The 57,671-nt window shown below is 42.8% G+C and carries 59 protein-coding genes and 1 riboswitch (1 of these 60 running past the window's edge); of the genes, 55 read left to right on the top strand and 4 right to left on the bottom strand.

Going from position 1 to position 57,671, the window contains the following annotated elements; translation table 11 throughout:
- The 9 genes from fliD to trmL form a co-directional block, all read left to right on the top strand.
- Nucleotides 1-313 carry the end of a flagellar filament capping protein FliD gene (gene fliD, locus BUC45_RS10550; RefSeq protein ID WP_296972210.1) on the top strand. It extends 1,553 nt beyond the left edge of the window, so the window shows 313 of its 1,866 coding nt (coding positions 1,554-1,866); the start codon falls outside the window, past its left edge; it ends in the stop codon at nt 311-313.
- A 31-nt stretch (nt 314-344) separates the two neighbouring features.
- On the top strand, nt 345-725 hold the full coding sequence (gene fliS, locus BUC45_RS10545) for a flagellar export chaperone FliS (RefSeq protein ID WP_296972208.1): 381 nt from the start codon (nt 345-347) through the stop codon (nt 723-725).
- Nucleotides 722-1,195, top strand: coding sequence for a flagellar export chaperone FlgN (gene flgN / locus BUC45_RS10540; RefSeq protein WP_296972206.1), 474 nt, complete (start codon nt 722-724; stop codon nt 1,193-1,195). The genes fliS and flgN overlap by 4 nt, the downstream gene beginning before the upstream one ends.
- Nucleotides 1,196-1,427: 232 nt before the next feature.
- Nucleotides 1,428-1,736 carry a zinc-ribbon domain containing protein gene (locus BUC45_RS10535; protein ID WP_366750183.1) on the top strand — a complete coding sequence of 103 codons (309 nt, stop codon included), beginning with the start codon at nt 1,428-1,430 and terminating at the stop codon, nt 1,734-1,736.
- 147 nt (nt 1,737-1,883) lie between these two features.
- The gene (locus BUC45_RS10530; RefSeq protein ID WP_366750181.1) at nt 1,884-3,401 is read left to right on the top strand and encodes a sigma 54-interacting transcriptional regulator; all 1,518 of its coding nucleotides are present in this window, start codon (nt 1,884-1,886) and stop codon (nt 3,399-3,401) included.
- A gap of 162 nt (nt 3,402-3,563) precedes the next feature.
- Nucleotides 3,564-4,763, top strand: a complete 1,200-nt coding sequence (gene megL / locus BUC45_RS10525) for a methionine gamma-lyase (RefSeq protein ID WP_296972201.1) — start codon at nt 3,564-3,566, stop codon at nt 4,761-4,763.
- A gap of 134 nt (nt 4,764-4,897) precedes the next feature.
- Nucleotides 4,898-6,193, top strand: a complete 1,296-nt coding sequence (locus BUC45_RS10520) for a Na+/H+ antiporter NhaC family protein (RefSeq protein ID WP_296972199.1) — start codon at nt 4,898-4,900, stop codon at nt 6,191-6,193.
- A gap of 177 nt (nt 6,194-6,370) precedes the next feature.
- Nucleotides 6,371-7,198, top strand: coding sequence for a histidinol-phosphatase (locus BUC45_RS10515; protein ID WP_296972196.1), 828 nt, complete (start codon nt 6,371-6,373; stop codon nt 7,196-7,198).
- A gap of 6 nt (nt 7,199-7,204) precedes the next feature.
- Nucleotides 7,205-7,708 carry a tRNA (uridine(34)/cytosine(34)/5-carboxymethylaminomethyluridine(34)-2'-O)-methyltransferase TrmL gene (gene trmL / locus BUC45_RS10510; protein WP_296972194.1) on the top strand — a complete coding sequence of 168 codons (504 nt, stop codon included), beginning with the start codon at nt 7,205-7,207 and terminating at the stop codon, nt 7,706-7,708.
- A gap of 68 nt (nt 7,709-7,776) precedes the next feature.
- Here trmL and BUC45_RS10505 read toward each other — a convergent pair whose 3' ends face one another.
- A complete protein-coding gene (locus BUC45_RS10505) occupies nt 7,777-9,825 on the bottom strand; it encodes a methyl-accepting chemotaxis protein (RefSeq protein ID WP_296972192.1) in 2,049 nt (682 codons plus the stop codon).
- 136 nt (nt 9,826-9,961) lie between these two features.
- Nucleotides 9,962-10,062: riboswitch (cyclic di-GMP riboswitch) on the bottom strand.
- A 123-nt stretch (nt 10,063-10,185) separates the two neighbouring features.
- Between BUC45_RS10505 and rlmD the strand changes: the two genes are divergently transcribed.
- From rlmD to BUC45_RS10335, 34 genes are all read left to right on the top strand, one after another.
- Nucleotides 10,186-11,559: a 23S rRNA (uracil(1939)-C(5))-methyltransferase RlmD gene (rlmD, locus tag BUC45_RS10500; RefSeq protein ID WP_296972190.1), complete on the top strand. Its 1,374-nt coding sequence runs from the start codon at nt 10,186-10,188 to the stop codon at nt 11,557-11,559.
- Nucleotides 11,560-11,976: 417 nt separating this feature from the next.
- On the top strand, nt 11,977-12,204 hold the full coding sequence (locus BUC45_RS10495) for a helix-turn-helix transcriptional regulator (RefSeq protein ID WP_028308208.1): 228 nt from the start codon (nt 11,977-11,979) through the stop codon (nt 12,202-12,204).
- 76 nt (nt 12,205-12,280) lie between these two features.
- Nucleotides 12,281-12,685, top strand: coding sequence for a BREX-3 system P-loop-containing protein BrxF (gene brxF / locus BUC45_RS10490; protein ID WP_296972189.1), 405 nt, complete (start codon nt 12,281-12,283; stop codon nt 12,683-12,685).
- 14 nt (nt 12,686-12,699) lie between these two features.
- On the top strand, nt 12,700-16,389 hold the full coding sequence (locus tag BUC45_RS10485) for a DUF6079 family protein (RefSeq protein WP_296972187.1): 3,690 nt from the start codon (nt 12,700-12,702) through the stop codon (nt 16,387-16,389).
- Nucleotides 16,390-16,401: 12 nt separating this feature from the next.
- Entirely contained in the window at nt 16,402-18,942 is a 2,541-nt protein-coding gene (locus tag BUC45_RS10480) for a DNA methyltransferase (protein WP_296972184.1), read from the top strand.
- Between the two features lie 8 nt (nt 18,943-18,950).
- Nucleotides 18,951-19,523: a hypothetical protein gene (locus BUC45_RS10475; protein WP_296972182.1), complete on the top strand. Its 573-nt coding sequence runs from the start codon at nt 18,951-18,953 to the stop codon at nt 19,521-19,523.
- Between the two features lie 9 nt (nt 19,524-19,532).
- The gene (locus BUC45_RS10470) at nt 19,533-19,685 is read left to right on the top strand and encodes a hypothetical protein (RefSeq protein WP_296972180.1); all 153 of its coding nucleotides are present in this window, start codon (nt 19,533-19,535) and stop codon (nt 19,683-19,685) included.
- Nucleotides 19,675-19,848, top strand: coding sequence for a hypothetical protein (locus tag BUC45_RS10465; RefSeq protein WP_296972178.1), 174 nt, complete (start codon nt 19,675-19,677; stop codon nt 19,846-19,848). The genes BUC45_RS10470 and BUC45_RS10465 overlap by 11 nt, the downstream gene beginning before the upstream one ends.
- A 3-nt stretch (nt 19,849-19,851) precedes the next feature.
- Entirely contained in the window at nt 19,852-22,521 is a 2,670-nt protein-coding gene (locus tag BUC45_RS10460; protein ID WP_296972175.1) for a helicase-related protein, read from the top strand.
- Between the two features lie 4 nt (nt 22,522-22,525).
- Entirely contained in the window at nt 22,526-23,971 is a 1,446-nt protein-coding gene (locus BUC45_RS10455) for a PglZ domain-containing protein (RefSeq protein WP_296972174.1), read from the top strand.
- Nucleotides 23,972-24,676, top strand: coding sequence for a hypothetical protein (locus tag BUC45_RS10450; RefSeq protein WP_296972172.1), 705 nt, complete (start codon nt 23,972-23,974; stop codon nt 24,674-24,676).
- Between the two features lie 453 nt (nt 24,677-25,129).
- Nucleotides 25,130-26,602 (top strand): IS21 family transposase, encoded by a 1,473-nt coding sequence (gene istA, locus BUC45_RS10445; protein WP_296972170.1) that lies wholly within the window; start codon nt 25,130-25,132, stop codon nt 26,600-26,602.
- Nucleotides 26,595-27,281, top strand: coding sequence for an ATP-binding protein (locus BUC45_RS10440; protein WP_296972169.1), 687 nt, complete (start codon nt 26,595-26,597; stop codon nt 27,279-27,281). The genes istA and BUC45_RS10440 overlap by 8 nt, the downstream gene beginning before the upstream one ends.
- 264 nt (nt 27,282-27,545) lie before the next feature.
- Nucleotides 27,546-28,097 (top strand): P27 family phage terminase small subunit, encoded by a 552-nt coding sequence (locus tag BUC45_RS10435; protein ID WP_003515999.1) that lies wholly within the window; start codon nt 27,546-27,548, stop codon nt 28,095-28,097.
- On the top strand, nt 28,097-28,279 hold the full coding sequence (locus tag BUC45_RS10430; RefSeq protein WP_281742712.1) for a hypothetical protein: 183 nt from the start codon (nt 28,097-28,099) through the stop codon (nt 28,277-28,279). The genes BUC45_RS10435 and BUC45_RS10430 overlap by 1 nt, the downstream gene beginning before the upstream one ends.
- The gene (locus BUC45_RS10425; protein WP_296972167.1) at nt 28,254-29,552 is read left to right on the top strand and encodes a site-specific DNA-methyltransferase; all 1,299 of its coding nucleotides are present in this window, start codon (nt 28,254-28,256) and stop codon (nt 29,550-29,552) included. The genes BUC45_RS10430 and BUC45_RS10425 overlap by 26 nt, the downstream gene beginning before the upstream one ends.
- A 5-nt stretch (nt 29,553-29,557) precedes the next feature.
- Nucleotides 29,558-30,811 carry a site-specific DNA-methyltransferase gene (locus tag BUC45_RS10420; protein WP_296972166.1) on the top strand — a complete coding sequence of 418 codons (1,254 nt, stop codon included), beginning with the start codon at nt 29,558-29,560 and terminating at the stop codon, nt 30,809-30,811.
- Between the two features lie 116 nt (nt 30,812-30,927).
- On the top strand, nt 30,928-31,620 hold the full coding sequence (locus tag BUC45_RS10415; protein ID WP_296972164.1) for a virulence factor: 693 nt from the start codon (nt 30,928-30,930) through the stop codon (nt 31,618-31,620).
- Complete coding sequence (locus BUC45_RS10410) at nt 31,613-31,948, top strand: hypothetical protein (protein WP_023062550.1); 336 nt, start codon at nt 31,613-31,615, stop codon at nt 31,946-31,948. The genes BUC45_RS10415 and BUC45_RS10410 overlap by 8 nt, the downstream gene beginning before the upstream one ends.
- Nucleotides 31,945-32,175, top strand: coding sequence for a DUF4314 domain-containing protein (locus tag BUC45_RS10405; protein WP_038289639.1), 231 nt, complete (start codon nt 31,945-31,947; stop codon nt 32,173-32,175). Before BUC45_RS10410 ends, BUC45_RS10405 begins: the two co-directional genes overlap by 4 nt.
- Nucleotides 32,176-32,316: 141 nt before the next feature.
- Nucleotides 32,317-33,216 carry an amidoligase family protein gene (locus BUC45_RS10400; RefSeq protein ID WP_296972162.1) on the top strand — a complete coding sequence of 300 codons (900 nt, stop codon included), beginning with the start codon at nt 32,317-32,319 and terminating at the stop codon, nt 33,214-33,216.
- Between the two features lie 62 nt (nt 33,217-33,278).
- A complete protein-coding gene (locus BUC45_RS10395) occupies nt 33,279-33,746 on the top strand; it encodes a gamma-glutamylcyclotransferase family protein (protein ID WP_296972159.1) in 468 nt (155 codons plus the stop codon).
- 3 nt (nt 33,747-33,749) lie between these two features.
- Nucleotides 33,750-33,944: a DUF5049 domain-containing protein gene (locus tag BUC45_RS10390; protein WP_296972158.1), complete on the top strand. Its 195-nt coding sequence runs from the start codon at nt 33,750-33,752 to the stop codon at nt 33,942-33,944.
- A 54-nt stretch (nt 33,945-33,998) separates the two neighbouring features.
- Complete coding sequence (locus tag BUC45_RS10385; RefSeq protein WP_366750179.1) at nt 33,999-35,651, top strand: terminase TerL endonuclease subunit; 1,653 nt, start codon at nt 33,999-34,001, stop codon at nt 35,649-35,651.
- Nucleotides 35,648-36,970, top strand: a complete 1,323-nt coding sequence (locus BUC45_RS10380; RefSeq protein ID WP_296972154.1) for a phage portal protein — start codon at nt 35,648-35,650, stop codon at nt 36,968-36,970. The genes BUC45_RS10385 and BUC45_RS10380 overlap by 4 nt, the downstream gene beginning before the upstream one ends.
- Nucleotides 36,909-37,637 carry a head maturation protease, ClpP-related gene (locus BUC45_RS10375; protein WP_008409538.1) on the top strand — a complete coding sequence of 243 codons (729 nt, stop codon included), beginning with the start codon at nt 36,909-36,911 and terminating at the stop codon, nt 37,635-37,637. The genes BUC45_RS10380 and BUC45_RS10375 overlap by 62 nt, the downstream gene beginning before the upstream one ends.
- Nucleotides 37,638-37,687: 50 nt before the next feature.
- Nucleotides 37,688-38,890, top strand: coding sequence for a phage major capsid protein (locus BUC45_RS10370; RefSeq protein WP_296972153.1), 1,203 nt, complete (start codon nt 37,688-37,690; stop codon nt 38,888-38,890).
- Between the two features lie 21 nt (nt 38,891-38,911).
- Nucleotides 38,912-39,220, top strand: a complete 309-nt coding sequence (locus BUC45_RS10365; RefSeq protein WP_027622121.1) for a head-tail connector protein — start codon at nt 38,912-38,914, stop codon at nt 39,218-39,220.
- A 3-nt stretch (nt 39,221-39,223) separates the two neighbouring features.
- Nucleotides 39,224-39,565: a head-tail adaptor protein gene (locus BUC45_RS10360; protein ID WP_027622120.1), complete on the top strand. Its 342-nt coding sequence runs from the start codon at nt 39,224-39,226 to the stop codon at nt 39,563-39,565.
- Entirely contained in the window at nt 39,552-39,983 is a 432-nt protein-coding gene (locus BUC45_RS10355) for an HK97 gp10 family phage protein (protein WP_296972151.1), read from the top strand. The genes BUC45_RS10360 and BUC45_RS10355 overlap by 14 nt, the downstream gene beginning before the upstream one ends.
- The gene (locus tag BUC45_RS10350) at nt 39,980-40,324 is read left to right on the top strand and encodes a hypothetical protein (RefSeq protein ID WP_296972148.1); all 345 of its coding nucleotides are present in this window, start codon (nt 39,980-39,982) and stop codon (nt 40,322-40,324) included. The genes BUC45_RS10355 and BUC45_RS10350 overlap by 4 nt, the downstream gene beginning before the upstream one ends.
- Nucleotides 40,325-40,329: 5 nt before the next feature.
- Nucleotides 40,330-40,929 (top strand): major tail protein, encoded by a 600-nt coding sequence (locus tag BUC45_RS10345; RefSeq protein WP_127837351.1) that lies wholly within the window; start codon nt 40,330-40,332, stop codon nt 40,927-40,929.
- A complete protein-coding gene (locus BUC45_RS10340; protein WP_296972146.1) occupies nt 40,929-41,312 on the top strand; it encodes a hypothetical protein in 384 nt (127 codons plus the stop codon). The genes BUC45_RS10345 and BUC45_RS10340 overlap by 1 nt, the downstream gene beginning before the upstream one ends.
- Nucleotides 41,309-41,500 carry a hypothetical protein gene (locus BUC45_RS10335; RefSeq protein WP_094550143.1) on the top strand — a complete coding sequence of 64 codons (192 nt, stop codon included), beginning with the start codon at nt 41,309-41,311 and terminating at the stop codon, nt 41,498-41,500. Before BUC45_RS10340 ends, BUC45_RS10335 begins: the two co-directional genes overlap by 4 nt.
- A gap of 48 nt (nt 41,501-41,548) precedes the next feature.
- On the opposite strand, the gene BUC45_RS10330 is transcribed toward BUC45_RS10335, so the two are convergent.
- Nucleotides 41,549-41,953: a putative toxin-antitoxin system toxin component, PIN family gene (locus BUC45_RS10330; RefSeq protein ID WP_004463999.1), complete on the bottom strand. Its 405-nt coding sequence runs from the start codon at nt 41,951-41,953 to the stop codon at nt 41,549-41,551.
- Complete coding sequence (locus tag BUC45_RS10325) at nt 41,950-42,222, bottom strand: AbrB/MazE/SpoVT family DNA-binding domain-containing protein (protein WP_004463997.1); 273 nt, start codon at nt 42,220-42,222, stop codon at nt 41,950-41,952. The genes BUC45_RS10330 and BUC45_RS10325 overlap by 4 nt, the downstream gene beginning before the upstream one ends.
- 133 nt (nt 42,223-42,355) lie before the next feature.
- Here BUC45_RS10325 and BUC45_RS10320 point away from each other — a divergent pair, with 133 nt between their 5' ends.
- The 4 genes from BUC45_RS10320 to BUC45_RS12070 are packed head-to-tail and all read left to right on the top strand — an operon-like array spanning nt 42,356 to nt 48,061.
- A complete protein-coding gene (locus tag BUC45_RS10320) occupies nt 42,356-44,542 on the top strand; it encodes a phage tail protein (RefSeq protein WP_296972144.1) in 2,187 nt (728 codons plus the stop codon).
- Between the two features lie 13 nt (nt 44,543-44,555).
- Nucleotides 44,556-45,329: a distal tail protein Dit gene (locus tag BUC45_RS10315; RefSeq protein WP_027622113.1), complete on the top strand. Its 774-nt coding sequence runs from the start codon at nt 44,556-44,558 to the stop codon at nt 45,327-45,329.
- 4 nt (nt 45,330-45,333) lie between these two features.
- The gene (locus tag BUC45_RS10310; protein WP_296972142.1) at nt 45,334-47,856 is read left to right on the top strand and encodes a phage tail protein; all 2,523 of its coding nucleotides are present in this window, start codon (nt 45,334-45,336) and stop codon (nt 47,854-47,856) included.
- A 10-nt stretch (nt 47,857-47,866) separates the two neighbouring features.
- Nucleotides 47,867-48,061, top strand: a complete 195-nt coding sequence (locus tag BUC45_RS12070) for a hypothetical protein (RefSeq protein ID WP_333552868.1) — start codon at nt 47,867-47,869, stop codon at nt 48,059-48,061.
- Between the two features lie 13 nt (nt 48,062-48,074).
- Here BUC45_RS12070 and erm read toward each other — a convergent pair whose 3' ends face one another.
- A complete protein-coding gene (erm, locus tag BUC45_RS10305) occupies nt 48,075-48,860 on the bottom strand; it encodes a 23S ribosomal RNA methyltransferase Erm (protein WP_296972141.1) in 786 nt (261 codons plus the stop codon).
- 211 nt (nt 48,861-49,071) lie between these two features.
- Here erm and BUC45_RS10300 point away from each other — a divergent pair, with 211 nt between their 5' ends.
- The 8 genes from BUC45_RS10300 (at nt 49,072) to BUC45_RS10265 (ending at nt 57,508) form a co-directional block, all read left to right on the top strand.
- Nucleotides 49,072-49,647, top strand: a complete 576-nt coding sequence (locus BUC45_RS10300; RefSeq protein WP_296972139.1) for a hypothetical protein — start codon at nt 49,072-49,074, stop codon at nt 49,645-49,647.
- Nucleotides 49,644-52,112 carry a glycosyl hydrolase family 18 protein gene (locus BUC45_RS10295; protein WP_366750158.1) on the top strand — a complete coding sequence of 823 codons (2,469 nt, stop codon included), beginning with the start codon at nt 49,644-49,646 and terminating at the stop codon, nt 52,110-52,112. The genes BUC45_RS10300 and BUC45_RS10295 overlap by 4 nt, the downstream gene beginning before the upstream one ends.
- A gap of 87 nt (nt 52,113-52,199) precedes the next feature.
- On the top strand, nt 52,200-52,619 hold the full coding sequence (locus BUC45_RS10290; protein WP_296972137.1) for a phage holin family protein: 420 nt from the start codon (nt 52,200-52,202) through the stop codon (nt 52,617-52,619).
- Complete coding sequence (locus BUC45_RS10285; protein WP_296972134.1) at nt 52,616-53,620, top strand: N-acetylmuramoyl-L-alanine amidase; 1,005 nt, start codon at nt 52,616-52,618, stop codon at nt 53,618-53,620. The genes BUC45_RS10290 and BUC45_RS10285 overlap by 4 nt, the downstream gene beginning before the upstream one ends.
- Before the next feature lie 53 nt (nt 53,621-53,673).
- Nucleotides 53,674-53,892 (top strand): SHOCT domain-containing protein, encoded by a 219-nt coding sequence (locus tag BUC45_RS10280; protein ID WP_296972132.1) that lies wholly within the window; start codon nt 53,674-53,676, stop codon nt 53,890-53,892.
- Nucleotides 53,893-53,953: 61 nt separating this feature from the next.
- Complete coding sequence (locus BUC45_RS10275; RefSeq protein ID WP_296972131.1) at nt 53,954-55,522, top strand: recombinase family protein; 1,569 nt, start codon at nt 53,954-53,956, stop codon at nt 55,520-55,522.
- Nucleotides 55,486-55,977, top strand: a complete 492-nt coding sequence (locus BUC45_RS10270; protein ID WP_366750155.1) for a recombinase family protein — start codon at nt 55,486-55,488, stop codon at nt 55,975-55,977. The genes BUC45_RS10275 and BUC45_RS10270 overlap by 37 nt, the downstream gene beginning before the upstream one ends.
- Nucleotides 55,940-57,508, top strand: a complete 1,569-nt coding sequence (locus tag BUC45_RS10265; RefSeq protein WP_296972129.1) for a recombinase family protein — start codon at nt 55,940-55,942, stop codon at nt 57,506-57,508. The genes BUC45_RS10270 and BUC45_RS10265 overlap by 38 nt, the downstream gene beginning before the upstream one ends.
- Nucleotides 57,509-57,671 lie beyond the last annotated feature (163 nt).

The following is a 57,671-nucleotide window of genomic DNA, read 5'->3' as shown; positions in this document are numbered from 1 at the left end:
GAAACTGTTCAATGCCTCCGGAGATGATTTTAGCTCTCAGGGTGTGGCAACCAGGTTTTACGACATACTCAAGGGTGGAATCCAAGATATTACCGAAAAAGCCGGCGGCGGAGAATATCAGATATATGATGACAGTATTCTCGGTAAGCAGATTCGGGACATGGAAGATCGCATTTTGAATTTGGAAGAAAAGCTGGTCCAAACCGAAGAACGCTACTGGCAAAAGTTTACAGCAATGGAACAGGCGATACAGTATGCCAATCAGCAGAGTATGTGGCTGAGCATGCAGTTTAATATGTATACAGGCAGTTAGCAGTCTTTGCAGAGAAAAGGGGGCTTCTTTCTTGATAAATTCCAATGCTTATAAACAATATCAGTACAATTCAATAATGTCAGCATCTCCTGAGCGTTTGATGATAATGCTCTTTGAAGGTGCGATAAAATTCGTAAAACTTGCCCGAAAAAATATTGCCGAAGATGATATAGCAAGTGCCAACTACAATATTTCAAGGGCACAGGATATCATAGCCGAACTTGAATGCAGCTTGGATATGAGTTATGATTTGTCGGAGAACCTGTTGGAGATTTATGGTTTTTTATACGGGCAGTTGGTTGATGCAAACGTAAAAAAAGATGTTAACACATTGGATATTGTCGAGTCAATGCTATCCGAGCTAAAGGATACTTGGGGCGAGGCCTGTTTAAAATTAAAGAAAAATGCGTGAAAAATAATCCGGGGAGCAGCGAAATCATGGATAAAGACATAGCTGGTTTGCTGAAAAGCAAACTGGAGAAGCTTGAAACTTTATATAAATATACTCAAAACATTTCCGATGCTCTTAAAAAAGATGACACCGAGGAGTTATTAAAAATTTTAAATTCACGGCAGCGGCTGATGGAAGAGGTTGACTCTCTGGACTGCCAACTGCTCTCGTTTTTTGAAGGAAATATTGATGCATTTAAGGAATATGTTGCTGATGATAATAAAATATTAAAAGCAGTTTATGATAATATTGGAGTTTTTTTAAAAAAAATACAGCAGCTTGATGCTGAAAACACCGCAGTTATGCAGAAACTGTTTTCCAAACTCAAGGATGATATCAGTAATTTAAAGCAGGCCGAAAATGCTTTGAAGGGATATGGGATTATCGGTAAAAGTGCTCGCGACGGGGCTTTTATCGATACGAAAAAGTAACCGCTAGTAATTTTTTTGTGAAGTGATTTATTTTTCTTGCATTTTATAACAAATGCGGTTATAATTAGTGTTAAGGCATAACTTAGGTCTGTGGTTGAAAGTCGATGCCAGGGCCGGAGGCGAAGCGACTCCCAGAGTGACTGTTTCACTCGGCGGTATACGGCGTTTTTGGGAAAAACCAGGTCAGCTAAGAAAATGCCAATACAACTTTTTCAAAGTGAGGGGTTTTTTAATGGCATTTCAGGACAAAACAATAGTGTGTAAAGAGTGTGGCAATGAGTTTGTCTTCACTACAGGTGAGCAGGAGTTCTATGCTGAGAAGGGTTTTGAGAACGAACCCATCAGATGCAAGGATTGCCGTGATGCGCGTAAAAAAAGAATGAACGGCAACGGCCAGAGAAGGCAGAACAGACAAATGTATGACGCAGTTTGCGCCGACTGTGGAGCAACCACACAAGTTCCCTTTAAACCCAGAAATGATAGACCCGTATACTGCAGCGATTGTTATCAGAACCATCGTTCGGCCCAAAACGGATATTAATAAAAGGGAAAAGTAAAGTCCGGTTTTTATACCGGACTTTTTCTATAAGTTTCTATATGATTGAAGATTGTATAATGAATTGGCGAGGTGAAAGTCTTGAATGGCGGTAGTATTCGGCTGAAAATATCAACGAAAGACAGAGTAGGTATGGTTTTGGATATTTTAAGAGTGCTCTACCAATACAGGGTAAACCTCAAGGCTTTAGAAGTCAGCCCGGGCTTGATATGTATCAAAATTGACGGCAATTTTCAGATACCTTTGCCTGATTTATTGAATCAGTTAAGAGCGCAAAAGGATGTCATTGAAGTAAGCCGCGTAGAACTTTTGCCACAGGAAAAACGTGAAAAACACATAAAGGCCGTGCTGGATGCTACGGGTGAAGGTATAATCGCTATTGACGCCAAGGGTATAATCACTACTTTTAATCCGGCGGCGGAGAAGATATTAAAAGTCAGGGCAGAAGATGCTTTAGGTAAAAACATTGCAGACCTTATTTCCGCAGATATTCCCATGTTAAAGACAGTAGTTACGGGGGAAAGCTATGATAATGAAGAGATGATTATAAATACGGAGAAATTAAAGAGCCATTATATAACATCAGGCCGGCCCATACTTGACGAAGACGGCAACCCTATCGGCGCGGTGGCTTCGCTAAAGGATATTGAAAGTGTTATAGAACTTGTCCATACTTTTACACAGCCTCCTATGATAACATTTGATGAAATTTTAGGAGAAAGCAAAGAAATTACTAAGGTAAAAGAACTTGCAAGGATTGTGGCCAAAGGGGATTCTACGGTACTTATCAGAGGTGAGAGCGGAACGGGGAAAGAGCTTTTTGCAAGGTCTATCCACATGGCAAGCCCGCGAAGAAATAAACCTTTTGTTGCGGTAAATTGTGCGGCACTGCCTGATACCCTTTTGGAAAGTGAACTTTTCGGATATGAGGAAGGAGCATTCACAGGTGCAAAAAAGGGCGGCAAACAGGGAATGTTTAAATATGCCGACAAAGGCACGCTGTTTCTTGATGAGATAGGTGAGCTTTCGACACATCTGCAAGTGAAATTGCTTAGGGTTTTGCAGGAAAATAAAATCAGGCGGGTGGGTGCCAATGAGGAAATACCTATTGATGTAAGGATTATCGCGGCTACCAACAGAAATCTGGAAGAATTGATGAAGAGCGGCCAGTTCCGCGATGATTTGTATTACCGCCTCAATGTAATTCCTCTTGTAATACCGCCTTTGAGAGAAAGAAAAGAGGATATTCCCATTCTGACACATGCATTTATCAAAAAACTGTCATATAAAATGAATAAAAAGGTACCGGATATCAGCGATGAGGCTATGCAGTGCCTGATGGATTATGACTGGCCGGGCAATATACGAGAACTGTCCAATGTTATAGAAAGGGCAATGAATCTCTGCAACGGCAAAATAGAGCCTTATAATTTATTATTTCAGCATGATGATTTTAAAACAACAGCCATTATTGGCACAGCAGGTCAAAGAACTTTGAAGGATATAGTGGCAGAGACCGAAAAACAAGCCATAATAAGCACACTGAGGCAGCATACAAGTATAAGAAAAGCTGCCAAGGCTTTAGGTGTATCTCATGCTACTGTAATCAACAAGATGAAACAATATCAAATAAATCAAGAAGACATTTAGTGGTAAATTTATTTTCCAATGGTAAAATAATTAACCACTAAATTTTCATTTCATGGTTAAAAATCTTACCAGGTGGATATACACATGGCATTTCTACCGTTGGCACATATCTTGCATTATAATATAGTTGAAAGTATAAATCTATAATGGGAGGTTATATCTATGGACGGTAAAGTGAAAGGTTTTAATACAAAAGCTATTCATGCGGGACAAAAGCCCTGTCCTGTTACAGGAGCACATGTAACTCCGATTTATCAAACTTCTACTTTTGTGTTTAAAGATGTGGACCAAGGTGCACGCAGGTTTGCGGGCGAGGAGGAGGGCTATATCTACACAAGGCTCGGCAACCCTACCTTAACCGAGCTTGAGGCAAAAATCGCCGCATTGGAAGGCGGAGAAGCAGCTATCGGCGCAGCTTCCGGCATGGCTGCAATCTCCACCGCACTTGTAACGCTTTTAAAGAAAGGCGATCATATTGTAGCAGGTGACGCCCTCTATGGATGCACCCACAGTTTTATAAGCGAGATTTTACCGCAATACGGTATTGAGGTAACCATGGTGGATACATCTAATTTGGAAAACATCGAAAACGCGATGAAGCCTAACACTAAAGTAATTTATGTAGAAACTCCGGCAAATCCCACAATGAAGCTTGTAGATTTGGAAGGTGCCTCCGACATAGCTCATAAACACGGTGCACTCATAATAGTTGATAACACATTTATGTCACCTTATCTGCAGCGCCCCATCGAACACGGTGTTGACATAGTTGTCCACAGTGCTACAAAATATATAGGCGGGCATGGCGATGTGCTTGCAGGCCTGATAATCGGCCCCAAAGAATTGATAGATACTATGCGCATACCTTATTTAAAGGATTTTGGCGGAATTTTATCGCCTTTTGATGCATGGCTTTTACTGAGAGGACTTAAAACTCTGGGTGTCAGGATGGATCGCCACTGTGCCAATGCACAAAAGGTAGCGGAATACTTGGAAAAGCATCCGTTGATTGATAAAGTTTACTACCCGGGCCTTCCATCACATCCGCAGTATGAACTGGCTAAGAAACAAATGGACGGTTTCGGCGGCATGATGAGCTTCGAGCTGAAAGGCGGTCTTGAAGCAGGTAAAGTATTGATGAATAGCGTAAAAATGATAACACTTGCCGTAAGTCTGGGTTGTGTTGATTCACTTATCCAGCATCCGGCTTCTATGACACATTCACCGGTGCCGCGTGAGGAAAGGCTGAAGGCAGGCATTACCGATGGTCAGGTAAGACTTTCAGTCGGTATCGAAGATGTGGAAGATATTATTGCAGACTTGGATCAGGCTTTAAAAGAAGTTGAAAAACAAACAATGTAAAATAATCTAAAGTTTTTGTGACGGGAATATCAGGATTATGGTATAATTATCTTCAATACAGATTTTAGTTTGCCGGTCTGGTTAATTGGCCGGCAAACTAAATAAAAAAATTAAATAAAAAAAGGAGGATATGAATGAAAAAAGGTAATCCAGTTGCACTACTGCCGTTAGTAGTATTTTTAGCATTGTTTTTAGGCTCCGGAATCTATTTCAACGCAAAGGGTGTCGACTTTGCATTTTATCAGCTGCCGGCTCCTGTTGCGGCTGTAGTCGGTATTATTGTGGCTTTTATGATAGGTAAAGGCAGTATGGATGAAAAGATGGACACTTTTGTAAGCGGTGTTGGCGAAAGCAATATTATCATAATGTGCATGATTTACCTTTTGGCCGGAGGTTTCTCGGCAGTGGCAAGTGCCATGGGCGGCGTTGACTCAACTGTAAACTTCGGACTCTCAATTATACCGCCAAGTTTGATTTTGCCGGGACTTTTTGTAATTGCGGCATTTGTAGCTACAGCCATGGGGACTTCCATGGGAACTATCAGTGCCGTAGCGCCAATTGCAGTGGACATGGCCATAAAAGCACAGCTTCCTTTGGCAGTAGCCGTTGGAGCAGTAGTAGGCGGAGCTATGTTTGGCGACAACCTTTCAATGATTTCCGATACGACGATTGCAGCCACCCGTACCCAGGGATGCGAAATGAGAGATAAATTTATAATGAACTTCATGATAGCACTGCCTGCTGCAATAATAACAATAATAGTAATGATAATCTTCGGCACCAGCGGACAGATTCCGGCAGAACTGGAATACAGCCTTATGAAGATTATTCCGTATATTGCTGTCTTAGTTCTTGCATTAATGGGAATGAACGTTTTTTTAGTCCTCATAATAGGTATTGCTTTAGGTGGAGTTATTGGTCTTATTGATGGCAGTTTTACCCTTATAGCATTTACTCAGACAATTTATGAAGGTTTTACTTCAATGCAGGAAGTATTCATACTTTCACTTTTGATAGGCGGTCTTGCTGCTTTGATTTCTAAGGAAGGCGGGATTGATTATCTGTTAAATGCTATCAGCAGTAAAATCAAAAGCACTAAGGGTGCTGAGCTTGGCATCGCAGCACTGGTATCAGTTGCTGATATATGTACGGCTAACAATACAGTAGCCATTGTTATAACTGGTCCCATGGCAAAACAAATAGCAGATGAAAACGAAGTCGATCCCAGGCGCAGTGCCAGTATGCTGGATATTTTCTCCTGCGTATGGCAGGGTATTATACCCTATGGAGCACAACTTTTGCTTGCAGGACAGCTGTCGGGGATGTCGCCGCTGCAGATAATGCCGACACTGTATTATCCTTACCTCTTGGCTGTGATGGGACTTTTGGCAATAGCATTCGGTTTCCCGAAAATTAAAACTAGGGCATAAAAATCAGGTAAAAACGCGATAATAATTACCCGGGATTAAATCTCCCGGGTTTTTCGTTTTTATACATCGTATAAAGTGTTACGATAAAAGTATCTTGTGTTATAATAAAATAGAAAATCTGAGCAAGGTGTGTGAGCCGGTGTTAGATTTTGAAATTTGATGTAGGGAGAGAAGTTCATGGAGTTTAGAGATTTTCATGTCCATCTAGAAGAAGGACCGTTTAGTATAGACTGGATTAAAAGATTTATAGATGTGGGAACATCAAGAGGTGTTATTGAGATAGGATTTTCAGAACATGGACACAGATTCAAGGAGTCAGTTGGATTGCTGTCAAGTGACGGCTTTAGAGGTGAGTGGACTGCCGGGGAAGCTACGGAAAGCATCCAAGGCTACATAGAAGTAGTGGAAAAAGCCAAGAGTTTGGGTTTGTCGGTAAAATTAGGTATAGAGCTGGATTATACGCCGGAATATGAAGATGATATACGAAGATTTGCAAATTCCTATCCCTTCGATTATGTAATGGGTTCTGTACATTGGCTGGGAGATTTTGGCTTCGATCATCCGGCATTAATTCATGAATGGGAAACCTCTGATGTGGATAAAGTGTATGATGAGTACTTTGATGTATTGCTGATGGCTGTAAAGTCGGGAATTTTTGACATTATCGCACATCCTGATGTCATTAAGGTATTTGGATATAAAGCACAAAAGGACATGAGCCAAAGATATGATGAATTGGCAAGAGCCATCGACAGTATGGACTTATGTGCGGAAGTCAGCACCGCCGGGCTGCGAAAACCTGTTGGAGAACTATACCCCTCACCGCTGCTTATGAAATATTTTAAAAAATATGATGTGCCGATAATACTGAATTCCGATGCTCATATCCCGGAAGATGTGGGTCGTGATTTTGACAAGGCTTTGGAGTTTATAAAGGAATTTGGATATGACAGATTATGTTATTTTGATAAGAGAGTAAGGAAATCAGTAAGTATAACGGACTAACAAAATATGAAGGAAGATGATTTTTCAATGCTGCATGTGGTGCTATTGGAACCTGAAATACCTCAAAACACTGGCAATATTGCCAGAACTTGTGCTGCGACTGATTCAGTGCTTCATCTTATAGGGCCTTTGGGTTTCAGTTTGGACGATAAATATTTAAAAAGGGCTGGGCTTGATTACTGGTCATTGCTGGATGTGAGATATTATGACAGTTATTTGGAATTTGAGGAGAAAAACCCCGGCGGATGCAAATATTTTTTAACAACAAAGGCAAAGCAGTGCTATGCGGATGTAAGTTATGAACCTAACTGCTATCTGGTCTTTGGAAAGGAAACGGCGGGGCTTCCGGTCCCGCTTCTTAAGGCTAACCGTGAAAGATGTATCAGAATTCCAATGACGGATGAAGCCCGCTCTCTAAATTTGTCGAATTCTGTTGCTATCGTAGTTTATGAAGCATTGCGTCAAATGGGATTTAAGGGACTTAAAATAGCGGGTCCTTCTAAAGCTTAAAGTAAAAAATACCGGCTGTGATTTACAGAATATCACGACCGGTATTTTTAATTGGAGTAAAGTTCTTTTTATACTTTAAACTTGTTAACAAGCATTAGGAGATCTTCCGCAAGCTTTGCCAAATCTTGAGATGATGCGGATATACTTTCCATAGTAGCTGTTTGTTCTTCTGTTGAAGCTGAAACTTCTTCGGTTCCGGCGGCGGTTTCTTGGGAAATACTGGATATGTCATAAATCATGCGAACTACAGTATCTATATGACTATATTGCTCTGCTAATTCAGCAGAAATATTTTTAGCTCTGTCTGCAACCTTGTTTATTTCTATTATCAAGTTATCAATATGATCATTTATGTCTTTAATGAGCTCCTGACCTTCTTCTACTTCTTTTTTGCTGTCAGCCATGGAGTTTACGGCAAACTTACTGCTGCTTTGGATAGTCTTAACTATATTTGATATTTCTTTTGCCGCTTCACCAGACTGCTCGGCAAGTTTGCGTACTTCATCTGCTACAACCGCAAAGCCCCGACCGTGCTCACCAGCTCTGGCTGCTTCAATTGAGGCATTTAAAGCGAGCAGGTTAGTCTGGTCTACAATCTCACTTATAATACTGGTAATATTGCCTATCTCGCGCAGCTTTACGTCCAGCTCTTCCATTATTTGATTGGAATCATCAACCGATGTCTTTATTGAATCCATTTTATCTTTAGACAGGCGAATTTTCTGCTGACTTTCCTGTGCCCTTTGCGTCATATTCTCTGCTGAACTTGCTGTTGAGCGGGCATTTTCTTCTACATTTCCGTTGGAGATAACCAGTTGATTTACAACCTCAGATATTTCCTCTAATTTTTTGGCCTGATCATTGGCTCCTACAGCTATTTGCTCTACGGCTTCAGCTACCTGTTGAGCCGATAATGAGCTTTGTTCGGCACCGGAAGCAAGCTCTTCTGCCGAAGCCGAGAGATTTTCAGCAGCAACAATGACCTCTTGGACCAAGCTCTTTAGATGTAAGGTCATCGTATCAAACGAAGCGGCAAGTGCACCGATTTCTGTGTTGTCTTTTAATTTTACAACACTTGTAAGGTCATTATTGGCTACACTTTGCGTAACATGAAGCAGAGCTTGTAAGGGATTCGTTATAACGCGCCCCAGGAACATGCTTAAGCCGAGACTGATGAGTGCAACTACCAAAGATATAGTTATAACAGTTTTAGTTATAGATGATACACGGGCAAAAGCTTCATTTGTAGGCTGCTGTACAAATATCCCCCAGCCTAGCAGTCTGTAGTTACCAAAGGCTACGAACTGCTCCTTTCCTTCATCATCCATATATGTAGTAAAGCCTTTTTCGGAATTTAAGGCTTTTTTTACGAAGTCATACTTTGAATAATTTTCTCGGGCTTTAACATATTTGTAATCTTTATGTGCTACTACGGTACCATCCTTATCGGTAATAAAAGCAAACCCTTCCTCGCCTACCTTCATATTCATTACTATTCGCGTCAAACTTACTAAAGATACATCGGCACTGATTACACCGACAGGCTGGCCAGTATCGGATAAAATAACATTGGAAATCGAAACAATAGAGTTTCCGGACATAGAGTCTACCCTGACATTAGAAATAAAATTTCCCTTAGCTTCTAAAGCACCGCTGTACCAAGCCTCATCAGCAAGATTATAGTTATCTGGAAAAGTTGCAAAAGGCACGGCAAAAACACTTTGATCTTCAATGTTTGCCACATATATGCGGAGAACCTGAGGGTTTTGCTGAGCTACGTCATACAAAAACGAAGATATTTGGTCTTGGTCCATAGTCCTTACGGTTTTAGTACTTGCGATAAAAGCAACAAGGTTTTTGTTTTGTTCAATGAAAAGGTCTATGTTGTCATTTAAGTTATTTACTATTATATTTGCCTTATCCTGGACTTCACTTGTTATTGCATCCCTAAATATATATGTAACTACAGCACCCATGCATATAAGAGGAATAATTGACATAAGGACAAAGAAAGCTGCCAGCTTAGTTCTTAAGCTGCTCTTGACATTAGTTGTAATGCTTTTTGATTTTTTTGGCTGCTTTTTGTCCCGCTTTAGTTTTAGTGGCTTAATTTTCAAAAATATGACCCCCTCAAATATTATTGTGATTATAAATCAGAAAATAAAATAAATAAAAGCAAAAGCCCTAATGGGCATTTTAATAAATTACATAAACAAAGGCAATTACAGGGTGCTCCCTTAAAAGCCTTCGCTTACCAGCAGCCTGGCTGCCATAGTTTTTCGCGAAAAAGCCAGAAAAACTTTAGGCCCATGGCTTTGCGCCCACCTCTTTGGAGGAGTTTGCCAAATTATATCTTTCTACTAATTATATCTAATGCTGTAATATTATACAAGCAAAACCGTCGACAAAATATTGGATTTTTTTATTATCAATGTTACAATTTAAAAAGCAGCATTGATTAGACTGGAGGAAGTTTCTTGAAAAATAAAATAAAAGCAGCATTGCAGCTAAACGGTCGTTATGAAGTGCAAATAGAAAAGATGGCGCATGAGGGGCAGGGAATAGGAAAGATAGATGACCTTACCGTTTTTGTGGAAGGTGCAGTGCCGAAAGAAAAATGTCAGATAGAAATAGTTAAAGTTAAAAAGGACTATGCTATTGGACAAGTTATAAAGATACTTGCACCTTCACCCTATCGAAAAGTTCCTCAATGCATAAATGCCGATAAATGCGGTGGCTGCAATCTTCAACATATGACCTATGAAGCTCAACTTTTATTTAAGACTTCAAAAGTAAAAGATAGCTTAAAACGAATTGGACATATTGATGCCGAGGTTTTAGATACGATAGGCATGCAACAGCCTTGGCACTACCGAAACAAATCCCAATATCCCGTTGCCAGGCAAGGCAACAACACGGTAATGGGTTTTTATAAAAAGCGAAGCCATGACATCGTAGATTTAGAAAATTGCTTAATACAACATCCAGTAAGTGATAAAGTAATGCAAATTATAAAGAAATGGCTAAGGCGGTATGATATTTCAATATATGATGAGTTAAAACATGAAGGCTTAATTCGCCATGTAATGGTAAGGATTGGCTACAAGAGCAGAGAAGTGATGGCTGCATTGATTGCAAACGGAAAAGAAATTCCTCACACAGATGATTTAATAAAAATGCTTCAGTCTGACATACCAGGTTTCAAGAGCCTTATATTAAATATTAATACTAAAAAAACCAATGTAATAATGGGTGAGAAAAACATTACATTATATGGCAGTCCATACATATGTGACTATATAGGCGACATTAAATTTAGGCTTTCACCTCTATCGTTTTTCCAGGTCAATCCGATACAGGCAGAAGTATTATACAATAAAGTGCTGGAATATGCAGGTATTACCCAAAATGAAATTGTTCTCGATCTATACTGCGGCACAGGAACCATTACACTATTTTTAGCCCAAAAAGCAAAAAAAGCTTATGGAATAGAGCTGGTTTCACAAGCTGTAGCCGATGCCCGCTTAAATGCCAAAATAAACGGTATTAATAATGCGGAGTTTATAGAGGGAGCGGCTGAGACAGTTCTACCAAAGATGGCAGAGGAAGGCATTAAACCCGATATAATAGTAGTAGACCCTCCCCGCCGCGGATGTGATGAAAAAACCCTAAAAACCATAACAAAAATATCCCCCAAAAAGATTATCTACGTTTCATGCAATCCTGCCACCCTTGCAAGAGATTTACGCTATCTCGAAGATAAGGGATACAAAACCCAAAAAGTCCAACCCGTTGATATGTTTCCGCAGACGAGCCATGTGGAGACGGTTGTATTGATGTCAAGACTGTAAGCCTAGATTTTACTGGGTTTGCGGGATTACATCTAAGTTATCTACTCGACCTAAGGAGGTAAAATGAGTACATGGTAACATGTCGATGGTATATTTTTATGCGAAAAATAAGCCTGAAATTAGATAGGGTTGAGTTGATAGTTTAGATAACGGGCATTTTTCATAGGGTTGAGGAGACAGGATGGATATATCATCCAATACGTGTTATCGGTATTTTTAGTTTCTATATGTGGCTTTCCATAAAAAAATAAAAAACCTCTTACGAAATGGGATTATCGCTCTACATGGAAAATCAATACCGCAATTTATCAATAGATAGGTATATCCTGCAAATAATATTGCGATCACAATAAAAAATATTGAAATTGCATAATAGTAAGTGTATGCTATAAATATAGGACGATGGAGGTGAAATACGTGCCGGTAAGCTACAAAAAGCTGTGGAAACTGTTGATCGATAAAGACATGAAGAAAAAAGACCTTTGTAAAGCAGCAGGCATAAGTTCATCGTCTATAGTTAAGCTCAGCAAAAATGAGAATGTGACTACCGGAGTACTGGTCAAGATTTGCAAGGCGCTTAACTGTGATATCGGAGATATCATGGAAATTGTTGATGGGCCGGATGAACAGCGCGACTGCAGGTAAGATAGCGTGACTAGAATAGAAAGAGAGTGGGGTTTGCTTGGGTACGTTAATAAAGAGTTCTCAATTCAGTAAAAAAATGCTTGAGAAAACAAATACACCGATTATACTTTGCTCTTCTGCGCCAAGATTGAAAAAGATTATTGCCGAAGCTGGTTATCAAGAGCTCAGACTTAATGGATTATTGGCTGAAGCCCTTGTAAAAAAAGATGCAGCTATCAGGCCGCAGTTTGTTAGCGATGAAGCGATAAGAATTGTATCGTCCATACAAGGCCCGATTTTTCTGACAGACTACGAAATGCTGTTTGACCCGAGGTACAGCATTGATGTTATCAGATTTTTTTATGAGCTGTCACGCAGAGCAAAAATTGTTATAAAGTGGTGCGGCACGTTGGACGATAACCACTTGGTATATGCAACACCGGCTTATAGGGATTTTCATTCATATAACATTCATGACTATGATATAACTTGTGTAATCTGAGGGGGGTTATTTTGATGAAATACGCAGATTTGATAAACTTCAATCCAATCGAAAGCATTATCCAGCTTACGGCGGCTAATGACAAGAAAGAAGCAATAAATCTGGTTAAAAGCTATGTCATGTCCGATGATATGGCGGACAAGCTAACCAATAATATGCTTTCACAGCTTCGGTTAGATGATGTGGTAGACAATAAAGGTGTTTTGCTGGTAGGTAACTACGGTACAGGTAAATCGCACCTTATGTCGGTCATTTCTTCAATAGCATACGATGCCGAAAACCTTGACTATGTACAAAACAAAAAGTTTGCCGAGGCTGCCAGGATCATTGCGGGGAAGTTTGAAGTCCTGCGTATTGAAATAGGCGCATCAAAAATGTCTCTCAGGAACATCATCCTGACAAAAGTAAAGCAGGATTTTGCTGAACGTGGGCTCATCTTTGACTTCCCTGATGAAAAGGATATTATCTCAAATAAAGATGTGCTCCTGACCATGATGGATTTGTTTTCATCCAAATATCCCGACAAAGGATACCTGATTGTGGTGGATGAGTTCCTCGACTATCTTGGCGGCCGTAAAAGCCAGGAGATTAAGCTCGACCTAGGCTTCATGCGCGAGCTGGGAGAAATTATTAAAACTTCCCGTTTAAGAGCTATTTTCGGAGTACAGGAAAAACTTTTTGATAACCCCAGCTTTTCATTTGTATCCAATACTTTAAACCGTGTAAAGGATAGGTTTGAGCAAGTCATCATTCGTAAGGAAGATACGGCCTATGTTGTATCTGAAAGAATACTGAAGAAGACTCCTGAACAGAAGGCGCTGATCCGTGAGCACTTGCAAAAGTTCTGCAGTCTGTATACCAATATGTCGGAGCGCATGGAGGAATACGTTGACCTGTTCCCTATTCATCCTTCATACATTGAAGTTTTTAACAAGATTTACATTATTGAGAACCGTCATATACTTAAAAACATTTCGGAGATCATCAGGCGGATACTTGACGATGAAATCACTGATGAATCTCCCGGCATTGTATCATTTGACAGCTACTGGTCTTTTATAAAGGAAAATTTTTCATATAGAACAGACGCCAATATTAAAGAAGTCGTTGAAAAGAGCGGCATGCTTGAGGATATCGTCAACCGTTCATTTCCAAAACGCCTTTATAAGCCTTTGGCCTTGCAGATAATATATGCTTTAAGCGTACATAGATTAACCACCGGTGACATCAGTATCCGTGCAGGGCTTACCGCAGAAAACCTCAGGGATGATCTTTGCCTGTATTTAAAAGGTATGCCAGACCAAAGTTCGGATACTTTGCAATCTATCATTCAAACGGTCCTGAAGGATATAATGACTACTGTCAGCGGGCAGTTTATTGAACATAATGCAGATAACGGACAATACTATTTGGACTTGAAAAAAGACATCGACTACGACGAAAAAATCACGCAAAGAGCGGCTATCATGGATGATGACAGTCTTAATAGCTATTTTTATGATGTAGTTTATTATTGCTTAGAGTGGGATCAGAAAGAATACGTTGATAATTTTAAAATATATGAACATCGGTTGAACTGGGTGTCTCACGGTATTTTCCGTTCAGGCTACCTATTCTTTGGCACACCTGAATCGCGTCCGACTGCTCAGCCGCCGGAGGACTATTACATATACTTTATTCCTCCCTATGGCAATGAGAGCTATACGGATGACAAGAAGGACGATGAGGTCTTTTTCCTGTTTAAGCCCAACGAAGACTTCAAGAACACGCTAAAGTTATATGGTGCCGCTCAAATACTGAAAGATTTGGCCGAAGAAAAAAATAAGCCTGCCTATCAAAACAAGGCTGAAGTTTTCAAGAAAAAGCTGACGAAATACCTTAGCGAAAATAAGAATACTTGCTTTGAAGTAATCTATAAGGGCGAAAAGAAGCAACTGCTGGAAGTAATGAAGGGACAATATAAGAGCACAAACCCATTCAAAGAAACCATTGATCTGGTTGCTTCCATCTGTTTGGATGAATACTTTACGAAAAAGTATCCTGAGATGCCGAAATTCAAAATTCAGATTACGCACCGCAACCGGGCAGATATTATCCGGGCGGGCATTGACAGGTTTGCTGGTCGAAAGAACCAACAGGCAAACGCCTTGCTGGAAAGTTTTGATTTACTTGACGGAGAAAAGATTACCGTGCAAAACTCCAAGTATGCACAACATTTTATCAAAGAGCTGGAAAAGATTCCTGCCAAGGCAGTTATCAATTTCAGTGATATTTACACTGAAGTTCAAAACAAAGATGAATATTATATAGACAAGCGGTTCGGAGTCAGTTATGCTCTTTTGCCGATTGTCTTGCTTGCATTGGTTCATACAGGCCATGCCGTCATTGCTTTAAGGAACGGCACTACCCTGACTGCTTCCGATTTGGAAACGTTGCCCAAGATATCAGCCCTTGATATCTATGAGTTTAAGTACATTTCCAAGCCGAAGGACATGCAGCTGGCAGAGCTGGTCAAGCTGTATGAGCTGCTGGAGCTCCCTGTGGGTCTTATCAACAATCCTGCCCAGCGGGAGGACGGGCTTGAACGGTTGCTGGCCAAAGCCCAGGAGATGGCTAATATTGCGGTTAGGGCCAACAGCAAGCTAAACGGGGAATTTGAACTTTGGGGCGAACCGCTGATTGCCGATCATCTTGCTTCGGATTACAAGGCTTCCGCCAAGAGAGTGCTGGATATATTTGGCAACTTCCAGAGCAGGTTCAACACCGTGGCCAAGCTCAATAACTTTAATTATACCATGGAACAGATTGAGCAGCTTGGCAAAGATATCACGGCCTCAAAAATTGTTCTGGAATACGAAAAGTTCAGGAACGACTGCCTTGCCAATGTCAATTACATGATGAATTTGGAACGTATGGAGCTTGGTGCTGCCTTAAGAGCAGAGATTGAGGCCGCCAAGGAAAGCTTCCGCAAGATTCGGGACGACATACCGCAGGATATGAGCGGCGAGGCTTCCGCAGCGGATGTAAACAATCTGCTTGCTAAAGTCAAGAACCAGTATATTGACATTTACTTTGCAGAGCATCAGAAAAAACGTCTTGGGGTTTCCGACGGCCAGCGCAAGGGCGAACTGGTCGGCTCGGCAAAACTGGCTAATCTGAAGCGCTTGAAAGCAATAAGCAATGTTTTTTCGACATCCAAACTGGACAGCATTGAAAAGGATCTGGCCGGGTTAAAAGTCTGCTATGAGCTGACTCCTGATATGCTGAAAACGAACCATTTCTGCACGAAATGCAATTTTCTCATGGGTGAAGCCGATATTCCGGTAAAAGGCAGGCTTGACGAGATTGAAGACCGGATTGACAGTCTGCTTGCCGAATGGACAAATACCCTGTTTAATACGGTTACGGACCCAACCCTTGAAGAACAGAAACAGTATCTAAGTCCGGAACAGCGGGCTGCTATTGATGCATTTATTAAAACCAAAGTATTGCCTGAAAAAATTGACCATTTCTTTATCAATGCGATTGAGGATTTATTGAAGGGTTTTGAGCCTGTCGCCATTGCGGCCGACGAACTCATTGACAAGCTCGGTGCGCTCGGGCCGTGCGATATTGATACATTCCAGCACAAACTAAAAGATCTGTTGGATAGCTATACCAAGGGCAAGGATAAAGATAAACTGCGTATTATTGTAAAAAGATAAGGAGAGACCGGTATGAAACTGACTAAAGAAGATATTGACAAAGTAAGGCATATTGAGGGCTTTCCTATAGGCAAGGACGAGGATATTATTGCTTTATCCAATCCTCCTTACTATACAGCATGCCCTAACCCGTTTATTGAGGATTTTATAAAAGAACATGGCAAACCTTATGACGAAGCGACTGACGATTATCATAGGGAACCTTTTGCTGCGGATGTGAGTGAAGGTAAGTATGATGCGATATATAAACTACACCCATATCATACAAAGGTTCCTCATAAAGCAATAATGAGATATATCCTGCACTATACTAATCCTGGAGATATTGTACTTGATGGATTTTGTGGAACAGGTATGGTAGGAATTGCAGCGCAAATGTGTGGATGCCCTGATGCAGAATTTCAATTAGCAGTTGAATCAGAGAAAAAACATATCACTTGGGGAGCTCGTGCTGCTATAATAAGTGATTTATCTCCAGCTGCAACATATATTTCTATGCAATATAATTTGCCTATAAAAAATATCTCTGAATATTGGAAAAGGGCGGAAACGATACTTGATCGATGCCGTAAAGAGTGTGCATGGATGTATCAAACTATTCATTCATATGAAGATAACAATATTAATGAGCTAACCTCTGAACAATCTAAAGGCGAAATAAATTACGTAATATGGTCAGATGTGTTCATCTGTCCAAATTGTGGAGAAGAACTTGTTTTTTGGAATACTGCTGTAGATATTGAGAAAGGAAAGGTAAAAGATAAGTTTAAATGTCATTTTTGTGGAATGAAAGTAAGAAAAAATGATTGTGAACGTGCTCAGGAATTATATTTTGACACAATAACTCAATGTACTTATAACTTATCTAAGCAAGTACCAGTAAGAATAAATTATACTTATGCAGGAAAAAGATATGAAAAAGAACCTGATCAATATGATTTTGACCTGATCAATAAGATAAATAATATGTCTGTTGATTATTGGATTCCTACAGACGAATTGCCTGCAGGTTATAATACAGAACAGCCAAAAAAGTCTCATGGATTAAGTAAGATTCACTTATTTTATACTAAAAGAAATTTGATAACTTTAGCTTATTTTTATCACCAAATTGACATGTTGGATGAAATTGGGTTTGCTCTAACCAAAGTTGCAAGTCATTTGACAAAACAATATAGACTTACCTATATGAATGGTTGCTGGGGAGCTGGCGGTGGTCCGATGTCTGGTACGCTATATATTCCTTCATTAATTAAAGAATTAAATATGCTGAGTTTTATTGAAGAAGCAGTTAGATTGCAGGAACGACGCCAGTTTAAGTCTTCAAATGTTCTTATATCTACCCAATCTGCAACGGATATGTCACAAATTTTGAATAATAGTGTTGATTATATTTTTACTGATCCACCTTTTGGTGAAAATTTAATGTATTCCGAACTGAATTTTATATGGGAATCATGGTTAAATGTCAAAACTAACAATAAACAAGAAGCTATTGTGAACAAAATTCAATCTAAGGGTTTAATGGAATACCAAGATTTAATGACACAATGTTTCAAAGAATATTTTAGAGTGTTAAAACCTAATAGATGGATAACAGTTGTGTTTCACAATTCAAAAAATGCTGTATGGAATTCCATCCAAGAAAGTATACAAAGAGCGGGATTTATTATTGCTGATGTAAGAACTTTAGATAAAAAACACAGTAGCTTTAAGCAAGTAACTTCACAAGTTACAATTAAGCAAGACCTTGTAATTTCAGCATATAAACCCAAAGATAGGTTTAAGCGTGAGTTCGTATCTCATGCTGGAAGTGAAGAAACAGCATGGAGTTTTGTGCGACAGCACCTTGAAAAGCTTCCTGTTGTTGTTGTCAAGAACGGAAAGATTGAACTAATAGCAGAACGCCAGGCATTTCTGCTCTATGACCGCATGGTGGCGTATCATATTATGAACGGAATAGCTGTTCCATTAGACGCAACAGACTTTTATAAAGGTTTGGACGAAAGGTTCCTGAAGCGTGACGGAATGTACTTCCTTGCCGATCAGGTCAACGAATATGACACCGCCCGTATCATAAACGATGTGGAGCCGGTTCAGTTTGAGCTTTTTGTCACCAACGAAAAGTCTGCTATTGCCTGGCTTTACCAGCAGCTTGAAACACCGCAGACATATGCCGAACTGCAGCCAAAATTCATGCAGGAAATAAAAGCATGGGACAAGTTTGAAGCAAGACCTGAGTTGGCAGTATTACTTGAAGAAAATTTCCTGCAGGACGATAGGGGCAGATGGTATATTCCAGACATTACAAAAGCTGCCGATGTGGCCAAGCTCCGCGAAAAGAAATTGCTTAAAGAATTCGAGGGCTATTTAGCCACAAAAGGCAAGCTTAAACTATTCCGTACCGAAGCAATCAGGGCGGGCTTTGCTAAGCTCTGGGTCGATAAGAATTATAAGCTGATTGTCGAAACAGCAGAGCGCTTGCCGGAAAGTGTTATCCAAGAGGATGATAAGCTGCTTATGTACTATGATTTAAGTTTGGGGAGGATTTAGGTGACTGTATGTCTGAGGTGCAGAAGGCTAAAGAAGTTGAAAAAGTTATGAGCAAAGAAGAACTAGAGCAGCAAGCTGTTACACTATATCGTCATGTTAAAGAGATTAGCAAAATGAAATACGAAAGCGAGCTTCGACGTGAGGACTCCCTTATCCAACAATCAAGCCAAATGCAGACAGCTTTTTCTTTTATGACAGCGGCATTATTCATGGCTGCTCCTATTTTGATTGAACACAGAGGCAGTTTGTCACTTAATTTTTTCTTTATTGCATTTTCATCAATCGTTTTCTTTCTTCTTCTCAGTCTTGTTTTTGCATCTTTGGCACAAAGAAGGCGAAAATATAATGCATTTATGGATATAGCTGAAATTGAGAAATATGTTTCAGAGCATTGGGAGCAAACTTTGCTGGAATCTCAGCAACTTAAACAGTGGGTTGATTTAGTTGGAAGAGTTCAGAAAAGCAAAGCAGATGGGAATGATGAGCGGGTTACTCTGATACGTCTGTCAATGGCAAGCTTTTTTGCTTCAATTGCAGGAATAGCATTTTGGTATATTGTAGCTATTTGTAAAATGATTTGAGGTGAAAAAATGAGTTTATCAAGAAGTGCTTCAAATAATAATTCCGGTAAGGATACTTCAAACCCCATGAAGCAAGTTCAAACTACGCAAATCCCAACGAAGGAACAGCGTGATGATGGGTATAAACGGCCAATATTAGGAGGGAAAAAGCATGGAAAGTAACCATAAACAAGATATTATTCCTGAAGATAGCAAATCCAATCAGAATACTATTCCTCAGAATATTGTTAATCCTATGAAATTAGTTCAAACTACATCCATCCCTACAAAGCTTGAATTTGCAGAGGATCAGAAGAAGAATAATAATAACTCAGGAGGAAAATGAACCGTGCCTTTTATAGGAGATTACGTTTTTGATAAAACCAAAAATGAGCGTGTGCAGATATTGGATGTCAGCGAAGTATGGGGCTTTGTGTCTTACAAGGTGTTTAATAATTCTACCGGGACAGTTTATAAGTTATCCGCTGATGACATTTGCGCCGAAGTACCCGAAGAAAATTTTAATGAGAGCTATCTTCGGTATGTTGCCATGCTTTCAAAAATCAAGAACGAAACCTCCGAAGGCATCCTGTCAAAGCTATCGAGCGGCATCATTCCTTTGCCGCATCAGCTGCATGTTCTTAACAGGGCTTTATCAAACAATAATGTGAGATACATATTGGCGGATGAAGTGGGTCTCGGAAAAACTATTGAAGCAGGACTTATTATCAAAGAGCTGAAGACCAGGGGGCTTATCAAGCGGATACTAATTGTCTGTCCTACCGGTCTGGTAACTCAATGGAGTTTGGAAATGCAGGACAAGTTTAACGAGAAGTTCCATGTTATCCTGCCGGAGGATTATGACACCATTCGTAAGATAACTGGAAATGAGGACGTTTATGGGCAGTTTGATCAGGTTATCTCACCCATGGATTCTATCAAGCCCTTGGAAAGACGGGTTGGCTGGACGGAAGAAAAGATCGCCCAATACAATGAGGAACGGATTTATTCCATCATCAACAGCGGCTGGGATTTGGTCGTGATTGACGAGGCCCATAGGGTTGCCGGGAGTTCAGGGGAAGTAGCCAGATACAAGCTTGGCAACCTCCTGGCTGCAGCCAGCCCTTACCTGCTGTTGCTGACTGCTACACCCCATAATGGCAAAACGGAGCCGTTTTTGCGGCTTATACGCCTGGTTGATGAAAAGGCCTTCCCCAATATCAATGCCATTGTTAAAGAGCAGGTAGCTCCTTATGTTATAAGGACTGAAAAGCGTGAAGCCATAGACAATAACGGCAATAAGCTTTTTAAGAATCGAACTACCAGGGCTATTGAATTGCACTGGGACGAACGGCATTCCATGCAGCGCAGGCTGTATGAAATGGTGTCGGATTACGTTTCCAAAAATTATAACAAGGCAATGCGCAACCGCGGCAAAAACATGTGGTTCGTATTCCTGCTCATTATGATGCAGCGTCTGGTCACCAGCAGCACAAGCGCCGTCCGGGAAAGTATGGAACGGCGTGTTAAAGTCCTGGAAGAGCAAGCATTCAAGTATCAATCCATGTCCGAAGAAGAATTTGCAGAGATGGAATTGGAAGAAAACATGGAGGATGCCATTGCTGCCATTTCTCTGGACATCAAAGAAGAAATTGCCCAGCTTAACGATATCATTGCAGTTGCCAAGCAGGCAGAGTTCCAATATCTTGATGTCAAAGTTGAGCCGTTGCTTGAAATTATCGATGACTTATTTGCTGAGGACCGGCAAAGAAAGGTTATCATTTTTACGGAATTTGTGGCGACACAAAGCTACCTTGTAAAGCTGTTGAAAGACAGGAGGTATTCAACATCCATTCTCAACGGCAGCATGAGTATTGAGGAACGGAATGCCGTGCTGCAGGAGTTTAAAACGGAAACGGACATCCTTATTTCGACCGATGCCGGTGGTGAGGGCCTAAACCTGCAGTTTTCCAACTGCATTATTAACTATGACCTGCCCTGGAATCCGATGAAGATAGAGCAGCGTATCGGGCGTGTTGACCGTATCGGGCAGCAAAGAGATGTGATAGTTTATAATTTTATTCTGGCTGATACTGTTGAAAACCGTGTAAAAGCTGTGTTGGAAGAAAAGCTTTCCGTTATACTTAAAGAGATTGGCATCGACAAGTATTCTGATGTGCTTGACAGTGAAACCGCTGAGCTTAACTTTACGGATGCTTATATGAAATCAATCCGCAATCCTAAAAATATTGAGTTAAACATTCGTCCGGTTGAGGAGGATTTGAAAAAGCAGGTTCAAAATACCATGCGTATAAAAGACCTCATAAAGGAAGAAAAAGACCTTACCTCAATGATTGGGACAGGATCTGCTTTTGACTTTGAAGCTGCATTGCGGCAGATGGTCACATACTATGAAAACTATAAGGGCAATCCCTACTTGCCTATCGAGAATTTCAGCATCAATGACCCTGTGATTGTTGGCCACCTGAACAAGGAAATCGAGCAAGACTTGGGAGGTCAGCTTTTAAATGTTTCAATAAAAGATTTTCCGAATGAAAAGGGCTACTTTATGCTGTGGCGGATATCACTTACTCCTGACAGCCAGGGGCAGAAGATTATCCCAATTTTCATTAACCAGGATTTTATCCTGCGTCCTATGGCGGGTAAGAAAATATGGGAGGCTATTCTTGACAAAGACAGGGTTATTACTGTTTGCGAAGGGGAAAAGATCGATATAGAAACTCAGAATAAGCTCCGTACAGCGTCACAGGAATTTGCCTACGACACTTTCTTAACGCTGAAAGCAGAACTGGAAAAAAGAAATGAAGAAACATACAGAAAGTATTTGTATGCTTTGAACCTGCGCATCGAGGCTGCGCAGCGGATAGGGATCGAAAATATCAGGAAGCACAAACTTATGGCTTTAAGCCGGGAAAAGGCAGAGATAGAAGCAAATTACCAGGCGGGCAAGAAATTCTGTCCTGACTTTAAGCCAGTATTGATAGTACATATGGAGTGAAATTATGATAGAGAAACGGATAGCAGAGCTTTTTTCAATTCAATATGAAAAGCGGTTGCTGATATTTGATACCAGCGGATTTTGTGCTGCTTTTGATTATACCAGGCTGCTTATTTCTCAGAATTTTGAGGTCATCCAGTATGAGGATATTGAAACATTCCGGCTAAGGTATGAGCAAGAAATAAGGAATTCTGATAATAAATATGCGGTTATTGTTTATTCTGACATATATGTGCCATACGATATAAGGAAACAGTTTTTTGAGGTTGAAATTTCTCTCAGAAGCATATTTCCGAAACTTCATGAAGATACGGTGCGCCGGTATATTAAAGACATTGACTTGATTAGCTTTGCCTATGAGGAGCTTTATTCGTCCTGTGACACCAGGGAAAAGACTGAAAAATTTATTTCAGATACGGTCTTTTCAAAGGGAAATATAAAAAACTATTGTGAGATATTGATAAAAAACCTCTTGCCTTCCGGCGATAAATCTGGTATTACTGCAAATGGCTGGATTGAGATTGCCCGTAAAAAGGCCTTGATTGATTATTACGCTGCAAAAGCAAATATCATAATCGATACGAGTTTTGTTGACGCGGAATTTGAAAAGTTTATATTTGATGGCTATCAAAAGCTTTCCGGTGAGACCAACAAACATGCTCCTGCGATTTTGCCGAAAGTGATTGATTTCATAGCACATGGGAAGACTGCTCTTATTGTCGTGGATGGGATGTCTTTGTTTGATTTTGAAGTTATCTCGCGATATTGGGAAGGCATTGACTATGAGTATCAATGTACTTATGCTCTAATACCAACGACGACAGCTATTTCAAGGCAAGGCCTGCTCAGTGGGAAGTATCCCCGTGAGTTGGAAGACCCTTTCTCTTTAAGCCAGGAAGAAAAAGGTTTTTTGGAGGCTGCCAAGAACAAGGGGTATACCAAACAGCAAAGCTTATATGCCAAGGGCTACAATCCGCCCATCAGCCATTTTACCAAGTTTATGGCTATTATCATCAATGATATAGATGATTTAGTTCACGGTCAAAAGCAAGGTCGTGTAGGGATGTATAATGATGTTTCCTTATGGGCAAAAAGTGGTAAGTTACAAACGTTGATTAAAGATTTGTATGCACAGGGTTTTAATATTTATATAACATCCGACCACGGTAATACCCCATGCATCGGAGCAGGAGCTATTCGTGATGTTGGCGTTGAGGTTGAAACTAAATCCAAGAGGATGTTTGTACTGAAAGATTTTGCAGAAGATAAAGACTCCTTTGGAGATAAAGTTGTGACTTATCCGGGATATTACTTGGATAAAGACTATAAATACTACGTCTGCGAGTCAGGCGTTTCTTTTGATAATAAGAATGAAGAAGTAATGACACACGGGGGCATCTCCATTGACGAGGTAATTGTCCCATTCATTAAAGTAAAGGCGGTAATTTAGATGGCAAAGATTGTTGGACTGTCCCGTTCCATTAAATTGGAATGGCTCAATAAAACTGTAGAACTCGTACTAGAGGGTAAGGACGAAACTCAAATTAAAGATGAGTTAAACGAATACTTGCTCTTTGAAATAAAGAGCCCGACTAACCTCAGAAAGACGAGGGAAATCCTCATGAATATATGGGTGAGGACTCCTGAGGAGCTTTCAACTTTAAAACAGCAAGCTTTAGAAGCTTATAAGGATGAGAAGTCGAACAAACTGGCATTGCATTGGAGCATGATGCTGGTTGCTTACCCTGTATTCTGTGATGTCTGTGCTTTAATAGGCAAGCTCACTAACATCCAGGATACATTTACGACATCCTGGCTTAAAGAAAAGCTGTTTGAAATGTGGGGAGAACGGACTACACTGTTTCATTCCAGCGATAAGATATTGCAAACCTTAAAGCTGATTGGGGCCATCGAAAATGAGAAGGTTGGGGTATATCGAATAAAAAAGTACCCGGTTACCGATGTAAAAACCATACAGGTGTTGCTGTTGGCCATCCTTCACTTAAGGGAAAGAGCCTACTATGAAATTGCAGAGCTGTCTTCGGTACCCCAGGCTTTTCCGTTTGAATACACTGTTTCACTCGAATGGCTACATGACTCAGACTTATTTACCTTAAGTAACTTTGGTGGCAAAATTGTGTTAACAGTGGATTAATTAGCAGTGGAGAAATTATCTTCTCTCCCTAGTATAGAAGGAGTTGTATTAGGAGATTCACATATAAAAGGTACACCAAATTTATGATGCTGATTGCAACTGCAAGGAAAGATTGAAGAAAGTAAATTGGTAATGTATTATAGAAAGAGTTAATGAAAAGAAATATCATTATGTTTTTGTTTATTCAGTTTTATTTTTATTCAATTATTGCCATTACAAGGTATGCGATTATAACACTATTAATTGTAATTTGTGTAATGTTTAAATGTTTGACCCTGAAATGACGTGAACATAAAAATCCAATAAAATCTATAGTCATTAACACCCAAACGGGTGTTTTTTATTTATATATAATTAAGTCTGGTTTATAAACCCCAGACAAGGAGGTGATGCCTATGCTTGTACTGATAAAAATATTCTGGCTTTAATAACAACCAAAGGAGGAAATTAAAAATGATCGGCATTGAACAATACCGAAAAATCCAGGAGTACAAAGCACTTGGACTTGCTCAGACAAAAACCGCAAAAGCACTGGGGATAACCTATTCTTCTGTCAGCAAATACTGGAATATGAGCGAAGAAGATTATGTAAGGGAAGCTGAAAAGGAAAGGTACCACATGGATAACTATCGTCAGTACATACTGGAACATTTGAAAATTTGTCCACAAATGAGGGATACAAACATCTATCTCAAATTGGTGGAGGCCTTCCCTGATCTACAAGTTAAACGAGCTACATTCTACCGCTATATGAAAGCCTTAAGGGAACAGCACGGTTATCCGCATGCCAGTAAACGTAAAACCTCACCCCGTGAAATTTCTCCACCGGGATATGAAGCGCAGGCGGATTTTGGTCAATACAAACTTAAGGATATGTACGGGCGAATTGTACGAATATATTTCTTTTCCATGGTTCTGAGTTATAGCAGAATGAAATTTGTTTATTTTTCACCGGATCCCTTTACAACCAAAACAGCCATTAAAGCTCATAACTATGCATTCCAATATTTTGGAGGAAGAACACAGACTATTCTTTATGACCTTGACCGTGTCTATGTAGTCAGCGAAAATCTGGGGAATATCATATTCGTACCCGCCTTTGAAGAATATGTTAAGCGTATAGGTTACAGTGTTTCGCTATGTAGACCAAGAGATCCTCAAAGTAAAGGCAAGGTTGAAGAGGTGATTGGATACATAAAGCAAAGTTTTCTTGAGGGCAGGATATACACCGGAATTGATTGCCTTAACAGTGCTGCCCTTGCATGGTTGGATAGGGAAGGCAACGGGCGAATACATACTGTGACCAGAAAAGTGCCGCGTGAAATGTTCATGGAAGAGCAAAAATACCTGCTCCATGTCAAACCTTATTCCGAAGTATCAAGCACTGTTGCCTCCTTTGATAAGGATGGAGTGGTAAATTATAAAGGCAACCGTTATCTGATTAATACAGATATGATGGATGCTCATATACGCATTCGCATTGAAGATGATGGTGAAATGCTTTTGTTCTATGATGCTGAAACAAATGATTTATTGGCTAAATATCCAGTCACAGAAGATACCGGGCAGTTGTTCAAACCAGAAGAAAATTACAGCAGAGACAGGGTTTCTTTAACCATCATAAAACAATATTTTGCAGAATACGAAATAGCTCAGGAATTCATTCGCCGGATGGAGCAGCAACAGCCGAAATATTTTAATACACATTGCATTCGATTATACCGGATGACAAAGTTTTATACAATTGGACAATTGCTTGATGGAATAGAATACTGCATTGATAATGAACGTTGCAGCGCCTATGAACTTTTGGCTTATCTCATGTATCAGTACGGAGAGCATATAGCTAAGAAGTTTTTGCCGAATCAGCAGTATTTTAACCATTTGGCGAGGAGTAAAGAAATAAGGAGGGAAATCAATGGCTGATATAACAGAAATCCGTGAATTGGCCCAAAAGCTCAACCTTTGGAATATCGCAAGGGGATACATTGATTTGAACGATGAGAAACTATCAAACCTTGACTATCTTAAGATGGTGTTAGAAAAAGAATTGGAGATTAGGGCCAGACAAAAACACACCAAGCTGAGGAAGGCAAGTAAGCTTCCAAACAAAGCATTTGACGCATCGAACTCAAACAAGGGCTTAAAATGGCAGATTAAACAGTTATCCAACCTGACATGGCTTAAGAAAGAGCAAAACTTAATCCTGCTGGGAAAATGCGGGACGGGTAAGACCGGTCTTGCAGCGCAACTTGGAGAAACTGCAATCAGCAATGGATATAAAACCTATTATGCGCCTTTTGATAATTTTATCGCAGTGGCAGAAAAGAAAGCCACAAATCCAAAAGCAGAAGCGATCTTTTCTTATATGCAGGAATGTGACTTAATTATTATTGATGATGTCTTTTATGTGGAACCAACCAGGGCAGAACTGCAGGTTTTCTACCGGGCAGTTACCTTTCTTAATGAAGCCAGAAGCATTATTTTTATAACCAATCGTGAACTGTCAGCATGGATAGATGCAGTTGAAGACAAGCACCTTTGCCAGACTTTATTGGACAGAATGACGGTCAATTGTCAAATTGTTCGTCTGACTGACAAGTAAATAAAAACACTCACTTCTTTTTTAACAGGGGCAAATACCTCGTTTGAAAACAATGCCGAAAAACGGCTTAAAATAGATGCAAAAAATCTCACGAAATTCAAAGAACTGCTTAACTTTTGAGATTTTCTGCAGTTTATAGGGTAGGGGGGTCTAAATCTCTACAGTTTTTTACCCCGGAAACGGGCGGGGGGTCACGCGCGAAAAATCGCAGTTTCAAACGGGGTATATCCCCTGTTTATTTTTACATGAATCGAGGTGATGTGTATGGCAAAGGACGGTACCAACCGCGGCGGGGCACGTATTGGTGCAGGACAGAAGAAAAAGCCTCTGGCGGATAAGATTTTGGAAGGAAACCCCGGCAGACGAAAGCTCATGGTAATGGAGTTTACGGATGCTGCGGAACTGGAAGGAGAGAGCATGCCGCCGCCGAGGGATTATCTTGCTGCAAAGCAGAAGAACGGAAAAACAACACTGGCGGTGGAAATATACGAAAAAACATGGCAGTGGCTTAAGGAACGCAGGTGTGTTCACCTTATCCCTGCGCAGCTTATAGAGCAATATGCCCAGAGTGTGGCGCGGTGGATCCAGTGCGAGGAATGTATCACTGAATTTGGCTTTCTTGCTAAGCATCCGACGACTGGCAATGCCATCCCGTCACCTTATGTGGCTATGAGTCAAAGCTTCATGAAACAGGCCAATAACCTGTGGTATCAAATTTATCAAGTCGTGCGGGAAAACTGTGCTACCGAATACAAGGGGGCCACTCCCCACGACGATGTGATGGAAAAACTCCTGACAGCCAGGAGGGGTGGCTGATGAAAAAATCAAAGTCAAGCTTTCTTAGAGAACTGAGAAAATACAAAGACCATTTAACGAGGCAACAGTTTAAAACCCTGCGGGGACAAGTATTAAACGGAGATTGTGTAGGTGCTAAAAAGGGCCTTGAGAAAATATTGAACAGGAGAATGCAAGATGAACATACAAAAAATCTCAGTTGATAAACTTAATCCTGCAAAATATAATCCGCGCAAGGATTTAAAACCTGGCGATAAGGAATATGAAAAGCTAAAACGGTCGATAGAGGAATTTGGCTATGTGGAGCCTGTTATCTGGAACCAAAAGACCGGCAATGTGGTAGGCGGGCATCAACGCTTAAAGGTTTTGCTGGACTTGGGACAGACTGAGATAGACTGCGTTGTAGTGGATCTTGACCCGCAGAGGGAAAAAGCGCTCAATCTTGCCCTCAACAAGATTCAGGGAGAGTGGGACGAGAATAAACTGGCAGAACTGATGGCTGAACTGGACGCAGGTGCCTTTGATGTTTCGCTTACAGGATTTGACGCTTCTGAAATAGACGAACTGCTCAACCGATGGTATGCCAAGGAAGCGGTGCAGGACAGCTTTGACATAGATAAAGCACATGAGGAAATTGTGCAGCGCGAGCCGGTAACGAAGCGGGGCGATATCTGGCTTCTCGGGAATCATCGTTTGATGTGCGGCGACTCCACGAGCGAGGCTGACTTCGCAAAGCTCATGGACGGAGCGCATGCTCAAATGGCGGTTACTTCCCCTCCATATGGGGTAGGCAAAGAATATGAAAAGGCTGGGATTGAACCATGGTTCGAGACAGTACGCCCAGTGATTAGAAACCTGTGCAAGTATGCAGATATTGTCTGCTGGAACTTAGGTGATCTCTATGCTACCGGCTCTCAGTTTATTGAACCCACCAGTGTTTACAGTGTGAATATGTTTTTGGACAACGGCTACCGTCCTATATGGATCCGCATCTGGAAGAAGCAGGGGCAAAACTTCGGTGTCGGACCCTATCACCTTGTTTCCAACAAACCGGTGCAGCAGTATGAGTATATTTCAGCCTTCAGCAATAAAGGAGAGGCCGAGGAATACAACGATCAGGAATATGTATGGCTTTCAGCCTTTGCGGGACACAGTTATAAATTTGTGAAACGGCTTACAAAGGAAGAACGCAAGAAATGGGGTTATGCTGGGATATGGGAGATGACCACTGTACGGGCAAACAAGGAGCATCCTGCAATGTTCCCTGTGGAGCTTCCATGGCGGTGCATCAAAATGCACAGCGACAAAGGCGGTATTGTGCTTGAGCCGTTCTCTGGTAGCGGAACTACTATAATTGCGGCTGAACAGACCGAGCGTAAATGCTACGCAATGGAGTTATCCCCTGTTTACTGTGATTTAGCTGTTAAGCGCTGGGAGGAATTCACCGGCGAAAAAGCCGTCAAACTGGAGGGTTAAGATTTATGGATATACTGAAAATACCAGCAGAAAAATTAAAACCTTCGAAATATAACCCGCGGAAGGACTTAAAACCGGGCGATCCTGAATACGAGAAACTCCGCCGATCCATTGAAGAGTTTGGATATGTAGAGCCGGTCATATGGAATAAACGCACCGGGAATATTGTCGGCGGACATCAGCGTTATAAAGTACTTACAGCTTTGGGGTATAAGGAGATCGACTGTGTTGTAGTTGATTTGGATGAACAGCGGGAAAAGGCGCTCAATGTTGCACTGAATAAAATCAGTGGCGAGTTTGATATTCCGCTTTTGACCGATCTGCTTATGGATTTAAATGAAGATGGTTTTGACGTTTCTCTTACCGGGTTTGATGCTTCGGAAATTGATGAGTTGTTCCGTGATAAAACAACCGCTAATGTCAAAGAGGATAATTTCGATACAGAAAAGGCAATTGCAGAGATTAAAACTCCGGTTACCAAAAAGGGAGACATATGGGTACTTGGCAGCCACCGTCTGATGTGCGGTGATAGCACCATGCTTTCAGATGTGCAAAAGCTGATGAACGGACAAAAGGCGAGATTTGTTTTCACCGACCCACCCTGGAATGTTGATTACGGTTCAGATACCAGGCATCCAAGCTGGAAGCCAAGACAAATTCTAAATGACAATATGAGCACCGAAGAATTCGGCGCTTTTTTATTGCGCGCTTTTAAATGCATGAAAGAGGTTTCTGAAGCCGGATGCATGACCTATGTGGTAATGAGTGCTCAGGAATGGGGCAGTTTGATGAACGTCATGCGGGAGGCAGGGTATCACTGGTCGAGCACAATTATATGGAAAAAAGACAGCTTGGTACTATCAAGAAAGGACTATCATACCCAGTACGAGCCGATCTGGTATGGTTGGCTTGAAGGAACACGCCTTTGCCCGCTTAAAGACCGTAAACAGTCAGATGTTTGGGAGATACCCCGTCCTAAAGTATCGGAGGAACACCCTACCATGAAGCCGGTATCGCTTGTAGCAAAGGCAATGCTCAATAGTTCCCATATTGGAGATTTAACTCTTGACCTGTTCGGTGGTTCTGGTACGACAATGATTGCGGCACAGCAGACCGGGCGGGTTTGTTTTATGATGGAGCTTGACTCGAAATACTGCGATGTGATTGTAAAGCGCTATGTTTCACAATTTGGCACAGATTCAGTATTCTTGGTAACAGGTAGTGAAAAAATACCTTACGCGGAAACACAGATTGATTAAAAATGTCCTTGCTTTCCCCTCAAAACAGAGCGTTAATGTACCCCACCAAAAAGGAAAGGTGGGATTTTTTATGGGAATCAGAAATGCTTTAGCTTGTTTGAGGGGAGGTGTATGGCATGAACAATAACAGCTTTCGCTTTTCACAGAAGATTGTCGGTCAGGAGAGAAAAGCCATTGCCTCGGTCATAGCTGAAGCCCTTGAAGGCCAGGTGCGCTATGCCGGAGCACCGGAATTTTTGTATGAGATTAAAGACGAAAAATCTGCTGGCAGTTGGACGATTGACAGGGACAGTGTGGTTCACTCACCGAAAATCAGTCTCAATGAAATAAAAACCATCCGTTCAGTTATTGACACGTTGAATGTGGAGGGCTTTTCAGCAGAGGGGACCATGACAATTACTCTTTCGTTGGAGGGCTTTAGCGCGATTAGCCTTGAAAACCTAAATAATATGCTGGCCAGCAAAGAGACATTGATAAAGAAGGCGATGTTGATTGAGGGGGAACTTGTAGTCTTAGCTGAAAATGATGAGATTTCCTTCCCTTTCTGGAACGCGACTTTAAATGCTGATGAAGTGCAGACCTATATAACGCTGGCAAAGCAGATGGCAGAACAGGCAAAATTACAGAAGCGAGTACTACGAAAAGAAAAACCAACAGATAATGAAAAATATGCTTTTCGCTGTTTCCTGCTTAGATTGGGGTTTATAGGTGATAACTTCAAAACTGAACGCAAGGTGTTACTTTCAAGGCTGTCCGGTAACGGGGCGTATCGGAAAGGCAGAGCAAAGGCGGTGGACGAAAATGAATGATTTTCATAGCACCGCCTTCTTTGTCAAGCATCCGTTTAGAATAGAGGATTTAAAAGTGCCGCATCGGTATGAGACGAGGAAACGATTTGTAGTTGTAAAAACTATCGAGCTATCAAAGATTGATTATGATAACTTCGTTGCCGACCTATGTGTTGATCGCATTTTCATTGAGGAAAATAAAGGGCTTTGTCACGTTAATGAGGATGGAGTGTGGCGTTGCCTGCTGGTTAAGCAGCGGGGACGGTCTGATGGAGTGTTGGTAATGCCGGATGGTAGAGATTACCCAAAGTATGCCGCATATTATCCTGGAGAGGAGGACGAACTATGAGTGCAAGAGGCTTCCCTTCAAAAGAAACAGTCCTTCGCATTAAAGAGCAGTATCCGCCGGGAACACGTGTTGAGCTTATCTGCATGAATGATCCGTATTCTAAGCTGAAACCGGGAGACCAAGGAACAGTATCTTTCGTGGATGATATCGGAACTGTTCATATCAACTGGGACTGCGGTTCTTCTTTGGGTGTAGCCTATGGTATAGATGTGATCAGAAAGCTGTAAATGTACACAATTCAAGATGTGTAAAATTGTTCAAAATCCAGTGGAAACTCACGCAGAATTGCCTTGCTATCCTGTGTTTTCAATGGCCTAATGTACACTGCCAAAGGGCAAAAAACACAGAGAAAGCGAGGAGAAAGCGCAATGCTTACAACGAGATTTGGAATCGAGGTAGAATTGACGGGGATGACAAGAAAACAAGCGGCAAAAACTGCAGCAGCTTTTCTTGGAGGGAGGGTTGAATCCAGCGGAGATTATTACGATACCCAAAAGGTTATTGCACCGGATGGACGGATATGGAAATTCATGAGCGACGGGAGCATCCGGACTCAGAAAAAGGAAAACGGCAGGATTGTGGCGGCTGGCCGGGAATATAGCGTCGAGTTGGTAAGCCCGATACTGACATACCGCGAGGACATTGAAACCCTGCAGGAATTGATAAGGAGGCTTCGCAAGGCTGGAGGTTTTGCAAACACAAGCTGTGGAATTCATATCCATATAGACGGTGCAGACCACACACCGCGAAGCATCCGTAATTATATTAACATTATCGCCAGCAAGAATGACCTTTTCTATAAAGCATTGCAGATTGAGCCGGACAGGATGCGGTTTTGTAAAAAGATGGATGAGGCACTGGTTGAGAAGATGAATCGGCGTAAGCCCAAAACCATGGCGGCGATTGAGAGCATCTGGTACGAAGGTTACAGCGAAAGCCGAAGCACCCATTACCATAATAGCAGGTACCACTTTTTGAACCTGCACAGCTTTTTTAATGGCAATGGGACAATTGAGCTTCGAGGCTTTAACAGCGAACTTCATGCGGGAAAAATTAGAAGCTACATAGTGCTTGCCCTTGCGTTAAACCATCAGGCGTTAACGCAAAAATGCGCTTCCAGCAAGAAACCACAGGTTGAAAATGAGAAGTTTGCCATGCGGACATATCTCAACCGCATAGGACTTATTGGTGATGAGTTCAAAAACTGCCGGGAGCATCTTTGCAAACACCTTGATGGTAACGCAGCATGGCGGTTTCGGGCAGCATAGATAGACAAGCGCTGGGGGCGGATAGCCGCCCCTGCCTTGGTAAACACAAGGAGGATGATACGATGAGCAAAGAAAAAGGAACCATATATTTAGCATACGGAAGCAACCTGAATTTAAGGCAGATGGCATACCGCTGCCCAACGGCAAAAGTGCTGGGGAGTGCAAAACTCACAGGCTACCGGCTGTTATTCAGAGGCGGGAATGGCGGCGCAGTAGCGACAATAGAAAAGCAAAAAGGTGAAAGTGTACCGGTACTGCTTTGGAGAATTACACCTTATGATGAGGAAGCGCTGGACCGCTATGAAGGTTATCCGCATCTATACCGTAAAGAAACGGTTAAGGTGCGTTTCAAAGGGCAGTGGTTGTCCGCAATGGTGTATATCATGAATGAAGGCAGACCACTGGGAGCACCGAGCCGTTACTATTACGAGGTGATTCGTCAGGGATATATAGACGCGGGTTTTGATATTTCTGTTCTCAATAAAGCGGTACGCGATTCGGTTTCAGCGGCAGAGAAGTCTGAGGCGTAGGACATGGGAAACGAAAATCTGATAACTGATAAGATTTACCGGCAGATTATTGCCATACGGGACAGCGGTGCCTGCAATATGTTTGACTTGTCAAGGGTGCAGGAGGAGGCATACAAAAAGGGCTTTTATGAATTGGTGGTATTTCTTAATGAACATAAGAAAGAATATGCCGAGTTTATCCTGACAGGCAAACGATAACGTTAATAACGTAACAGGCTTCATAGAAATCCACTAACGAGAGGAACTTCATCCCTGAGGTTCCTTTTTTCTTGCTCAATTTTAGGAAAGGAGGCGGCAAAGCTGCGGAAGTTAAAACGGTATAAACCAACAAAGTTTATGGCCGAAGGTTCTCGGTACGACAAGGAAGCGGCGGATGCCGCTGTTACTTTTATAAACTGCCTGAAGCATACCAAGGGCGAATGGTATGGGATGCCTTTTGAACTCATTGACTGGCAGGAGCAGATTGTCCGGGACATATTCGGAATCTTGAAACCTAACGGATACCGGCAGTTTAACACTGCCTATATAGAAATCCCCAAAAAGCAGGGTAAGAGCGAGCTTGCAGCGGCAATCGCTTTATACCTGACCTGCGGTGATTTCGAGCATGGTGGCGAGGTTTACGGGTGTGCATCTGACCGTCAGCAGGCGTCCATCGTTTTCGACGTTGCGGTAGATATGGTGGAACAGTGTCCGGCATTAAAGTCTCGAATTAAACCAATGCTGTCGCAGAAGCGGCTTGTATATAGACCGTTGGGCAGTTTTTATCAGGTGCTTTCAGCGGAGGCATACACGAAACATGGGCTAAACGTACATGGTGTGGTATTTGACGAACTTCATGCCCAGCCAAACCGGGATCTTTATGATGTAATGCTTCACGGATCTGGCGATGCAAGAAAGCAACCGTTGTTTTTCCTGATTACAACTGCTGGCACCGACCGCAATTCCATCTGCTGGGAAGTGCATCAAAAGGCAGAGGATATTCTGCAGGGACGTAAGATAGATCCGACTTTCTACCCTGTTATCTACAGCGCAGCCGATACCGACGACTGGACAAGCGAAAAGGTATGGAGAAAGGTTAATCCGTCATTAGGCATTACAGTTGACATCGAAAAACTGAGGGTGGCTTGTGAAAATGCCAAGCAAAACCCCGCAGAGGAAAATTTATTCCGTCAGCTTCGCTTAAATCAGTGGGTGAAACAATCGGTGCGCTGGATGCCTATGGATAAATGGGATAAATGCGCCTTCCCCGTCGATACGGAAAGCTTGCGCGGGAGAACCTGTTATGGCGGACTTGATTTATCCAGCACAACGGACATCACAGCCTTTGTTCTCGTGTTTCTGCCGCTTGATGAATCGGACAAATATCAGATCCTGCCTTTTTTCTGGATACCGGAGGAGAACATCGACCAGCGTGTGCGGAGAGATCATGTACCGTATGATGTCTGGGAGAGGCAGGGCTTTTTATATACCACCGAGGGTAACGTGGTGCATTACGGTTTTATCGAAACCTTTATTGAGGAACTCGGTATGAAATATAACATTAAGGAAATAGCCTTTGACCGCTGGGGCGCAATTCAGATGACGCAAAACCTCGAGGCTTTGGGGTTTACGGTTGTTCCATTCGGTCAGGGTTTCAAGGATATGTCGCCGCCTACAAAAGAGTTGATGAAGCTGACATTGGAAGAACGCATCGCCCATGGTGGTAATCCAGTACTGCGGTGGATGATGGACAATATCTATGTCAAAACCGATCCCGCCGGAAACATTAAGCCGGATAAAGAAAAATCCACCGAGAGAATAGATGGTGCGGTAGCGTTAATTATGGCGCTTGACCGCGCGTTAAGGCATGACGGGGATGAACGCAACGGATCAATTTATGATGAAAGGGGGCTGTTGATTATATGAGTGTATTTTCCCGTTTGTTCAAAGCAAGGGATAAGCCGAAAAACAGCCTGTTCGGTAATGCATATAGTTTTTTCTTCGGCGGCACATCCAGCGGAAAGACTGTAAATGAGCGGACTGCTATGCAGACAACTGCAGTGTATGCCTGTGTAAGGATACTTGCAGAAGCCATCGCCGGGCTTCCGCTTCATGTGTACCGCTATAAAGAAGACGGTGGCAAAGAAAAAGCGTTGACCCACCCGCTCTATTATTTACTCCATGACGAACCAAACCCTGAGATGACTTCATTCGTGTTCCGAGAAACACTGATGAGTCATCTTCTTTTATGGGGAAATGCTTACGCTCAAATTATTAGGGACGGTTCCGGACGAGTGCTGGCGCTTTATCCACTTTTGCCAAACAAAATGACGGTAGACAGGGCTCCAAACGGAGAATTGTTTTACACTTATCGGCGCGACAGCGATGAGAGTAGGGTTAATCCAAAAGCAGGCCTTATATACCTACGAAGTGATGAGGTTCTTCACATCCCGGGACTCGGTTTTGACGGACTGATCGGATACTCCCCTATTGCTATGGCTAAGAACGCCATAGGCATGGCTATTGCCTGTGAGGAGTATGGTGCATCCTTTTTTGCCAACGGAGCAAATCCGGGTGGCGTTCTGGAACATCCTGGCGTATTAAAGGATCCGGCAAAGGTACGAGAAAGCTGGAACGCTGTTTATCAAGGAAGTGCCAATGCTCATCGCATTGCAGTTCTGGAAGAGGGAATGAAGTTTCAACCAATCGGCATTCCACCCGAACAGGCACAGTTTTTAGAGACAAGAAAGTTTCAGATAAATGAAATTGCTCGGATATTCCGAGTACCTCCCCATATGGTTGGAGATCTTGAAAAGTCAAGCTTTTCAAACATCGAACAGCAATCTCTGGAATTTGTTAAATACACGCTTGACCCGTGGGTGGTGCGTTGGGAACAGGCTCTCCAAAAAGCGCTGCTTTTACCATCAGAGAAGCGGGCATACTTTGTCAAATTCAATGTAGATGGCCTTCTGCGCGGTGATTATGCAAGCCGCATGAATGGTTATGCTGTAGCTCGCCAGAACGGCTGGATGTCTGCTAACGATATCCGTGAGCTTGAGGACATGAACCGGATTCCGGCGGAGTTGGGCGGAGATCTGTATCTTGTTAACGGTAACATGACCAGGCTTGCCGATGCAGGTGCATTTGCAGGCAAAAACAATGCTGAAACGGAGGGATCAAAAGTTGAACAAATCACAAAAACCAAAACCGGTTCGCCGCTTCTGGAACTGGATACAAAACGATGATGGCAGCCGGACATTATATATTGACGGCCCAATAGCTGAAGAAAGCTGGCTGGGAGACGAAGTAACTCCCAAACAGTTCAAATCAGAGCTGTTGTCCGGAGAGGGTGATATAACGATCTGGATCAACAGCCCTGGCGGAGATATATTTGCAGCTAATCAAATTTACAACATGCTTATGGATTACAAAGGCAAAGTGACGGTAAAGATTGACGGTATTGCAGCCAGCGCCGCTTCGGTCATAGCTATGGCCGGAGGTGACGTCTTTATGTCACCAGTCAGCATGATGATGATTCACAACCCTATGACAATAGCCATCGGTGATACAGAAGAAATGGAGAAAGCTATCGCAATGCTGGAAGAAATAAAGGAATCTATCATCAACGCTTATGAGCTGAAAACCGGACTTTCCAGGGCAAAAATATCGCACCTAATGGATGCAGAAAGCTGGTTTAACGCAAGAAAAGCGGTGGAACTTGGCTTTGCCGATGGAATCTTGTTTATGGAGGATGAATCATTCCCATCCGAATTTGAAGTATCAGGAGGAATGATCTTCAGTAGGCAGGCAGTAACAAATTCCATCCTGCAAAAGCTTAAACCAAAAGAAAAACCAAAAGGAACGCCAATTGAGTCGCTTGAAAAGCGGCTTTTTCTACTTTTACCCCACTAAATCTGCGATTTAGCGGGGACCCCAAATAAAACCGTAAGGAGGATTTGATTATGAGCAAAATACTGGAACTGCGTGAAAAACGCGCTAAAGTATGGGAAGCTGCTAAAGCTTTCCTCGACAGCAAACGCGGGAACGACGGACTGCTTTCACCGGAGGACACCGCGACTTATGAAAAAATGGAAGCCGACGTTATTGCGCTGGGCAAAGAAATAGAGCGTCTTGAGCGTCAGGCTGCCATAGATTTGGAACTGTCAAAACCGTTGAATATTCCTATTACAGACAAACCCACTTCCATATCTGGCAACAATGAAAAAACCGGACGTGCCAGCGATGAGTACAGGCAGTCTTTCTGGAACATGATGCGCGGCAGGCGCAAATATGACGTACACAACGCGCTGCAGATCGGAGAGGACACCGAAGGTGGATATCTTGTTCCCGACGACTTTGAGCGTACTCTTGTGGAAGCACTGGAGGAGGAGAATATCTTTAGGCAGATTGCCAATGTTATTACCACGTCCAGCGGTGACAAGAAAATTCCTGTGGTGGCAAGCAAGGGTACTGCATCCTGGGTGGATGAGGAAGGCCAGATTCCCGAAAGCGATGACTCCTTTGCACAGGTATCCATCGGCGCATATAAGCTGGCTACTATGATCAAGGTGTCAGAGGAATTGTTAAACGACAGTGTATTCAACCTTGAACAGTATATAGCCAAAGAATTCGCCCGCCGAATCGGAGCAAAAGAGGAGGAAGCATTTTTTATCGGTGACGGATCTGGCAAGCCAACCGGTATCTTGGCAGATAACGGCGGTGGCGAGATAGGAGTAACTGCGGCGAGTGCAACAGCCATTACCCTTGACGAGATCATGGACTTGTTCTACAGCCTAAAGTCTCCGTACCGCAGGAACGCTGTATTCATTATGAATGATTCGACAATTAAAGCTATAAGGAAGCTCAAAGACAACAACGGTCAGTATCTCTGGCAGCCTTCTGTAACTGCTGGAACACCGGATACTATCCTCAATCGTCCAGTTAAAACTTCTGCATTTATGCCAGCCATTGCCGCCGGAGCAAAAACGATTGTATTCGGCGATTTTTCTTATTACTGGGTGGCAGACCGTCAGGGCAGGGTTTTTAAGCGGCTTAATGAGTTGTATGCTGCGACCGGACAAGTTGGATTCATGGCAACCCAGCGCGTGGACGGCAAGCTGGTGCTGGCCGAGGCAGTCAAAATCCTTCAGCAGAAAGCGTCCTGATGAGAAACGGAGGGCTGCGGCATGGAACTTATAGAGAAGGTTAAAGCCAACCTCATACTGCAGCACAGCCAAGATGACGCGCTTTTGCAGGAATACATCAAAGCTGCGGTAGCCTACGCGGAAAGCTACCAGAAAAAGCCGGAGGGGTATTATGCCGAAAACCCCATGCCGCCTACCACCGAACAGGCTGTCATCATGCTGTCGTCCCACTTTTATGAAAGCCGGGACGGCAGCACAGGCGGCTTTTTTGCTGACAACGTGCAGGCCGGGCAGCAGGTGTGGAATACGGTGAATATGCTGCTGCGGCTGGACAAGGACTGGAGGGTTTGAGGGATGAGCTTCGGGAAAATGAACACATTTGTTGACATCATCTCCCCCAAGCCGGTTAAGGACAGCGAGGGTTTTGCGGAAAAAGGAGATATTATTCTTGCTTCGGTAAGGGCGTACAAGGAAGACAGGCATGGCAGCGAAATATGGGCAAACAGGGCAGCGTTTTCACAGGCGTCTGCCCTGTTTCGTTTTCGCAAGATCCCGAACCTTGAAATCACCACAGATCTTGTGCTTGTCTGTAACGATGGCAGATATAACATCATCAGCGCAGAGGACGTAAAGGGGCGCGGGATGTACATTGAGGTGCTTGCGGAGAAGGAGGCGAAGGCCAGTGGCAAAAGTTGACGTTAAGATGCCGGAGGAGTTTTTGCTCCGGCTTTCCAAGCTTGGCGAAAGGACAGATGAAATCATACCGAGGGTGCTTGAGGCAGGCGGTGAAGTAGTGCTTTCAAAAGTGAAGTCCAACCTTCAGTCAGTTATCGGGAGCGGCACTAAATATCCGTCCAGGGCAACCGGTGAATTGGTAAATGCTTTAGGACTCTCTCCTGCCAAACAGGACAGGAAAGGAAACCACAACATAAAAATCGGCTTTACTGAACCAAGGAAGGATGGGGAAAGCAATGCGAAGATTGCTAATATTATTGAGTATGGCAAGTCCGGGCAGCCTCCAAGACCCTTTTTGAAACCGGCAAAATCAGCTACAAGGAAGTCCTGTATTGAAGCAATGAAGTCAAGACTGGAACAGGAGCTGGGTCGTATATGAGCATATTGTCAGAATTAAACTCGTTATTGGATGCTTTGGGTATTCCCATTGAAACCGGAGTATTTAGCGGTGTACCGCCGGATGAGTACCTTGTCATAACTCCAATGACAGATACATTTGAAGTTTTTGCAGACAACCAGCCTCAGGTAGAAACCCAGGAGGTAAGGTTGTCTTTATTTATAAAGGGAAACTACACTACCCGTAAAAACGAAATAGTGAACACATTGCTTCAAGCGGACTTTACCATTACCGACAGGCGGTATATAGGCCATGAGGACGATACCGGCTATCACCACTATGCCATTGATGTGGAAAAAGAGTATGAAGTAAAGGAGGAATGAAAAACATGGCCACAATCGGACTGGACAGGTTATATTATGCCAAAATAACTGAGAATGAAAACGGAGAAGAGACATACGACACGCCTGTTCCGCTGGCTAAGGCTATTACGGCAGAGCTTTCTGTGGAGCTGGCAGAGGCGACGCTTTATGCCGATGACGGGGCGGCAGAAGTGGTCAAGGAATTTCAAAGCGGCACCCTGACTCTTGGTGTTGCAGACATCGGAGTAGCCGCTGCAGAGGTTTTGACGGGAGCCACCCTTGATGACAATAAGGTGCTGATTTCTGCCAGTGAGGATGGAGGCGCGCCTGTGGCAATCGGCTTTAGAGCCAAGAAAGCTAACGGCAAGTACAGGTATTTTTGGCTTTACAGGGTTAAATTCGGAATTCCGGCTACAAATCTCCAAACGAAAGGTGATAGCATTACCTTTTCGACACCCACCATTGAAGGGACAGTCATGAGACGTAACAAACCAGATGGCCAGGGAAAGCACCCTTGGAAGGCGGAGGTCAGCGAAGACGATCCCGGTGTATCGCCTGAAACTATTACCGGCTGGTATACGGAAGTTTATGAGCCGGTATTTGCTGTGGGAGGAGGCAGCGAATAATGCAGGATAATGACAGAAGCGCAATTATCAAAATCGGCGATGAAGAATATCAGCTTATTCTAACCACTAAAGCGACAAAGGAGATTGCAAAAAGATACGGCGGTCTTGAAAACCTCGGCACGAAACTGATGAAAACCGAGAACTTCGAGATGGCTCTTGACGAAGTGGTATGGCTGATTACACTGCTGGCTAACCAGAGCATTTTGATACACAACCTTAAAAATCAGGATAAGCGTGAACTCCTGACTGAAGAGACAGTGGAACTTCTCACATCTCCTTTGGAACTGGCAACATATAAAGACGCTATCATGGAAGCAATGTTCAAGGGTACCAAAAGAAACGTTGAAAGTGAGGATGACTTAAAAAACACACCGGCCGAGTGAGCGATGAGGAATTGTTCACTCGGCTTCTATATTACGGCACTGTTCAGCTAAACCGTACAGAGGAAGAAGTGTGGCTCATGCCTATTGGATACCTGCTGGATTTATGGGAGTGCCATAAGCAGTTTTTAGGGCTGGCCAAACCAAAGCGTATGCTGACCATTGATGATGTGATACCTTATGGAATATAAGCAGCAAAAAAGCAGGGTGGCTGTAATCCCTGCTTTAAAAAGCTGCTTTTATTCCATTTGCAAAAACTCTGCCGCTGTTACGATCTTTGGGTTTGTTATGCCGGATTCAAGGAAATCCCTGTCTCCGGTTACAAGCACGTCAGCTTTTGCCGCAATGGCCGCCCTGAGTATTGGCCTGTCGGATGCGTCCCGGACAAGCGCCTCATCCGACACGTCAACTGCGGGAGTTGGAACAACTTCAAGAACAGTAAGCGCAATCGCCAAAAAGCGTTCAAGCGCCTGGATCTTATGGGGGAATTTCCGGTTGTATACCCGGCGAAGCTCATCGATGTTTTGATCGCAAACCATACCATGGTTGGGGTGTGTTACAGCTTTAATGTACGCCTGATAAGGCGTTCCTTCGCAGCTCAAGGAAGCGGAGATCAGGATGTTGGTGTCAATTAACACTCTCATAGACCTTCAATCTCCGCGCGGACGTCCTTCACCAGATCCATAACATCGTCATCATTGCGGATCCCGGCTTTTTCCGCTTCGCCCTCCATTTCTTTCTGTAGCATTTTCATGGCGTAGACAGCGGAGTTCATAAGGATAACCCGGTCTTCCTCGCAAATGAGGGTGACGCGGTCTCCGGTGGAAAGGCGAAGTTTGGAGCGGATATCTTTTGGCAGCGTGATCTGGCCTTTTGCCATTACCTTTGCATTATCAACTATGGGAACGTTCATGCTAAGTCCTCCTTTTTAGGATTTGAAAAGCAGGAAATTCCCTACTTTCCCTACTATTAGTATATGCCAAACCGCATTGAAATACAATAGCCTTTTATAATTTTTTAATTTTTACTCGAAAGGAGGCGGTTATGTGGCAGACAATTTTGGCTTGAAGATTGGGATTGAAGGCGAAAAGGAATTTAAGAACGCCATTCGTGAGATCAACCAAAGTTTTAAGGTACTGGGCAGCGAGATGAACCTGGTTGCATCTCAGTTTGATAAGCAAGATAAATCAGTTGAAGCTGTTACTGCAAGAAACAAGGTGCTGAATAAAGAAATCGAATTGCAGAAAGAAAAAATTGCTACTTTGGAGAAAGCGCTTGCCAACGCCGCCTCCTCTTTCGGGGAGACCGACAAGCGGACGCAGTCCTGGCAGATACAGCTTAACAACGCCAAAGCAGAGCTGAACAAAATGGAGCGCGAACTCGAACAGTCTGCTGAAAGTGCAGATGAACTTGGGGACGAATTGAAGGAAAGTGGAGACAATGCCGAAAAATCCAGCTCGAAATTTGAGAAACTGGGCAGCGTTCTTAAAGGTGTTGGCGCGGCTATGGGTGCTGCAGCGGCCGCAGCGGGCGCGGCTGCCATCAAGCTGGGAAAAGAGGTCGTGGAGCAGTTTGGTGAGCTTGAGCAGAACCTTGGCGGTTCTGAAGCTGTGTTTGGAGAATATGCTGCACGTATCCAAAAAACGGGAGAAGAAGCCTACAAGAATCTGGGCTTGTCCCAATCCGAGTACCTTGCCACCGCCAACAAAATGGGCGCACTGTTTCAGGGTGCTGGTGTCGATCAGCAAAAAAGTCTGGAGCTTACTGAGAAGGCCATGCAACGGGCGGCAGATATGGCTTCGGTTATGGGCATTGACATGCAGACTGCCATGGAATCCATCGCTGGCGCAGCCAAGGGTAACTTCACCATGATGGATAATCTGGGCGTCGCCATGAACGCCACTACCATCGAAGCTTATGCTCTTGCAAAAGGGCTGGATTTTGCCTGGAATAGCGCAACCAATGCCGAAAAGGCCGAGATCGCCATGCAGATGTTTTTTGAAAAAACCGAACAGTATGCTGGCAACTTCGCAAGAGAGTCTACCCAGACCATCAGCGGTTCCATTGGTCTTTTACAAGCCTCTCTAAGTTCGTTTATAGCAGGACTTGGCAATGCGAACGCTGATATGACGAACCTAACACAAAATCTTGTGGATGCCTTTCAGGCTGTAGTTAAAAATATCGTGCCGGTTTTGGAAAATATAGTGGCTGCTCTGCCGGAGGCAACCGGTGCGATTATCTCAGCAGTCAAAGATCTGCTTCCCGTGCTGTTGCAAACTGTAACTGAATTGTTCTCTCAGGTGCTTCAAACTCTCTTGAGCCTGCTGCCGGAGCTGATTCCAGCAGCAGTAGATGCGGTCATGACCATTGTCGGAGCACTCATTGATAACCTGCCTTTACTCATTGATGCAGCGGTGCAGCTAATCACAGCGTTGGTAATGGGGCTTGGAGAAGCATTACCGGAGCTAATTCCAGCAGCGGTTCAAGCAGTGATCACCATTGTGCAAGGGCTGCTGGATAATATGGACAAAATCCTTGAAGCTGCTTTTACATTGATTCAGGGACTGGCGCAGGGACTTTTAAATGCATTGCCAGAACTAATTGAAGCACTGCCGAGGATAATTACAACAATCATTGACTTTGTGACGAACAATATGCCGAAGATCATAGAATTAGGAATTACTCTTATCGTACAGCTTGCTGCCGGGCTTGTGAAAGCCATTCCAGAACTAGTAAAGTCTTTACCTCAGATTGTTGCGGCTATTATAGAAGGTTTGGGCAAGGCGGTTGTTTCAGTAGTTGAGATTGGTAAGAACATTGTAAAAGGCATCTGGGAAGGTATTAAAAGCCTTGGTAGCTGGATTAAGGATAAGGTTTCCGGTTTCTTTTCCGGTATTGTTGATGGAGTAAAGAATTTTCTTGGAATCAGATCTCCGTCCACTGTTTTTGAAGGCATTGGCGGCAATATGGCACTGGGTATTGGTGAGGGATTTGACAAGGCTATGGCCAGAGTGGCAGACGATATGCAAAATGCAGTGCCGACAGATTTTAATATATCTCCTGATATTAATGTAAGTGGAAGAGGTGGATTTAGCGGTTTAGCTTCTGGGCCGCTTGTTGTGGTGCAGCAGATGATTGTTCGTGGTGAAGAAGACATACGTAGGATATCACAGGAGTTATACAACCTGATGCAGACAGGTTCAAGGGCGCAGGGACGTTTTATAACAGCGTAATGGAGGGAAGCATATGGGATTTATCTACAATGGAATATCGTCGCAAAGTATGAAAATACGAGCAAGACTTACCAAATGGCAGGTCTCCCCTGCCCTGCGCAATTCCTTTGAAACTGTGCCGGGCAAAGCAGGTATTGCAGATTTTGGCTGCGATATATCAGAACGAAACATAATAATTAGCTGTAGTGTGCTTCCCCAGCGCAGTTTTGCTGAGCTTGTATCGGTTCTTGATAATGTTGCAGAATGGTTAAATCCGGAAAACGGGCTTAAACAACTTGTTATAGATGATTTGCCCGACCGATATTTCATGGCTCGCTTATCAGAAGCGGTTGACTGTGAGCGATTACTGCGGACAGCGGGCAGCTTTGAACTTCGGTTTGTTTGTCCCGACCCATATGCTTATGCGTTGGAAGATGAGGTATTTGTTCTTTCTGAAACAGGTCTTCATGAGCTGGAGAGGGTTAAAGGAAATGCGGATTCCAATCCGGTTTATCTCTTGAAGGGTTTGATATCAACGTCCTCATCAAGCTATATTTCGCTTATTACAAACGGCGAGGAATTGCTAATTGTTGGCTCATTATCTGAAGGTGAAACTCTGATTGTCGACTCCGGCATGGTAACAGCTAAGGTTATTGATGAAACAGGCGGAACCTTGAGAAATGGCCTTCCCAGCCTGCAGGATCTGAATTTTCCAATTCTCAGGAAAGGTGTTAATCATATTGAGATTGCCGCAGAAAACGCGACCTTTACTGAGTTAAAAATACAGGCAAAAAGCAGATGGAGGTGATAACATGGCGATAAAATCAATTCTAACGAGCCAAGAGGATTTTACCGGTGAGTTTCCTGTAACATCAAGGACGTCTGCTTTATGGCGATTTAATGAAAAAACACCAGACGAAAATCTTCAGCTTATAGACTCATCGGGACATGGCAGACATTTTACCATCTCCGGCTGGTCAGGGACATCGGCAAACCTTATTGCTGGAAGATTCGGAAGATACTTCAGGCAAAATATTGTTAATCCGACTTCTGAAAAGACCCATCTTATAGCAGAAAATGATGGGAGTTTCTTTAGCAATCTGGGCGAAAAGATTGTTGTAGGCGGTTGGATTAATCCTACCACCTATTCGGTCGGCCAGACATATATACCCATATTCAATACCCGCCAAGGACCAGGTCAGCCAATTTTTTATGTTTCACTTTATCAAGGAAGACTTAGGCTGATGTTGTATAACTCCTCCGGCACACTAATCTACGACCAGAGTGAAACAGCTACCATTACCTTGAAAAACGGCGGCTGGTATTTTATCGCCTCCATCATTGAAGTAAGCAACAAAAAGGTGCAGAACATCATATGCGATCGCAGCGACGGGGTAACCTGGGTGTCGCCTGTGCGTTCCTTTTCGGGAGAGCTGAATCGGGAGTGTATAGCAAACATTATTATGGGGATGCATGCAAATACCTACTACTATGCCGGAGGCTTCGACGACTGGTTTCTGGAAACGGACTCACAGCTTACAGCTGATGATTTGCTGTTATATTTTAAGTCGTCTTTACATGCAAACGGTGGGGATGCGGCTTCGGATGTAGATGCTTTGGCAGAGCCTGGCACAGTCACCCTTAAAGCAACAGATGGCGAGTATCCTGCAAGTGGCGTACTTTATACAAGGGCGGTTCCATGTGCTTTATCAGGCAGCGGTCGTGTAGCTGTCACAAGCGAATATACTGCAGGTGTTACGTCAGTGACTTTATTAGAGACCAGTACAAGCGATGATCTTGAAGAATGGTCTGCATGGCAGGCTGTGGGAACCAGCGGTGAACTTCAATCGCCAAATCGGCAATATATAAGGTTCCGTGTTACCCTTACCAGTAGCGATCCGTTGAAGACGCCAAAACTTCTGGAAATACAGCTTCATGATATACCGAAAGCTCCCTATGAGAAATTAGGCTTTGCCCGTCCTGTGGTTTTGGATAAAAACGGAGCATGGGAAGCTGTTCTTGAAAATGCTTTTGATATCATTGTCACTGGTGAAGTGAACGGTGCGGATACGCTGGAATTCAAACTTCCATTCCATGATCCAAAAAGAAGCGCATTGGAAAATGAAAAACAAGTGCAAATCGTAAATGACATTTACCGGATCCGTACCTTAACGGACAATAAAGGCGAAGATGGGCGTGTTATCACGCAAGTATATGCTGAAGCGGTGTTTTACGATCTGTCTTTCAGTGCGGAAAAAGAACCTAGGGAATTCAATGCAGATACTGCAGATGTTCCGATGCAATATGCACTTTTGGGTACAGGCTGGACAGTAGGAAATGTTACTGTTAGCACGAAGAGAACATGGCAGTGTACAGAAAAAAATGCCTTATCCATCCTTCGCACCGTACAGAATATTTATGGCGGCGATCTGGTGTTTGACAGCGCCAACCGCCAGGTACACCTTTTGACTTTTAGTGGTACTGATAGCGGAGCGCTTTTTTCATATAGAAAGAATTTGAAAAGTATTCAGCGGGTAGTCGATACACGCGAATTAGTGACAAGGCTCTATGCTTATGGAAAGGACGGATTGACCTTCGCTTCAATTAATGGAGGTAAGGAATACGTGGAAGATTACACTTTTTCCAGTGAAGTGAGGGTGTCGACGCTTGATTGTTCGTCGTTTACAAATCCGTATCAGATGCTGGAATATGCAAAAATGCGGCTTGCAGAATATTCGAAGCCTCGCGTTTCTTATGTACTGTCTGCAATGGATTTATCTGCGCTAACCGGTTATGAGCACGAAGCATGGAAACTGGGTGATATTGTTACAGTGGACGATAAAGAACTAGGCCTTTTGGTAAAGACACGTGTTGTGCGTAGGCAGTACAACTTGCAGGAGCCTTGGAAAACAGTGATCGAGCTTTCAACTAAACTGCGGGAACTCGGCGATTCTTCAGCACAGTGGGACAAGGCAGCAGATGCGCTGTCCTCAGCAGAGTTGGTAAACCGTCAGGAAATTAAAGATATGGTACCATTCAACCATCTGCGCAATTCCAGGGCGGATGATGGTTTTGCCTACTGGGTCAATTCCGGTTTTGAAGTGGATACTGAGAATGGTGTTTCGGGAACTGCTTCCTTCAAGGCTGTCGGTGTACCTGGTATGACAAAGAGTCTGTCACAGACGGTATATCCAGCAACGCGTAAAAGCTATACTTTTTCAGCGCAGATTGCTTCCGAAAACCTTGAAAAGGGCGAAAACGGCCAAGTTGGTGTTGAGATAGTAATTGAATACGAGGACGGTACAACAGAAACAAGATTTATAGACCTGATTTGAGGGTGATGATATGGCATATTTCAATCAGATTGCACACAGTATTTCTCCCAAAAGTATCAGCAGAGTCAAATCTATCACCATCAGGCTGTGCGTCACTGACTGCACCGGCACCGTTTACTTTACGGATTTATTGCTTCAAGGCGGCTCGGTTTCCACCGGATGGGTCGGACATGTGTGCGAGATCCGGTGGACATTGGACGGGTAATGAGCCACTCAAATCATTTTCTGCCTAGCACATGCTCCCAGTAGCATCGGAAAAGGCAAAGCCATTGAACATAAAGAATCTCTGCAGGGGTGATATTGTTTTGCACACCAGCCTGACGGAATGCCCTAGATAACTGCTTGCTTGTAAAAAGACTGCGGAATCCATATTTTAGTGCCTTTGAAACAAATTGTTCATAGGCAAACCACTGGTTTGCGGGGATATCCGGCGGGCTCTTTTTCTTAAGATGAAGAAGTACTACATCAACGCCCGGTTTGGGATGAAAATCTTCCCTGCTGAAATAGTAAGCAATATCCAAATCAAATCTGGGCTTTATAAGCAGTGAACGCAATGATTCTGAAGGCTTACCCATGAAACGCTTGGCTGCGCCTTTTTCCATGGTAAGCCATGCTTCAGAAGGTGCGTTTTTGCACTCCGTGAGTTTTCGCATAATATCCGTAGTGAAGCAAAAGGGAATGTTTGAAAAAACCTTATAATCTTCGGATTGAGGAAGCTTCCACTTCATAAAATCCTGATGATATATACGGATATTTTTGACGTCCTTGAATTTTGCTGTCAATCTATTATATAAACGGCCGTCAATTTCGATTGCCGAGACTTTTCGGCATTTTTGAATCAAGATGCCTGTTATATGACCCTTTCCCGGGCCAATTTCAATCACATGATCATCCTTGTTAAGGGTTGTTCTGCGAATAATTCTGTTGATGATTTTGTAACTTGTCAAAAAGTTTTGAGATACCCAAATGGGCGGAGTTGTCCCTTTTTTTCTATTTTGGGGCATAAAAAATACACCTCTTTCGGTTTTTTTTTTAATCGAAAAAGGGTGCACTAAAACAAAGACGCTGCTATTGAGCTATCTTTTGTTCAGGGCACCTTTATTTACGAATACGAAAAATACCACACATAAGTGTATACTAGCCTCCAAATATAAAATCAAATTATAGTTTAGCATTAATGCCTATGTTTGTCAAATGGTTTTGGAGGAAAAAACTATGAAGTTTTCAAGGTTTGCAGAAACCATACAATTAAAAAACAATAATCATGTGGTGAGCATAACTGTGACACTCAAGATTTCCGACTGTAACGGAATTATCTATTTTACCGACTTGCAGTTTCAGGAAGGAGATCAATTGACAGGCTATACCGTCCACACAAGCAAAATGCTAAAGAAAATGCAGGAAAACGGGCAGCCAGTTCCGCCCCGGCATTATAACGGTGTGGTGCGGACAGCAGAGACTGTAATTTTATTCAACCTGGGCAAAACTTCTGCTGGTCTTGACTGTTATATCTACCCTATACAGGATATGGCCGCAGGGAGTATTGAACTATCCCAAGGTGTAGGTGCGCATAAGGTAAAGTTTCTTGACCCGGTTAACGCAGGCGATGAGCTGGCGCTCAAGGCTTCCACCCGCCAATGCCTTAAAAACGGAAGCCCCACTCGTAAGGATGGGTTTTATCAATACTCTGCGGCATGGGATAGCAAACATATGGTGAAGCTGGAAGAGAGAAAATCGGCGCGGGTGCTCTTTGAATTTCAGGAGATGCAAGAAGGCGGTGATCGGTTGTGAGGGATTTCTTAAAAGGTAAGCGGTGCATGGTGTGGAGTTTTATGGGTAATGCCCGAATGTATGAAGCACTTAGAGACTACGGCGACCGCTTTGATACGGTAGGCATTTTTACTTTTGAGGTTGACGCAACAGGCACAATTACTGAAACCGGTACCAGCATCAGCAGCATGCTTCCGTATATTCAGAAATGGCCTCATATTAAGTGGCTACTCACAATTATGAATCATGGAATAGCCAATATTTTTACTGCACTTCGCAACAACGAAAACGGTGCAAAGGATAAGTTTCTCACTGAAATCATCCGAATAATGAACAAGTATCCATGGTGCGCTGGGGTAGATATTGACCTTGAGCGCGGCGGCGGTTATGAAAACAAGGATGCGGCGAATGCACTATTTAGGGATATATACAATACAGCTAAGTCTTATGATGCAACAAAGCTTGTCAATATCTGCCTGCCTGGCATGACCGGCGTTCAAGGCTCGGTGGGCGGTGAAAACTGGTGTGTTTATGCCGATCTTAACGACTATTGCGATACCGCCGCCATCATGAGCTATGGCATGGCATGGGCGGGCTCTGCTCCCGGCCCAGTATCTCCTCGTGACTGGCTTGAGGGCATATATGATTATGCTGTTTCCGTTATGTCACCCGATAAGATATTCATGGGGTTGCCTGCTTATGGCTGGAACTGGAGGATTCATGATACACCTGAAAACCTTGGAATAACCTATCGAGGGGTGTCTAATACCTACTATGCGGCAAAATACTGGATGACTGGGGTTTACAATTTCACAGGCGATGCACCGCCCCAGCCGTTTATTCCAATTGTGGCTTACTGGGATGACTATAACAAAGTACCTTGGGCTCTTCCTCATGTATATGACTATATGGAAGGGTGGGATGCTATATCCTGGGAATATCCGCTGCTAAAAGGGGTTTATAACAGGCGAAGATATTTGACAAGCTATGGCAAGGAGCAGAAAGCGGAGTTCGGAACCATTTATATTGACAGGAACGGAGTTCCGGATGAATACGAAGGAAATGTCATTATTACTGATGAGATGGCCTCACTTGGAGATGCCCAGGCGTCAGCAGAGTACCGTTTTGAGATAACAGAAGCGGGATATTACGATATTGCAGTACAGCTTTGCTTTCCTTACTGGGACAAAAATGCGATTATCGTTTCCCTTGATGGTGAATCAAAGACTTTCAGCGAGAACCGTTTATGGTGGCCATACTGGAGAAGAGTTTGCTGGTTGACACTTGCAAAAGGTGTATTTCTCCAAGAGGGAACGCATGCTGTCAGCATAAGCGGTGGTGTGCCGGGAGTCCAGTTTTACGGTTTTAGGGTTTGCAGTGGATTTTCGGAGTATCCCTTTGCCGGTGAAGCCAGCTTTATGCTCTCTCCTCGTCGGTTCAAGGATGTAAATGGTGTGATGGTTGAGCCGGATCGAGGTTTTAAACTGACATTTGAAATGTTGCGAAGAAAACCCGACTCGGCGCTTATTTGGTATGAGGATTTTCGGGACAGGAACATCCTGCCTGAAAATTACTGGACTGTGCTGGATGGCGAATGGGATGTTTGGCAAGATCCAGACAGCACAGAAAGTCGCCCATATTCCCAGCTCGAGGGATATGGCAAACTTGCATGGAAATACGACGGGTTTTCCGATATTCATATCCGGGCAAGGCTGGCTTTCCCTCAAAATAGCAGTGGACGGGCTGGGGTGTTCCTTGGAGATATTTTCTGCTGCTTAAATTATGACACGCAAAGAGTCGAGCTTTATCAAGGTAATTCCTTGCTTGGTAGCTATTCCACCAGTTTCTCAAAAACTGCAGATGCCGATCTTCGTGCTAATCCGAATATGTATACTATAGAAATGCGAAAACGCGGCAATAAGGTAAGAGTATATTCAGGTGCAGCTTCAACCCTGCGTTTCACAGTGAATGTAAACGGTGGTAGTGGTTATGTAGGGTACTGCTCGGACAACCGGACGGTATGCGAGCTACTGAGACTGGGCGATGCATGGGTATATGAACCATACGAGCGTTTTGATGTGGAACTCCCGGATGGAACTATAACCAGCTTTGGCAGGCTTGCTCGCACTGGTGTCACGTGGGATGATGAATTTCAGGTGTTTTCAGTAAATAGCGATGTGGAGGAATCGATAACTCGCAGTGAGGACATTTCGATGGACTATGACTTCTTCCACTCACAACTTTTGGCTCTTTCTTGCGGTAATGACTATGAAGTAAAGATTATACCGAAAGACATCAATATCTGGATATCCCGTCTCTTCCTCGGAGATGCAGATGGTTTTTCTATTCTGTATTATCAGGATGTGGACAGCCTTGTTTACTGGGCAAACGAAGCGGCTTATCGATGGAAACTGCGAGGTATAGCCATCTGGTCGCTTGGGCAGGAGGATATGCGGCTGTGGGAGGCGCTTCCGAAGCAAATGTAGGTTAAAAGTTTTATATATTCAGCGCTTTGCTTTAAGGCAGGGCGCTTTTTTATATGCAAAATTCAAGTTGAACGGAGGGTTAAGACAATGAAAACGGTATGGAACTGGGTACAGGCGGTTTTTACTGCTATTGGTGGATTTCTTGGCTGGTTTCTTGGAGGGCTGGATGGATTTTTATATGCACTCATCGCTTTTGTGGCCATTGACTATGTGACCGGCGTGATGTGTGCCATTGTAGACAAAAAGCTTTCGAGTGAAGTCGGAGCCAAGGGCATCTTTAAGAAGGTACTTATTTTTGTACTTGTGGGTGTGGGACACATAATCGACAGCCAGGTGCTAGGCAATGGCGGGGCAATCCGGACAGCGGTGATTTTCTTTTACCTGAGTAACGAGGGCATTTCAATTCTTGAAAATGCAGCACATATAGGACTGCCCATTCCTGAAAAGCTGAAGAACGCGCTGGAACAACTGCATGGCCGCTCAAATGAGGAGGATGGGAAGAAATGAAGCTTTTTACTAAATACATGACGCGAAACGATTGCTATACAGCAGGCCGCAAAATCACACCTAAAGGAATCATGGTACATTCGACGGCTGTGCCGGGCGTAATGGCGGCCGACTGGTTTTCTCGCTGGAACAAATCTTACAAGGCCGGCGAAATAAACAGGCAGGTCTGTGTTCACGCCTTTGTGGACGATAAAGAGGTTTGGCAATACCTGCCTTGGAATCATCGCGGTTGGCATGCAGGAGGATCCGCCAACAATACCCATATTGGCTTTGAAATCTGTGAACCCGCCGGGTTTTCATATAAATCCGGGTCGGTGATGGTGGGTTATGATGCAGCAAAGCAGGAAGATTATTTCCGCAAAGCATGGCAGAACGCTGTCGAACTCTGTGTTATGCTCTGCAGGGAGTATGGCCTTAACGAGAATGATATCATATGCCACTCTGAAGGGTATAAGCTCGGTATTGCCAGCAACCATGCTGATGTGATGCATTGGTTCCCCAAGCATGGGGAGAGCATGGACACCTTCCGCAAAGCAGTGAAAAAAGCGCTGGAGAACAACACAGATAACAATACGGATATTGGAATCGGCGACCTGGTGGAGTTTAAGGACAGCGCAAAGAACTACTACCCCGGCAGTGTGGCAATTCCATCGTGGGTCAAAAATGACTATTACCACAGGGTTACGCAGACTTTATACAAAGGCAAGCCGGTCATAAAAGGCGGCAAAGAATGTGTATTGCTTGGCAAAAAGGTTAAGAAATCCGGCGGTCAAGAAATTGCAGGCATAAACACTTGGGTAGCAAAAGAAAACCTTGTAATTGTAAACAGCATTCCTGATAACAAGGGCAATAGAACCTATACAGTGCAAAAAGGCGATACCTTATGGAGAATAGCGGAAAAAGAACTCGGTAGAGGAACAAGATTTCCGGAGATTAAGAAACTCAATGGCCTGATTTCAGATACTATTTACCCCGGACAAGTTCTGAAATTGCCGGAATAACGATAAAGGACAGCCAAACAATGCTGTCCTAAGTTTTTATAGGAGGTGCTTTGATGATAGAGGCGGCTAATCATATACCATATAACCCGCAGGAAACGAACTATACAAAGATATCACAGGAGGAAATTCAAAGAGAGGTTGATTACTGGCGGGCATATAAAATCCTGCAAAAGATGCTTAAAGCGGGACTGATTTCAGAGGCAGAATTCCATAAAATCGACAAGTTAAATCTTAAAACTTTCTCTCCGATGTATGCACAGCTTATGGCCTAATTAGCTTGCTATTAGCGGCACACAGAGGTAACATGTCACATACCCAAAGGAGGTGAAAACAGTGAGAAAGGTAACAAGGATTGATGGAAACAATGCTCTCCAAGATTTCAAACCAAAGGTAAGAGTGGCAGCTTATTGCAGGGTTTCAACCGATAGTGATGAGCAAATGGCAAGCCTGGAAGCACAAAAAGACCATTATGAATCTTATATAAGAGCAAATCCTGATTGGGAATTTGCAGGGATTTACTATGATGAAGGCATTTCAGGTACAAAAAAGGAGAATCGGACTGGACTTTTAAGGCTGCTTGCAGATTGTGAAAACAAGAAAATTGACTTTATTATAACCAAGTCAGTCAGCAGATTTGCCAGAAACACAACCGACTGTATTGAGATGGTGAGAAAACTTACCGATCTCGGTGTTTTCATCTATTTCGAGAAAGAGAATATAAACACCCAGCGCATGGAAGGCGAATTGGTGTTGACAATTTTGAGCAGCCTTGCAGAAAACGAATCATTATCCATTGCTGAAAATAGTAAGTGGTCTATCAGGCGCAGGTTTCAAAACGGAACATACAAGATTTCATACCCTCCCTATGGTTACGATTATGTGGATGGAAAGCTATTTATCAATAAAGAACAGGCTGAAATCGTAAAGCGGATTTTTTCCGAAGCTTTGGCTGGTAAAGGCACACAGAAAATTGCAGATGGGTTAAATTTGGATAAAATCCCAACAAAGAGAGGTTCACATTGGACAGCGACCACTATCCGCGGTATCCTTAGCAATGAAAAATATACCGGGGATGTCCTTCTGCAAAAAACCTATACAGATGAGAATTTTAAGCGGCATTATAATCGTGGTGAAAAGGATCAATACATGATAAAAGATCATCATGAAGCCATTATATCCCATGAGGAATTTGAAGCTGCCCAAGAGATTTTAAGGCAAAGAGGAAAAGAAAAAGGTATAATCAAGGGAAGCAGCAAGTATCAAAAACGCTACCCTTTCTCTGGGAAAATCAAATGCGCAGAATGTGGCAGCAGTTTTAAGCGTCGAATTCATGGCAGCGGTGACCGTAAATATATTGCCTGGTGCTGCACAAAGCATATAAAGGACGCATCAAGCTGTTCCATGAAATTTATAAGAGAGGATGCGATCCATCAGGCCTTCGTTGTTATGATTAATAAGCTTATTTTCGGTCATAAGTTCATTCTAAGGCCATTGTTGCAAAGCTTAAAGAAGACAAATTACTCAGATAACATAACAAAGATTCAGGAGATGGAAACAAAAATCAAAGAAAATACAGAGCGAGTTCAGGTGATTATGGGACTTATGGCCAAAGGATACCTGGAACCCGCTCTTTTTAATACACAGAAAAATGAGCTGCTCAAAGAAGCAGCCATATTAAAAGAACAAAAAGAAGCCATAAAACGCGCAATCGATGGGAGTCAGACTATCCTTGTTGAGGTTGAGAAGCTTCTTAAATTTGCAACGAAAGCTGATAAGCAGATTGATGCATTCGATAGCAAAATATTTGAGGATTTTATTGAAGAAATCATTGTGTTTTCACAAGAAGAAATAAGTTTCAAAATGAAATGCGGGTTGAACTTAAGAGAAAGGCTGGTGAAATGATGAGCCATATACCTTTTGGATATAACATTCAAAACGGCAGGGCTGTCGTTAATGAAGAGGAAGCAGTTAAGATTGAGAAACTATTTGAGGCTTATCTTTCCGGGCTTTCTTTAAGCAAAGCGGCACAAAAAGCAGGTATTAAGCGTTACCACACATCTGTTGCAAGAATGCTGGCAGATAAACGGTATGTTAAGGATAAATTCTATCCGCCAATTATCAGCAAGGACACATTCGAAAAAGCACAACTGGAAAGACGCAGGCGAGCTGAGGCGCTTGGCAGGATTTATGAACATAAAGGAAATGAAAAGAAATGCCTGAATTATAAGTTTCATGCTTCAATGCCAGATAATCTATACGATGATCCATTTCAGCAGGCAGAGTATGCTTATAGTCTTATTAAGAGCGAGGTGATTTTAGATGATAACCAGGAATGTTACGGTAATTCCTGCCCGTAAGCGAATTGGGAATAGTGCAAATGCAGAGGAATTACCTAAGCTTCGGGTAGCAGCTTACTGTCGTGTTTCTACGGACAGCGAGGAGCAGGCAACCAGTTATGAAGCACAGATTGAGCACTACACAAACTACATCAAAAGCAATTCAGAATGGGAGTTAGCCGGTATATTTGCAGATGAAGGTATTACCGGAACTAACACGAAAAAGCGTGAAGAATTTAACCGGATGATAGAAGAATGCATGCAGGGCAAAATCGATATGATAATTACGAAATCTATCAGCCGGTTTGCAAGAAATACGCTGGACTGCCTAAAGTACATAAGGCAGCTTAAAGAAAAAAATATTCCGGTTTACTTTGAAAAGGAAAATATAAACACATTGGATACCAAAGGAGAAATCTTGTTGACCATTATGGCATCTTTGGCACAGCAAGAAAGCCAATCGTTAAGCCAGAATGTAAAACTGGGTATTCAGTACCGATATCAGCAAGGAAAAATCCATATCAATCACAACCGGTTTCTTGGCTATACAAAGGATAAGGATGGCAACTTAGTTATCGTACCTGAAGAAGCTGAAATTGTTAAGCGTATCTACCGAGAATACCTTGAAGGTTCCAGTATGTTGCAGATAGCAAGAGGTTTGGAGGCTGACGGAATTCTGACAGGTGCAGGCAATCCCAGATGGCATACCAGCACAGTCAACAAGATTTTGAGAAATGAAAAATATATCGGTGATGCACTGCTGCAGAAAACCTATACCGTAGATTTTTTATCAAAGAAAAGGGTACCCAATAACGGTATTGTTCCGCAATACTATGTAGAAAACAGCCATGAGCCTATAATCCCGCGTGAAATCTTTATGCAGGTTCAGGAACAGCTTGTCAAAAGAAGATGTGTGCATATAAGTAAGAATGGAAAGAAAAGAAACTATAGCAACAATCATCCTTTATCACAGATGGTCTTTTGCGGCAACTGTCATGAAATATTTCGAAGGGTTCATTGGAATAACCGAGGAAAGAAATCAATCGTATGGAGATGCGTCAGCAGATTGGAAAACACCGGTTTATTTTGTACCGCTTCCACTATACTTGAAGATACGCTTAAAGAGAAAATTGTAGATGCCATCAATGTAGCGGTCAGCGGAAAAAACTCTTTACTCGCTATACTGAAAAAGAATATTGAAACCGTATTAAGCGAGGATTTGGATGAGAGTACAGCAGATATTGATAAAAGGCTGGAAGAACTTCAAACCGAGTTGATCCAATTGGCAAATTCAAAGGAAGCATACGATAATATTGTCAATGAGATTTACCGACTACGGGATTTAAAGCAAGAAACCCTTTCAAGAAACGCTCTCCGTCAAGATAAGCGGGATCGGATAGCTGAAATGACTGACTTTCTTAACACGCAAACCGGTGATATAACGGAGTTTGATGATAAACTGGTTAGAAAACTTGTTGAAAAAGCAATTGTATATGATGACAGGCTAGTGGTAGAGTTTAAGTCGGGGTTAGAAATAGAAGTGAATCTATAAGATTGTAATAAGATTGCCGCCAGTTGAGGAGGAAACCTGCTTAATTGGCGGCGTTTTTATTTTTATGAGTTAATTGCTTTGTTCCAAGGCCCAGACTATATAATGGTTTGATGGCATGCAAAAAATAATTTTACCCCATAAAAAAACAATAAAATGGGCAATT

This window comes from Tepidanaerobacter sp. EBM-38 (assembly GCA_001896545.1).
Lineage (GTDB): Bacteria > Bacillota > Thermosediminibacteria > Thermosediminibacterales > Tepidanaerobacteraceae > Tepidanaerobacter.
Note: the sequence above shows the minus strand (reverse complement) of the source record. Positions and strands in the feature narration are given on the sequence as shown.

Excerpts from the sequence above, each read along its gene's own strand:
- BUC45_RS10535 (WP_366750183.1), top strand. The coding sequence starts at position 1,428 with ATGGCATTTCAGGACAAAACAATAGTGTGTAAAGAGTGTGGCAATGAG.
- BUC45_RS10530 (WP_366750181.1), top strand. The coding sequence starts at position 1,884 with ATGGTTTTGGATATTTTAAGAGTGCTCTACCAATACAGGGTAAACCTC.
- megL (WP_296972201.1), top strand. The coding sequence starts at position 3,564 with ATGGACGGTAAAGTGAAAGGTTTTAATACAAAAGCTATTCATGCGGGA.
- BUC45_RS10520 (WP_296972199.1), top strand. The coding sequence starts at position 4,898 with ATGAAAAAAGGTAATCCAGTTGCACTACTGCCGTTAGTAGTATTTTTA.
- BUC45_RS10515 (WP_296972196.1), top strand. The coding sequence starts at position 6,371 with ATGGAGTTTAGAGATTTTCATGTCCATCTAGAAGAAGGACCGTTTAGT.
- trmL (WP_296972194.1), top strand. The coding sequence starts at position 7,205 with ATGAAGGAAGATGATTTTTCAATGCTGCATGTGGTGCTATTGGAACCT.
- brxF (WP_296972189.1), top strand. The coding sequence starts at position 12,281 with ATGCTTGAGAAAACAAATACACCGATTATACTTTGCTCTTCTGCGCCA.
- BUC45_RS10485 (WP_296972187.1), top strand. The coding sequence starts at position 12,700 with ATGAAATACGCAGATTTGATAAACTTCAATCCAATCGAAAGCATTATC.
- BUC45_RS10480 (WP_296972184.1), top strand. The coding sequence starts at position 16,402 with ATGAAACTGACTAAAGAAGATATTGACAAAGTAAGGCATATTGAGGGC.
- BUC45_RS10475 (WP_296972182.1), top strand. The coding sequence starts at position 18,951 with ATGTCTGAGGTGCAGAAGGCTAAAGAAGTTGAAAAAGTTATGAGCAAA.
- BUC45_RS10470 (WP_296972180.1), top strand. The coding sequence starts at position 19,533 with ATGAGTTTATCAAGAAGTGCTTCAAATAATAATTCCGGTAAGGATACT.
- BUC45_RS10465 (WP_296972178.1), top strand. The coding sequence starts at position 19,675 with ATGGAAAGTAACCATAAACAAGATATTATTCCTGAAGATAGCAAATCC.
- BUC45_RS10455 (WP_296972174.1), top strand. The coding sequence starts at position 22,526 with ATGATAGAGAAACGGATAGCAGAGCTTTTTTCAATTCAATATGAAAAG.
- BUC45_RS10450 (WP_296972172.1), top strand. The coding sequence starts at position 23,972 with ATGGCAAAGATTGTTGGACTGTCCCGTTCCATTAAATTGGAATGGCTC.
- istA (WP_296972170.1), top strand. The coding sequence starts at position 25,130 with ATGATCGGCATTGAACAATACCGAAAAATCCAGGAGTACAAAGCACTT.
- BUC45_RS10440 (WP_296972169.1), top strand. The coding sequence starts at position 26,595 with ATGGCTGATATAACAGAAATCCGTGAATTGGCCCAAAAGCTCAACCTT.
- BUC45_RS10435 (WP_003515999.1), top strand. The coding sequence starts at position 27,546 with ATGGCAAAGGACGGTACCAACCGCGGCGGGGCACGTATTGGTGCAGGA.
- BUC45_RS10430 (WP_281742712.1), top strand. The coding sequence starts at position 28,097 with ATGAAAAAATCAAAGTCAAGCTTTCTTAGAGAACTGAGAAAATACAAA.
- BUC45_RS10425 (WP_296972167.1), top strand. The coding sequence starts at position 28,254 with ATGAACATACAAAAAATCTCAGTTGATAAACTTAATCCTGCAAAATAT.
- BUC45_RS10420 (WP_296972166.1), top strand. The coding sequence starts at position 29,558 with ATGGATATACTGAAAATACCAGCAGAAAAATTAAAACCTTCGAAATAT.
- BUC45_RS10415 (WP_296972164.1), top strand. The coding sequence starts at position 30,928 with ATGAACAATAACAGCTTTCGCTTTTCACAGAAGATTGTCGGTCAGGAG.
- BUC45_RS10410 (WP_023062550.1), top strand. The coding sequence starts at position 31,613 with ATGAATGATTTTCATAGCACCGCCTTCTTTGTCAAGCATCCGTTTAGA.
- BUC45_RS10405 (WP_038289639.1), top strand. The coding sequence starts at position 31,945 with ATGAGTGCAAGAGGCTTCCCTTCAAAAGAAACAGTCCTTCGCATTAAA.
- BUC45_RS10400 (WP_296972162.1), top strand. The coding sequence starts at position 32,317 with ATGCTTACAACGAGATTTGGAATCGAGGTAGAATTGACGGGGATGACA.
- BUC45_RS10395 (WP_296972159.1), top strand. The coding sequence starts at position 33,279 with ATGAGCAAAGAAAAAGGAACCATATATTTAGCATACGGAAGCAACCTG.
- BUC45_RS10390 (WP_296972158.1), top strand. The coding sequence starts at position 33,750 with ATGGGAAACGAAAATCTGATAACTGATAAGATTTACCGGCAGATTATT.
- BUC45_RS10380 (WP_296972154.1), top strand. The coding sequence starts at position 35,648 with ATGAGTGTATTTTCCCGTTTGTTCAAAGCAAGGGATAAGCCGAAAAAC.
- BUC45_RS10370 (WP_296972153.1), top strand. The coding sequence starts at position 37,688 with ATGAGCAAAATACTGGAACTGCGTGAAAAACGCGCTAAAGTATGGGAA.
- BUC45_RS10365 (WP_027622121.1), top strand. The coding sequence starts at position 38,912 with ATGGAACTTATAGAGAAGGTTAAAGCCAACCTCATACTGCAGCACAGC.
- BUC45_RS10360 (WP_027622120.1), top strand. The coding sequence starts at position 39,224 with ATGAGCTTCGGGAAAATGAACACATTTGTTGACATCATCTCCCCCAAG.
- BUC45_RS10350 (WP_296972148.1), top strand. The coding sequence starts at position 39,980 with ATGAGCATATTGTCAGAATTAAACTCGTTATTGGATGCTTTGGGTATT.
- BUC45_RS10345 (WP_127837351.1), top strand. The coding sequence starts at position 40,330 with ATGGCCACAATCGGACTGGACAGGTTATATTATGCCAAAATAACTGAG.
- BUC45_RS10340 (WP_296972146.1), top strand. The coding sequence starts at position 40,929 with ATGCAGGATAATGACAGAAGCGCAATTATCAAAATCGGCGATGAAGAA.
- BUC45_RS10330 (WP_004463999.1), bottom strand. The coding sequence starts at position 41,953 with ATGAGAGTGTTAATTGACACCAACATCCTGATCTCCGCTTCCTTGAGC.
- BUC45_RS10325 (WP_004463997.1), bottom strand. The coding sequence starts at position 42,222 with ATGAACGTTCCCATAGTTGATAATGCAAAGGTAATGGCAAAAGGCCAG.
- BUC45_RS10315 (WP_027622113.1), top strand. The coding sequence starts at position 44,556 with ATGGGATTTATCTACAATGGAATATCGTCGCAAAGTATGAAAATACGA.
- BUC45_RS10310 (WP_296972142.1), top strand. The coding sequence starts at position 45,334 with ATGGCGATAAAATCAATTCTAACGAGCCAAGAGGATTTTACCGGTGAG.
- BUC45_RS12070 (WP_333552868.1), top strand. The coding sequence starts at position 47,867 with ATGGCATATTTCAATCAGATTGCACACAGTATTTCTCCCAAAAGTATC.
- erm (WP_296972141.1), bottom strand. The coding sequence starts at position 48,860 with ATGCCCCAAAATAGAAAAAAAGGGACAACTCCGCCCATTTGGGTATCT.
- BUC45_RS10300 (WP_296972139.1), top strand. The coding sequence starts at position 49,072 with ATGAAGTTTTCAAGGTTTGCAGAAACCATACAATTAAAAAACAATAAT.
- BUC45_RS10290 (WP_296972137.1), top strand. The coding sequence starts at position 52,200 with ATGAAAACGGTATGGAACTGGGTACAGGCGGTTTTTACTGCTATTGGT.
- BUC45_RS10285 (WP_296972134.1), top strand. The coding sequence starts at position 52,616 with ATGAAGCTTTTTACTAAATACATGACGCGAAACGATTGCTATACAGCA.
- BUC45_RS10280 (WP_296972132.1), top strand. The coding sequence starts at position 53,674 with ATGATAGAGGCGGCTAATCATATACCATATAACCCGCAGGAAACGAAC.
- BUC45_RS10270 (WP_366750155.1), top strand. The coding sequence starts at position 55,486 with ATGCGGGTTGAACTTAAGAGAAAGGCTGGTGAAATGATGAGCCATATA.
- BUC45_RS10265 (WP_296972129.1), top strand. The coding sequence starts at position 55,940 with ATGATAACCAGGAATGTTACGGTAATTCCTGCCCGTAAGCGAATTGGG.